Source organism: Streptomyces sp. CNH287 (assembly GCF_000424825.1).
Genome location: NZ_KE384251.1, coordinates 230045 through 285943, shown reverse-complemented (window position 1 = coordinate 285943; position 55899 = coordinate 230045). Strand labels below are relative to the sequence as shown.

Here is a 55899-nt window from a genome sequence, read left to right as displayed (position 1 = left end):
GCGAGCAGCTGCTCGAAGAGGGCCGTGCCCGGCACGGACAGCAGCGCGGCGACCAGCTGCCCGCGGGCGTACGCGCCGCGACCGCGGTGCGCCGTGCGGAGCGCGACCGGGGCGGCGGCAGGCAGGAACCGCAGGGGCTCCCGGTGCAGCAGGTCCGTCAGGGCTGCGCGGGCCCGTTCGCGCACCGGAGGCGCCCAGTCGGAGGTACGCAGCACCAGGAAGGGCAGCAGCGCCGCGCTCGGGCGCGCGGCGAGGCGGTCGACGGCGCGCTCGCGTATGCGGCCGTCGCTGTGCGAGCAGGCCAGGGCCAGGGCGACGGGCCCCGCGTCCGGGGGCAGGGCCGCCGCCGCCCGGGCCGCCCGCCCAGCGAGTGCGCCGGGTGCGCCGGGGCGGAACTCCTGCCGCTGGTCCCGGCGCAGCCGCTCGTCCAGCCGCAGGATGTGGCCGGGGTGCTCCGCGAGCGCGGCCAGCGCGGCGGCGCCCGCCACGTGGTCGCCCGCCGCGTCGACCTCCCGCAGCGTGGCCGTCAACTCGTCGTGCCCGGCGTCGCCGGTGGTCGTCCCGGCCCGGGCGAGGGCGGCCCGGAGCCGGTCCGGCCGCGGTGCGGAAGCGCTGTTCATCGGCCCATCCTTGCTCAGCAGCCGGCGGCCGCCACCACCGGCCCGCTCCGCGTGGCCGCGCGCGGACTCACCGCGGCCGGTAGGTGAGGACCGGGTCGGCCCACCCGCCGAGCCGACGGCTGATCCCGAAGCGCGCGGGAAGCCACCGGCGCCTGCGGACGTGCCGCTCGGTCACGGCCGACCACCGGGGTCCGGCCAGGTCCCCCACCCTCCACCAGGTCTTCACCGCCTTGCTGCCGTTCAGTTTCCACAGCGGCCGGCGCGGCAGGTGCAGGCCGACGAAGAAGATCGACACGTCGTCGCCGCACTTCGTCGTGCAGAAGTACCGCTCGGCGTCCGTGTAGCTGGCGCCCAGTTCTCCGCCCTGGGCCACCTGGCCCCGCGCCTCCCTCTCATCCTTGTCTGACCTGCCGACCGCTCAGCCGTCCCGCCTCGCAGGGGCAGCGTCGGGGAGGAAAGCGAATCCAGTCACGCAGGGTGGTGAATCAGCCGAAATGAATGCTTAAACAGACATTGATCGTTCCTGTCCATGACGATGCATCCAGACGTATCCACGCGGCGGGAGGGTCAATGGGCAAGCAGGTCAAGTGCGGATCGACGAAGACCAAGAGCGGCAGGCCATGTCAGAAGCCGGCGATGATCGGCTACTCCCGCTGCCAACTCCACCGAGGTGAGTGGACGCCACGACAGCAGAAGAGGACCAAGAAGCGCTGACCGTACGGGCCGAAGCCGCCGTCAAGCGCGCTGCCCCGACCCCGGAAGGGGCAGCCGCTCGTCCTGGGTCTGGGCGGGGCACCGCGCTCCGCCCCTCGGGGTGCTGCCTGGCCTGCCTTGTGTACGGCGGTGCTACTCGGCGCGGTAGGTGTCCTTCCCGCGCCTTCGGCGGGCGCGATCGCCTTGCCCGGTGCCGTTCAGCGGCAGCATGGCCGGCAGCGGGGTGCCCGTGTTCCACACGCCCAGCAGATCGCGGTGTACGGCGAGTACGCGGTGCTGGACCGCGAGCGCGAGCGCGGCCTTGCTGAAAGTACAGGTCGCCGCGAACACCGCCACGTCGGCCTTGTGGTGCAGCCAGGCGGTGCCGAGGAACTTCTGCATGTCGCCGCTGGGTACGGACCGGTGTGGGGCGTAGTGCTTGCACTGGATGACCAGTCTCCGGCCGTCGGGCAGAGTGGCGACGACATCGGCCCCCAGGTCGCCGGACCGGCCGCTCACCTCCACGTTCGTGCAGCCGTCGCGGCGGCACAACTCGGCCACGTACCGTTCGAACTCCTGCCAGCTCATCGCATCCACCTCGGCCATGGAACGGCGGCCGACGCGGATCGCGTCCTCGTTCCGCCACTGCTGGTCCCGGCCCCGGATGAGCCGGTCGGTGTGCCGGAGCCACCACAACGCCCCGCCAGCACCCATGAGCACCGCCATGCCTACGAGGTATGGCCAGACCTGGGACCATAACGCCGCCAGCAGGAACAGCCCCACCGCACCACTGCCCAAGGCCGCAGTCCGTCGATCCTTCTGTCTTCTCCGTACCGCCACCCGGCGCTTGCGCTTCCTCGCCATGCTTCCCCCCCCGCCCCTGTTTCAGACCAGTTGGGCGGCAGTCTGGGTGAGAACCGGGCCGAACGAAAAGACCGCACCTACGGCCAGAGGCTCGATTCCGCCGTTGGCGGGGGCGCGGCTCTGTGCGGTCACACTGCCGGGTATCTCCTGCGCAAGGCATCTTCCTTCTGGGCAGGCGCCCCACACTGATCCCCCGAAAGCGCGGACACGCCCTGGGAAGCGGCGCCTGAGTTGCGGTGTTCGGCAGATCAGACAGGTGCGACTCGTGCCTGACCAAGCGAGTGAGCGTCGTCACCCCCTCTGGAGGGGGTGACGACGCTCATCGAGAGATCTCACGAGTCACAGCATTTCCAGGCTTCCGCCCAGACCGTCCGAACCCGGTTTAGATGTCGAAGTACAGTTCGAACTCGTGCGGGTGGGGGCGGAGCTGCATGGGGGCGATCTCGTTGGTGCGCTTGTAGTCGATCCAGGTCTCGATCAGGTCCGAGGTGAAGACGCCGCCCGCCTGGAGGTACTCGTTGTCGGCCTCGAGGGCCTCCAGGACCGCCGGGAGGGAGGTGGGGACCTGGGGCACGCTCGCGTGCTCCTCGGGGGCCAGTTCGTAGAGGTCCTTGTCGATCGGCTCGGCCGGCTCGATCTTGTTCTTGACGCCGTCCAGGCCCGCCATCAGCAGCGCGGAGAAGGCGAGGTACGGGTTCGAGGACGGGTCCGGGGCGCGGAACTCGACGCGCTTGGCCTTCGGGTTGGCGCCCGTGATCGGGATACGCATCGCGGCGGAGCGGTTGCGCTGCGAGTAGACCATGTTGACCGGGGCCTCGAAGCCGGGGACCAGGCGGTGGTACGAGTTGACCGTCGGGTTGGTGAAGGCCAGCAGCGACGGGGCGTGCTTGAGGATGCCGCCGATGTAGTAGCGGGCCATGTCGGACAGCCCGGCGTAGCCCTGCTCGTCGTAGAAGAGCGGGTCGCCGCCGGACCACAGCGACTGGTGCACGTGCATGCCGGAGCCGTTGTCGCCGAAGATCGGCTTGGGCATGAAGGTCGCGGTCTTGCCGTTGCGCCAGGCGACATTCTTCACGATGTACTTGAAGAGCATGAGGTCGTCGGCGGCGGCGAGGAGCGTGTTGAACTTGTAGTTGATCTCGGCCTGGCCCGCGGTGCCGACCTCGTGGTGCTGGCGCTCGACCTGGAGGCCGTTGCGGCTCAGTTCCAGGGAGATCTCCGCGCGCAGGTCGGCGAAGTGGTCGACGGGCGGGGCCGGGAAGTAGCCGCCCTTGTAGCGGACCTTGTAGCCGCGGTTGCCGCCGTCCTCGATGGCGCCGGTGTTCCAGGCGCCGGCCTCGGAGTCGATGTGGTAGTAGCCCGCGTTGGCCTTGGTCTCGAAGCGGACGTCGTCGAACACGTAGAACTCGGCCTCGGGGCCGAAGTACGCGGTGTCGGCGATGCCGGATGCGGCGAGGTACGCCTCGGCCTTCTTCGCCACGTTGCGCGGGTCACGGCTGTACTGCTCGCCCGTGATCGGGTCGTGGATGAAGAAGTTGACGTTGAGCGTCTTGTCCTTGCGGAACGGGTCCATCCGCGCGGTGGACAGGTCCGCGGCGAGCGCCATGTCGGACTCGTGGATCGCCTGGAAGCCGCGGATCGACGAGCCGTCGAACATCAGGTCCTCGGCCGGGTCGAACGTTTCGGCGGGGACGGTGAAGTGCTGCATGATGCCCGGCAGGTCACAGAACCTGACATCGACGAACTTCACGTCGTTGTCCGTGATGTACGTCTTTACCTCGTCGGCGTTCTGGAACATCCCACTCCTCCTATGCCCCGCCGCGAGGGGACGGGATTTGCTGCCTTGGGGCGCCTACCCTTGCGGGGTCGCGCTGATGCTCGACCATAGGCAGAGGGCATTTCTCGGGCATGACCCGGTTGTTTCGCCGATGTTAACCAGCGCGAGGCCGGATTCAGCGGCGCGGGACGCGGCGTGGTGCGGCGCCGCCCCGGGGTGCGGGGAGCAAGGTCGTTTTTCCGCGCGATACCGTTGAGGTGTGGACAACAGGGATGCGATCGGATCGTGGCTCTCCGGCCCGCGCGCGGCGGCCGAACGGATGGGCGTGGACTTCGGTTACCGGGGTGAGCGGCTCGGCCTGCCGAAGGAGGGGCCCGGGTCGATCGCGCCGCTGGGGCGGCGCTTCGGTGCCATCTTCCTGGACTGGGGCCTCTCGGCCCTCATCGGCTACGGGCTGCTCTCCGGCCGTGACCTCGCCTCCACCGACACCTGGACGCTCGCGGTGTTCCTGGTGATGAGCCTGCTGACGGTGGGCACGGTGGGGTGTACGCCCGGCAAGCGCCTGTTCGGCCTGCGGGTGGTCGCGGTCGACGGCTTGCAGCGGCTGGCGGGCTGGCGGGTGCTCGCCCGTACCGTGCTGCTCGGGCTGGCCCTGCCCGCGCTGATCTGGGACCGGGACAACAGGGGCCTGCACGACCGCGTCGCGGGTGCGGTGCAGGTCCGGATCTGAAGCACGCCGCTCAGCTGAGGCAGGCGGCGCTGAGGCAGGCTGAGCAGGCGCCCGAGCGCCGCCGCACCGGGCGGGCTGCGAGAGCCCGCCCGTCCGGGCGGAGTCGCCTCAGCGGCCCCCCTGGCCCCTCGGCATCCGCATGCCCTTGGGCATCGGCCCCTTCGGGATCGGCATGTTCTTCATCAGGTCGCCCATCGCCCGCAGCCGGTCGTTGACCTGGGTGACCTGGGGGCCCGGCAGGACGCGCGGCAGCTTGAGCATCGTCGCGCGGAGCTTCTTCAGCGGCACCTGGCCCTCGTCGTTGCCCACGACGATGTCGTGCACCGGCACGTCCGCGACGACGCGGGCCATGCGCCTCTTCTCCGCGGCCAGCAAGGAGCGCACGCGGTTCGGATTGCCCTCGGCCACCAGCACGATGCCCGCCCGGCCCACGGCCCGGTGGATCACGTCCTGGCTGCGGTTGATCGCCACCGCCGGGGTGACGGTCCACTGCCTGCCGACCTTGTCGAGCACGGCCGCAGCCGCTCCCGGCTGCCCCTCCATCTGCCCGAACGCCGCCTTCTCGGCACGGCGCCCGAAGACGATCGCCGTCGTGAGGAAGGCCAGCAGGAACCCCAGGATGCCCAGGTAGACCGGGTGGTCGATCCAGAAGCCGAACGCGAGGAAGACACCGAAGGTGACCAGCCCCACGCCGGCCAGAATCCAGCCGATCCACCGGTCCGCACGCCGGGTCATCTTGTACGTCAGGGCGATCTGCTTGAGCCGCCCTGGATTCTCGGATGTTTCCTTCCTCGCCATGGGAGGAAGTTTACGTGCCCCGCCGACCGGTGGTGGTCCCGGCCGGGAGTACGTGCGGGGCGCACGGCCCGCCGCGGCGGGCACGGCACCGGCGGGGCACCGGTGCGTGGTGCTGCCGTCACGCACCGGTCACACCCCGGCGCCTCGCGCGGGGGAACCGCGCGGGGGCACCGGGCCGCCGTGCCGCTCAGGCCGCCTGTGCGGCACGTGCCTCCATCGCCTGCTTGTACAGCCGCCCGGCCCGGTAGGAGGACCGCACCAGCGGCCCGGACATGACGCCGGTGAAGCCGATCTCCTCGGCCTCCTGCTGGAGTTCCACGAACTCCTGCGGCTTGGCCCAGCGCTCCACCGGGTGGTGCCGGGGGGAGGGGCGCAGGTACTGGGTGATGGTGATCAGTTCGCAGCCCGCCGCGTGCAGGTCGCGCAGGGCCTGGCTGATCTCCTCGCGGGTCTCGCCCAGGCCGAGGATCAGGTTGGACTTGGTGACCAGCCCGTCGGCGCGCGCCTTGGTGATGACCTCGAGGGAGCGCTCGTAACGGAAGGCGGGACGGATGCGCTTGAAGATGCGCGGCACCGTCTCGACGTTGTGCGCCAGCACCTCGGGCCGGGACGAGAAGACCTCGGCGAGCTGCTCGGGCACCGCGTTGAAGTCGGGGATGAGCAGCTCGACGCCGGTACCCGGCATCCGGCCGTGGATCTGCCGGACCGTCTCGGCGTACAGCCAGGCGCCGCCGTCGTCGAGGTCGTCACGCGCCACGCCGGTGATCGTGGCGTACCGCAGCTCCATCTGCTGGACGGACTCCGCCACCCGGCGCGGCTCGTCCCGGTCCAGCTCGGCGGGCTTGCCGGTGTCGATCTGGCAGAAGTCGCAGCGCCGGGTGCACTGCTCACCGCCGATGAGGAAGGTGGCCTCGCGGTCCTCCCAGCACTCGAAGATGTTGGGACAGCCGGCCTCCTGGCAGACGGTGTGCAGCCCCTCGCGCTTGACCAGGCTCTGGAGCGCGTTGTACTCGGGGCCCATCTTCGCCCGCGTCTTGATCCACTCGGGCTTGCGCTCGATGGGGGTCTGGCTGTTCCGGACCTCAAGACGGAGCATTTTGCGACCGTCGGGTGCGACAGCGGACACGTCCGACTCCCTACGTACTTTCGATTCCTCGGTGCGTATCAGCGTACGCCTGTGCTTGTACGACTCAGACGGCGCGGGGCAGTGGGACTGCCGCCTCCAACACCGCGCGCAAGTGTTTCTCCACTACGGGAATCACCTCGCGCACCGATACATTCCGGCCCAGTTCGTTCGCCAGCGACGCGACGCCCGCATCCCGGATGCCGCACGGCACGATGCGGTCGAACCAGGTGTTGTCCGGGTTGCAGTTGAGCGCGAAGCCGTGCATGGTCACGCCCTTGGCGACGCGGATGCCGATGGCCGCGATCTTGCGGTCCTCGCCCCGCTGGCCCGCGTTGGAGGGCGCGTACTCGGGGCCGCTGAGCCGGGGGTCGAACTCGTCGTCGGCCGGCCGGGGGGCGAAGTCCAGGGAGAGGCCGCCGTGCGCCCGCTCCTCCCGTGCCACCGGGTCGCCCAGGACCCACACCCCGCTGCGGCCCTCCACCCGTGAGGTCGCCAGGCCGAAGTCCGCGCACACCGCGATGAGCGCGTCCTCCAGCCGCCGCACGTGGGCGACCACGTCGACGGGGCGCGGCAGCTTGAGGATCGGGTAGCCGACGAGCTGGCCCGGTCCGTGCCAGGTGATCTTTCCGCCGCGGTCGACGTCCACCACCGGGGTGCCGTCGAGCGGGCGCTCGCTCTCCTCCGTGCGCCGCCCCGCCGTGTACACCGGGGGGTGCTCCAGCAGCAGGCAGGTGTCCGGGATCTCGTCGGCGAAACGGGCCGCGTGCACCCGGCGCTGCTCCTGCCACGCCTCGCGGTACTCCACCGCCTCGTCGCCGAAGCCGAGCTGGACGAAGCGCAGCGCGCCCGCCCCGCCCTCCGGGGACTCACCCATGGCAGCTCCTCATGTCCTCTGCGTCCTGCGTCTTCGACGGCCGCGTGCCCGCACGTCGTGCGCCCGTGCCACTGTACGGCCGGTCCGCGGCGTCGCCCGAGCCGGCCGCCACTCACACGTATGGATGAATACGCGGCAGACAGGGCGAGTGGCGCGCCTGGGGCCGTTACATTCGCGCCGATCCATCTGGGCGCCCCGGCGTCTGCCGCAAGCCGTGAGGGCAGGAGACCGTAAAGCTGATGACGACGGAACGACCTGGGGGCACCTCCCCGCAGCGCACTCCAAACCGCCAGCTCGCAGCACTCATCGCCGAGGCCGGATTCTCCAACGCCGGGCTGGCCCGCCGGGTGGATCAGCTCGGCCTCGAACACGGCCTCGACCTCAGATACGACAAGACCTCCGTGACCCGCTGGCTGCGCGGGCAGCAGCCGCGCGGTACGACTCCGGCGCTGATCGCCGAGGTCTTCACCCGGCGGCTCGGGCGCCGCCTCTCCGCCCAGGACCTGGGGCTGGACGCGTGTGCCCCGGTATACGCCGGGCTGGAGTTCGCGGCCTCGCCCGCCGAGGCGGTGGACATCGTGAGCGGGCTGTGGCGGAAGGACTCGGGCAGCCACGCCGAGCTGCGCAAGATCGCGTTCACCCCGGCCGGGCTCGTGGTGCCCAGCCGCGACTGGCTCATCGGGCGCGCCGACGAGCGGGTCGCGCGCGGCCCCGACCCGGCCGCAGAGCAGGGCGTACGGGCGGAGGGCGCCCGGACCGAGGGCGTACGGCTGCCGCATGCGGTGCGCCCCGGCGGGCACCCCGGCGGCTCCGCCCGGGTCCCCGCGCAGGTCCGGGTGCCCGCGGGCGCCGGGGCGCCGGGGGTGCCCGCGCAGCAGGGTGCGCTGGGCGCCGGGCCCGGGGCCGTGCTCCGTCCGGCGGGGGCCGCGCCCGGGGCGGTCCGGCTGCCGCCGCTGCCCGCGCCGGTGCTGGAGCGCATCGAGCGCGGGCCGGGCCAGAAGGTCACCGGCGGCGACATCGCCGCGCTGCGCTCCGTCGGCGAGCTGTTCCGCGCGCTCGACCACGCCTACGGCGGCGGCCACGCCCGGCAGGCGCTCGTGCGGTACCTGGAGCACGAGGCCGAGCCGATGCTGCGCGGGGTCTACGGAGAGCAGGCCGGCCGCCGCCTTTTCTCGGCGGTGGCCGACCTGACCCGGCTCGCGGGCTGGACCTCGTACGACATCGCGGCGCACGGCCTCGCCCAGCGCTACTTCGTGCAGTCGCTGCGGCTGGCGCAGGCGGCGGGCGACCGGGCCTACGGCAGCTACGTACTGGTCACGATGAGCAGGCAGGCGGTCTACCTGGGCCACGGCAGGGAGGCGGTGCAGCTGGCCCGGGTGGCGCAGCAGGGCATCGGGGGCGTCGCCTCGTCCGCCGTGCAGTCGCTGCTGCACGCGGCGGAGGCGCGGGGGCACGGGGTGCTGGGGGAGGCGCGCGCCTGCACGACCTCACTGGCCCGGGCCGAACGGGCGCTGGAGGCCGCGCGGCCGGGCGAGGAGGTGCCGTCCTGGGCGCGCTTCTTCGACGAGGCGCAGTTGGCGGACGAGTTCGGGCACTGCCACCGGGACCTTCAGCAGTACCGGGTGTCCGCGCAGCACGCTGAGCGTTCGCTCCAGCTGCGCGGCGCCGGGTACGCGCGCAGCCGGCTCTTCTGCCGGGTCGTGCTGGCGACGGCGCGGCTGGGCCTGGGCGAGATCGAGCAGGCGTGCGCGCTCGGTGCGGAGGCGGCACAGCAGGCGTCGGAGATGCGTTCGGCACGGGCGCACGAGTACGTACGGGACTTCGAGCGCCGCCTCGAGCCCTACCGCGACGCGGCGCCCGTACGCGGCTACCGGGAGCGGGTGGCGGCCCTGGGGTGAGGGACGGCGGGTGCGGCGGCGGTGCGCCCGGTGGCGGCGCCTCCGCGCGCCGTCCGCGCCTCGCCGCCTCCCGGCGGTCAGCACCCGCGGCGGTCAGCACACGCAGAACTCGTTGCCCTCCGGGTCCCGCAGCTGCACCGCGTAATGGTCCTGGCCTGGCTCGGCCTGGACGCCGCCGCGCCGTGCCCCCGCCGCCTCCAGCCGGGCCGCCTCGGCGTCGACGCGGGCCCTGCGGGTCTCCAGCGGGACCTCGCGGCCACCGCTGACTTGCAGGTCGAGGTGGAGGCGGTTCTTGACCGCCTTGCCCTCCGGCACCTGCTGGAACCAGATGCGCGGGCCCCTGCCCTCCGGGTCGACCAGGGAGTCCGCGCAGTCGCCCGTACCCAGCTCCTCCTCGGGCACCCCGATGCTCAGCCAGTACGCGCGCCAGGTGGCGAAGCCGGAGGGCGGCGCCTCCGGCTCGTATCCCAGCGCCGCCGCCCAGAAGGCCACCAGCGGGGACGGGTCCGCGCAGTCGATCGTCAGCTGGAAGGTCACGGTCATGGGGCTCCTCCGTCGGCGCCGTCGGGCGCGATGCGGGCACGGCGGACGCCGCGCCCTCGTACCCGATCCTGCCCGGCGGCACTGACATCGCCGACGGTCCGGCGAGCGGCACCGCGAACTCGTGGCCGCGCTGCCCGCGGCGATGGGCATGGCCACCGGTCGCACGGCCGAACCCGACGAGGTCGCAGCGGTCGTCGCGTTCCTCGCCTCGGACCGCGCGGCAAGCGTGACCGGTGCCGACTACGTCATCGAGGGCGGCGGCATCAAGTCTCCCCACGGTGTCCGCACCAGCGGACACCGAGCGCCGGGTGGGGCACAGTTCGACCTTGTCCCGCACCTCCCGGCGGGACGCGGCGGTCGGACGGATGCCGACCGGACGTGTCGCCACATCCGGCCGGCACGACGACCGTCACCGCCACCCCGGTGACCGTCTCCGGAGAGCGACAGGCCCTTTAGCGCGAGGAGCCCTCGCCGGCGGCGGGGAGGAGGGAGCGCACCAGCCGGCAGGTGACGTGCGACGGGGGCCGGATGTCGATACGCGCCGCCGTCCCGCGTATCCGGCGGTTGGTGGCGCGCTCCGGGGTGTAGACGCCGGAGTCGAGCAGGGCGATGGCGAGGCGCATCGCCTTCAGCTGCCTGTTGTGGGTTTCATACCACTCGCGGGGCTGGCCGGCGGGCAGCTTCGCCTTGCGCAGGGGCTTCGTCACGGGGCGGACAGTGGCCATCAGCGACCTCCTGGGGCGTTGGTGAACCAGCTCTCGATTCTGCTTCCAGAATACCGCCCGGCACTGACAAAAGGGCCTGGTGGAAGGGGAATTCAGGGCTCCGACAACAGCTGCCGCAGGTGTGCGCAGGCCGCGCTCTCCGTGGTGTGCCGGGCGAGCGCCTCCCAGCGCCCCCGTTCGTGCAGGCCCGTCTCCCAGCCGCCCGCCGGGTGCCGTCGCAGGAAGAGGAACTCCACAGGTGTGGGAGCCGGTTCGTGGACGCCCTCGATCCAGTAGTGGACGTCGGCGAACCCCGCCGCGCGCAGTGCGAGGCGGAGCCCGGCGCGGTCCGTCACCTCAGCTCATCCGGAGGTGCGGACGCGGGTCAGATAGCCGTGCTCGATCAGCCACTTCACGTTCAGCGGCGCACCGGCGGCGGGGCGCTCGGACGGCGGCAGCAGCGCGGGGTCGAGCAGGATCTGCTGCCCGCCGCCCGCCTGCTCGAACCAGGGTGCGATGCTGCCCTGCCAGACGGTCAGCGGCCGGTTGACGCGGTAGACGTGGTAGTTGCAGGGGAACGCGGACTCGTAGGTGTTGAGGCTCTGCGGGGGCAGGGCACGCTCGCCGTACCCGGCTCCGGCCGGGGCCAGGAAGCGGCCGTACTCGGAGCCGAAGCGGTCCAGCTCCTCGCCCTTCGCCAGTTGCGCGGGCCACTTGTCCAGCGAGCCGTTGACCGTGCCGAAGCCGTCGTTGGGCGGGTACTTCCAGCCGCCCGAATCCGCCGGTCCCTCCCAGTACTTGCGCAGGAAGGCGTCGGGTGAGAGGGAACCGGTGCGCTCGTAACCCGCGAGCAGGGCGGCGAAGGGCCGCTGCGAGCGCGCGGCCAGGTGGTCGGGGCCGAGCCGCGCGTCCCCCGCGAACTCGCCCGTGCACGGGGCGGCCGGCCGCGCCCGGCTCTGACGGGTGTCGGTGCCGGGGCCCGGACCGGCGGCGGTGGCCTGGCCCGGCAGCCCGGAGAACAGCAGGACGACGGTGCCCATCGCGGCCAGGCTGACGCGGATGCGGTTCACGGACGACTCCTCACGCTTCGGATGGAGATTCGGCACGCGAACCGTATGACAGGAATGTGCAAGTCCGGCTTGTTTGCTGCCATTTGTCACCCGTACGAGGCAGCGCCGCTGCCCGGAGTCGGACGCGCCGTGCGCCCCCGCCTGCCCGCCGCCCCCGCCCCGTACGGGCGTCAGGCCGCCGCGCGGAGCGCCTCGCCGTCGGCGGGCAGGGGGCGCAGGCCGAAGTCGCGCAGCACCTCGGCCGCCGCCCGGCGGGCGGAGGCCAGCGCGCCGCCGGTGCTGGAGGTGTCCCGGTGGTCACCACACACGTACAGCCCGCACAGCACGCGCACCGGCCGCCGGCCGTCGTGCGGTGCGGGCATGGCGGGTACGGCCCATGCGTCGTGGTGCCGGCCGAGCAGCTGCCAGCGCTCGGCCGGTGCCTGGTAGAGGTGGGCGAGCTGGCCGCGGACCGCCTTGTCCAGCACGCCCACCGGATCGGCCGCGGCCGATCCGAGCACGACCGAGGTGACCAGCGTGCGGTCCGGCCGCGCGCGGGAGGGGTCCACGGCGGAGGTGACCCAGGTGTGCGAGACGGGCCCCTGGCGGTCGGCGCTCACCACCAGGGTGGGGGCGGTCATCGGCGGCTCGTCGGCCGCGTGGTGCAGCACCGTGACCGGATGGAAGGCGGGCACCCGCAGACCTGGGAGGAGGTGTGCGGCGTCCCGCGCCCCGGTGGCGATGAGCACGGCGCGGCAGCGCAGCGTGCCGTACCCGTCGGTGTCCACCGCGTTGGCCGCGACCGAGACCGCCCGTACGCCCGTACGCACCGTGCCCTCCGGCACCCCGGCGGCCAGCAGCTCCGGCAGGGTGGACGCGCCGCCCGCGGGCAGGCACAGGCCCGAGCGGACGAAGCGGCGCAGCGTCAGGTCGGCGACGCGGCTGGAGGTGGTCAGGTCCGGGTCCGACAGGAGCGCGGCCAGCAGCGGTCCGACCAGTGCGCCGGCGGTGCGCGCGGGGAAGCCGCGTACGGACAGCGCCTCCGCGGTGGGCAGTTCGGTTCGGGCGCGCAGCCGGTCGGTGGAGGTGTTGGCGAGGCGGGCCAGGCCCGCGCGCAGCCGGGCCAGCTCCAGCGCGTCCGTCACGGCCGCCCGCCCGCGCGCACCGGTGAGCGCGCGGGCCGCGCTGAAGGCGCCCCGCGGGCCCCGCACTCCAGGCCCGCTGACCCCTTGGCCGCCGGGGCGCCCGTGCCCGCCGGGGCGGTCGTGGCGCACGGGCCGCACCGCGTACCCGCGCCGCCCGGCGGCGGCCTGGCGCAGCTCGCCGACGCGCAGGCAGCGGTCGCCCAGGCGCAGCAGCGCGCCCGGCGTGAAGGGCCGCAGTACGAGCGCGGAGCCGAGACCCAGGCCCGGCAGCGCGGCCAGCTCCGGGCAGCCGGCGCACAGGAGGCCGCTGCCGTGGTCCAGCCGGTAGCCGTCGATCTGGTCGGTGACCAGTCTGCCGCCGACCCGCTGCGCGGCCTCCAGCACGATGACCCGAAGTCCCGCCGCGCGCAGGTGGTGAGCCGCGGCCAGGCCCGCCAGCCCGGCGCCGACGATGACGACGTCGGCGTCGTCCGCGTCGGTGCGGTGTGTGCGTGCGCTGCTGGTGAGCACGTGCCCTCCCCGTGGTCGGCGCGCGACAGTAGGGCTTCCTCAGCCGGGACTTGGGCGTCTGGCGACGCGACGTCCCGCTGACCTCATGCCCGGGTCGGCGCGAGAAATACCCGAGTTCGCGTCGACCCTATGCAGTCGGAGAGTCGCCGTCAGTAGCGCGCGAGTCAAGTGCGGTCGCACGGCAGCGCACAGGCGTGTGCGGCAGGGCGCACGAAAGGGCGTACGGCGGATGGCTGACCGCCCGAGCGCGAGGACCGTACGCGGTCTGCGCTCCCCACCGAGCCGCCTCGGCGGCGGACCGCGTACGGGCGGACCGCGTACGTGCGGGCCGCGTGCGGGGTGTTCAGTCCAGCGCTGCCCGGATCGCCTCGTCGATGCCGGGGAAGGCGAAGCGGAAGCCGGAGTCGAGCAGTTTGCGCGGCAGCACCCGCTGGCTTCCCAGCACGTCCCCGGCGAACTCGCCGAGCGCGGCGCGCAGCGCGAACGCCGGCACCGGGAACGGCGTCGGCCGGCGCAGCACCCGCCCCATGGCGGCGGTCACCTCCCGGTTGGTGACCGGTTCCGGGCCGGTGAGGTTGACCGGACCGCGCAGCTCCTCGGTGTCCAGGATGTGCCGCAGCGCCGCGATGTGGTCGTGCAGCGCGATGTGGCTCCAGTACTGCCGCCCGCTGCCCAGCCGTCCCCCCAGCCCGGCCCGGAAGATCGGGAAGAGCCTGCCCCAGGCGCCGCCCCGGCGCGCCACCACCAGCCCGGTGCGGGCGTACGCGGTACGTACGCCCGCCGCCTCGGCGGGCCGGGCGGCCGCCTCCCACTCCTGGCACAGGTCGGCCAGGAAGCCCCTGCCGGGGGGCGCGCTCTCGTCGACGGCGCGGTCGCCGGTGTCGCCGTAGTAGCCGACGGCGGTGCCGAGCAGCAGCGTGCGGGGCGGGGTGTCCAGGGAGGCCACAGCCTCGGCGAGGGTCGTGGTGCCCAGCACCCGGCTGTCGCGCAGCTCCCGCTTGTAGGCGGCCGTCCAGCGCCGGTCGCCGATGCCCGCCCCCGCCAGGTGGACGACGGCCTCGCAGCCGACGAGCCCCGCGGTGTCCACGTGACCGCCCTTGGGGTCCCACTCCACCTCGTCGCCCGCGCGCGCCGCGCGGCGTACGAGCTGGACGGTCTGGTGCCCGTCCGCGCGGAGCGAGGCGAGCAGGGCCGTGCCGATGAGTCCGGTGGAACCGGTGACTGCGATACGCATGCCGCCCATCCTGGTGGACGGGTGAGCGGGAGGCGAGGCAGAGTGGCCGGTATGGCTCCCGTGTTCACCGTTCGCGTCGCGGACCTCGCCGACGACACCGCGCTCGCCGAGCTGGACCGGCGCGCCTGGTCGCCGCTGCACGCCGTCCTGCCGCGGCCGCAGCCGCCGTACGCGCCGTTCTTCGACGCCGGGCACCGGCCCGCGCACCTCCTGGTCGCCGAGCTGACCGGTGCGGCGGCGGACGCGGGCGGCGCGGAGGAGGCGGGCGGCCCCCAGGGCGCCGCCGACGACAAGGGCATCGCGGGCTACATCCGCGTCGTGTGCCCCACCCCGCTGCCCAGCAACGCGCACGTCCGCCAGATACAGGGCCTGGTCGTGGACGCCGCCGCGCGCGGCCAGGGCATCGCCCGTGCGCTGCTGGAGGCGGCGTGCGCGCGGGCGGCGGAGCAGGGCGCGCTGCGTATGACGCTGCGGGTGCTCGGGCACAACGCCCCGGCGCGCAGGCTCTACGAGGCGGCGGGCTTCACGGTGGAGGGCGTGCTGCCGGGCGAGTTCCTGATCGAGGGGGAGTTCGTGGACGACGTCCTGATGGGGCGTCGACTGGTGCTGGGGCCGGGGAGGTCTGCGGGCCGGTGAACCCTCCCGGCCACAGCGCCAGCGGCCTGAGCGGGAGACGGGCCCCGGGCCTCCCCTCTGGCCGGGGCGTCCTGGCGGTTCTGCCCGCAGTGAACCCCGGCGCCTCGGCATCGCGCGGGGCTTCCGGGAACGGGGAAGGAGAAGCGGGCCGAAGGCGAGCGAGGCGAGCGCGTGCGTCCGACCGCGCCCGCGTGGCGGCTCACCGCTTGCCGAAGCGCTCCCACAGCCTCGGCAGCCGCTCCGCCAGCGCCTCGGCGTCTTCCAGCCCGAGGGGGGTGCCCACGGGCTCGGCGGGCGGGTCGGGCAGCCCGGAGTCGGGCAGCAGGGTGCCGGTGAGCTGCTCGTACGCCTCGTCGGCGACGAAGCCCAGGTCCTCGCCCTCGCCGTCGAGGTCCGCGTCGAAGTCCTCCAGCAGTTCTGCCAGCGCGTCGGCGTCGTGCGCCGCGCCCTCGAACACCTCCCGGCCCTGGCCGATCAGCCAGCAGCGGAACGAGTCGAAGGCGTCGTCGCTGGCGCCGTCCAGCAGAATCCACGCGGCTGCCCACAGGTCCCACTGGTAGGCACGCTGGTAGCGGGACTCGAAGTGCCGGGCGAACACGGCGACGGCCTCCGGGTCGAGCCGGGTCAGCCGCTCGACCAGCACGTCGGCCTGCTCCTCGGGGTCGCCGTCGGCGGCCTCGCGGGCACTGTCCACGTGCTCCCAGAACTCCGTCTCGTCCATCACGGCACCAGCATCGGCCCTCGGGTACCCCCGCGCACGCGGAGCGCGCCAGATGCGGCTGTGTCGTTATCCGAACGCGTCCGCGCGGTGCGCGAGGCTGCCTGGTGCGGCCTCGGGGAAACCGCCGCGGGAATCCGGACGCACCCTGTCGGGTATCGCTGGCACGGTCGGCGGACGGTGCGCGGCCACGGCCTGGCCGCGCACACGGACCGACAGGAAGAGGGCAGAACCGGTGGAGAAGACCGAAGGCGCACTGCACGGCAGGATCGCGCTGGTCGCCGGGGCGACCCGGGGTGCCGGCCGCGCGATGGCCGTCGAACTGGGCCGGGCCGGAGCGACGGTGTACGCGACCGGCCGCACCACCCGTACGCACACCAGCGAGGTGGGCCGCGCGAGGGAGACCATCGAGGAGACGGCGGAACTGGTCGACGCCGCGGGCGGCCACGGGATCGCCGTACCGACCGACCACCTGGAGCCGGAGCAGGTGCGGGCTCTGACCGAGCGGATCGACCGGGAGCAGGGACGGCTGGACATCCTGGTCAACGACCTCTGGGGCGGGGACGCGCTGGTCGGCTGGGGGCGGAAGATGTGGGACCACGACCTGGCCGAGGGGCTGCGCGTCCTGCGGCTGGGCGTCGAGTCGCACATCGTCACCAGCCACTTCGCCCTGCCGCTGCTGATCCGGCGGCCGGGCGGCCTGCTGGTGGAGGTGACCGACGGCACCGAGGAGTACAACCGGCGCTACCGCGAGCCCTTCTACTACGACCTGGCCAAGGCCGCGCCCCTGCGGATGGCGTACGGACTCTCCGGGGAGCTGGCGGAGTACGGTGCCACCGCCGTCTGCCTGACGCCCGGCTGGCTGCGCTCCGAGGCGATGCTCGACACCCACTTCAAGGTGACCGAGGAGGAGTGGCGCAAGGGCTGCGAGCAGAACCCGCACTTCGCGATCTCCGAGTCGCCCACGTACGTCGGCCGGGCGCTGGCCGCGCTGGCCGCCGATCCGGCACGGGACCGCTTCAACGGCCGTTCGCTCTCCAGCGGCGGGCTGGCCCGGGAGTACGGCTTCACGGACACCGACGGCTCGCAGCCGGACTGCTGGCGGTACATCACGGAGGTGGACCAGAGCAGCGGCACCGCCGACGTCACCGGCTACCGCTGACGGCCTCGCCCGCCGCTGCCCGCCCGCCGGCCTCGCCGCCCCCGTACAGCGCGGACATGCGCCGTGCCGCCTCGCGGAACCGCGCGCGCAACCCGGCGGGCTCCAGCACCTCGCACTCCGGGCCCAGCCCGGCCAGCTGGCTGAACGCGACGTCCAGGCTCTCCACGGGCAGGGTCACGGTGGTCCGCCCCAGCGGATCGCGCTCGCCCCGCTCCAGCGCCTCCCGCGCGGCCGTACGGTCGGTGACGTGGACCAGCTGCCGTGCCCCGGCCGCGGAGAGCCGCAGCGTCACCTCCTCGCGCAGGAGGGAGCGGGCGAAGTCGGCGGCCCGCTCGGCCCAGAAGCGCGGCAGGTCGAAGTCCTCGTCGCGGGCGAAGCGGTCCCCGGCTTCCGGGTCTACCGGGCGGACGGCGGTGACGCGCTCCACCCGGTAGACCCGGAAGCCGCCCGGCGCCCGCGCCACGAAGTACCAGACGCCCGCCTTCAGCACCAGCCCGTACGGCTCCAGCACGCGCTCCACCTCGCCGTCACGGCGCCGGTAGCGTACGGCGATCCGGCGGTCGCCCCAGACGGCCTCGGCGATCCCGGGCAGCAGCGGCGGCGTCCGCGGCTCGTGCCACCAGCCGGGCGCGTCCAGGTGGAAGCGCCGCGCGGCGGACTCCTCGGCGTCCGCCAGCTCCGGCAGCAGGGCCGCCGTCACCTTCAGCCGGGCGGCCGACCCGGCGTCGGCCAGCCCCATCCCGCGCAGCGCGGCGGGCACGCCGGACAGGAACAGCGCCTCCGCCTCCGTACGGGCCAGCCCCGTCAGCCGGGTACGGTATCCCCCGATCAGCCGGTAGCCGCCGGCGCGGCCCCGGTCGGCGTAGACGGGCACGCCCGCCTCGGAGAGGGCGAGCATGTCGCGGGCGACCGTACGCTCCGACACCTCCAGTTCCGCGGCCAGTTCGGCCGCCGTCATCGAACGGCGGATCTGGAGCAGGAGCACCATCCTGATCAGGCGTGCAGCGCGCATGGGTACAGTCTGCCGTGCATGCGGGCGTCGCCGCCCGCTCCTTTGGAGCGCGCGCGGGCCGCTCCACTGCTAGCGTTCGGAAAATTGTGGTGAATACCGACAAGGATGGGAAAATGCCTCAGCAGTCCCGCGAGCGGTGGGGGTCACGGACCGGCTTCCTGTTCGCCGCGATCGGATCAGCCATCGGCCTCGGCAACATCTGGCGCTTCCCGGCCGAGGCCTACCGCAACGGCGGCGGCGCCTTCCTTCTGCCCTACCTCATCGCCCTGCTGACCGCCGGCATCCCCCTGCTCATCCTCGAGTACACGGTGGGGCGCAAGTACCGCAAGTCGCCTCCCGCCGCGTACCGTCAACTGGCCAAGCCCGCCCAGTTCATCGGCTGGTGGCAGGTGGCGATCTGCTTCGTCATCGCCACCTACTACGCGGTGATCCTGGCCTGGGCGGTGCGCTACGTCGGCTTCTCCTTCGGGGAGCAGTGGGGCGACAAGCCCGAGGAGTTCCTCTTCGACGACTTCCTCCAGTCCTCCGAGACCCCGGGGGACATCGGCGGCTACGTCAGCGGGGTGTTCTGGCCGCTGCTGGCCGTCTGGGTCGTCGTGCTCCTCATCCTGGCGCTCGGCGTCCGGAAGGGCATCGAGCGGTCGAACACCATCTTCATCCCCGCCCTCGCCCTCTTCTTCACCGTCCTGGTCATCCGGGCACTCACCCTGGACGGCTCGTCCAAGGGCCTGGACGCGCTCTTCTCGCCGGACTGGTCGGCGCTGGGCGACGGCAGCGTCTGGGTCGCTGCGTACGGCCAGATCTTCTTCTCGCTCTCCATCGGCTTCGGCATCATGGTCACCTACGCCTCCTATCTGGGGCGCCGGTCCGACCTCAGCGGCTCCGCGCTGGTGGCGGGCTTCGCGAACAGCTCCTTCGAGATCCTCGCCGGGATCGGGGTCTTCGCCACGCTCGGCTTCATGGCGCAGGCCGAGGGCGTGGCCGTGGACGAGGTGGCGGCCGACGGGCTGGGGCTGGCGTTCGTCGCCTTCCCGACCGTCATCTCCAGCATGCCCGCGGGCTGGCTGATGGGGCTGCTCTTCTTCCTGTCGCTGGTGATCGCCGGTCTGACCTCGCTGGTGAGCATCGTGCAGGTCGTCGTCGCCTCCGTGCAGGACCGCACCGGGATGAACCGGGTGCCCGCCGTCCTCTCGGTCGGCGGCCTGATCGCCCTCGTGTCGATCCTGCTGTTCGCCTCCGACAACGGGGTGTGGTTCCTGGACGCCGCCGACCACTTCATCAACCAGTACGGCATCGTGCTGGCCGGACTGGTCCTGGTGGTCGTGGTCGCCTGGTGGCTGCGCAGCCTCCCGGAGCTGCGGGCCGACGCCGACGCCACCTCCGCGGTCAGGCTGGGCAGGTGGTGGCTGATCTGCCTGGGCGTCATCACCCCGCTGGTGCTGGGCTGGATGATGGTGGACAGCCTGCGCACGGAGTTCGACGAGAACTACGGCGGCTTCACCGACGACTTCCTGCTCAAGTACGGCTGGGGTGTGGCGATCGGCGCGCTGGTCGTCGGCATCCTGATCTCCCTCATCCCCTGGCGGCGCTCCGACGAGCTGCCGCTGACCGACTCCCTTGAGAAGAGGAACCGCTGATGTCCGCCAGCGCCGTCGTCATGATGGCCATCGCCATCCTTGTCGTATGGGGCGGCCTGATCGCCGCGATCATCCAGCTGCGCCGGCACCCGGACGCACCGGAGGACGGGGAGCCGGGTGCGTCCGACGCGCCCGCCGGCGGGGGGCCGGGGGAGCCGGTGCGGCCCGCCCGCGACTGACGCCCGCCCGCTCGCACGACGCCGCACGCACCGTGCCCCCGCCCGATCACCTCGGGCGGGGGCACGGTGCGTCGCGCGCGGGGGCGCGGGCGGTCAGTCCAGGCCGTAGCGCTTTGCGGCCTGCCGTACCGTCTCCTGCTTGACCTCACCGCGCCGGGCGAGCCGGGCGAGCGCGGCGACCACGACCGACTGCGCGTCGACCCCGAAGTGCCGCCGGGCCGCCTCGCGGGTGTCCGACAGCCCGAAGCCGTCGGTGCCCAGCGAGGACCAGTCCTGCTCGACCCACTGGCTGATCTGGTCCGGCACGGCCCGCATCCAGTCACTCACCGCGAGCACCGGACCGGGCGCGCCGGACAGCGCGCGGGTGACGTACGGGACGCGGTCCTCGCCCCGCAGCTGCGCCGCGTCGCACGCCAGCGCGTCGCGGCGCAGCTCGCTCCAGGACGGGGCCGACCACACGTCGGCGGTCACCCCCCACTCCTCGGCGAGCAGCTGCTGCGCCTCCAGAATCCAGTGCACCGCCGTACCCGAGGCCAGCAGTTGGATGCGCGGCGCGTCCTCGCCGGGGGGCGTCCCCTCGCGGAAGCGGTAGAGGCCGCGCAGGACGCCCTCCTCGACGCCCTCGGGCATCGGGGGCTGCACCTTGGTCTCGTTGTAGACCGTGAGGTAGTAGAAGACGTCCTCGTGCAGCGCCGGGTCGGGGCCGTACATCCGGCGCAGGCCCTCCCGGACGATCACCCCGACCTCGTAGGCGAACGCCGGGTCGTAGCTGAGCGCCGCCGGGTTCGTCGAGGCGATCAGCGGCGAGTGGCCGTCGGCGTGCTGGAGGCCCTCACCGGTCATCGTGGTGCGGCCCGCGGTGGCGCCGATCAGGAAGCCGCGGCCGAGCTGGTCGGCGAGCGCCCACATCTGGTCGGCGGTGCGCTGCCAGCCGAACATCGAGTAGAAGATGTAGAGCGGGATCATCGGCTCGCCGTGGGTGGCGTAGGCCGTCGCGGCGGCGGTGAAGTCCGCCATGGAACCGGCCTCGGTGATGCCCTCGTTGAGGATCTGCCCGTTCGCCGCCTCCTTGTAGTAGAGCAGCTGGTCGCGGTCGACCGGGTCGTAGGTCTGGCCCAGCGGCGAGTAGATGCCCGCGGTCGGGAAGAGCGACTCCATGCCGAACGTACGCGCCTCGTCCGGCACGATCGGCACCCAGCGCCTGCCCGACTCCTTCTCCCGCATCAGGTCCTTGACCAGGCGGACGAGGGCCATCGTGGTGGCGATCTCCTGCGAGCCGGAGCCCTTGGCCAGCGTCTCGAAGGGCTTGGCGGCGGGCTCGGGCAGCGCGACCGGGTGCACCCGGCGGGCCGGGGCGGGACCGCCCAGGGCGGCGCGCCGGTCCTGGAGGTAGCGCACCTCGGGGGAGTCGGCGCCGGGGTGCACGTAGGGCACCAGCTCGTCGTCGAGCCTGCTGTCCGGGATGGGCAGCTCCAGCAGGTCCCGCATGGCGCGGAACTGCTTGCCGTCCAGCTTCTTCATCTGGTGGTTGGCGTTGCGGGACTCGAAGCCGGGGCCCAGCGTCCAGCCCTTGACCGTCTGCGCCAGGATCACCGTCGGCGCGCCCCGGTGCGCGAGGGCGGCGCGGTAGGCGGCGTACACCTTGCGGGGCTCGTGCCCGCCGCGCGAGGTGTGGAAGCACTCGGTGATCTTGTCGTCGCTCAGCAGCCTGGCCAGTTCGGCCAGGGCGGGCTCGGCACCGAAGAAGTGCTCGCGGATGTAGGCCGCGTCGCGCGTCGCGTACGTCTGGAACTGCGCGTCCGGCACCTCGCGCAGGCGGCGCACCAGGGCGCCGGTGGCATCGAGCGCGAGCAGCTCGTCCCAGGCCGCGCCCCACAGCGACTTGACGACGTTCCAGCCGGCGGCGCGGAACTGCGCCTCCAGCTCCTGCACGATCTTGAAGTTCGCGCGGACCGGGCCGTCGAGGCGCTGCAGATTGCAGTTGATGACGAAGGTGAGGTTGTCGAGCCCCTCGCGGCCGGCGAGCGCGAGGGCGGCCGTCGACTCGGGCTCGTCCATCTCGCCGTCGCCCAGGAACGCCCAGACGTGCGAGGAGGAGGTGTCCTTGATGCCGCGGCCGGTCAGGTAGCGGTTGAAGCGGGCCTGGTAGATCGCGGAGATCGGGCCCAGCCCCATCGACACGGTGGGGAACTCCCACAGCCACGGCAGCCGCCGCGGGTGCGGATAGGAGGGCAGGCCCTTGCCGCCCGCCTCGCGGCGGAAGTGGTCGAGGTCGCCCTCGGTGAGGCGGCCGTCGAGGAAGGCGCGGGCGTAGATGCCGGGGGAGGCGTGGCCCTGGAGGAAGAGCTGGTCACCGGAGGCGTGCTCGCCGGCGGCCGGGCCCTCCTTGCCCCGGAAGAAGTGCTGGAAGCCCGTCTCGTAGAGCCAGGCGGCCGAGGCGAAGGTCGCTATGTGCCCGCCGAGGCCGAGGCGGCTGCCGCGGGTGACCATCGCGGCGGCGTTCCAGCGGTTCCAGGCGGTGATCCGGGCCTCCATCGCCGCGTCGCCGGGAACCTCCGGCTCGTCGGCGGTGGGGATGGAGTTGACGTAGTCCGTCTCCAGGAGCCGGGGTACGGAGAGCCCGCTGCGCTCGGCGTGCTCCACGGTGCGGCGCACCAGGTACTCGGCGCGGCGGGGGCCGGCATGCTCGGTGACGGCCTCCAGGGACTCGCGCCACTCGGCGGTCTCCTGCGGGTCGCGGTCCGGGAGCTGGTCCAGCTCGCTCGGGGGGGTACGTACGGTTTCGGGCATGGTGGCCACCTTCCGGACGGGCGGACAGATGAGCTGGGGGTGGGTAGGTGGTGGTACGGGTGGTCCCGATGGCAGGCAGGACAGGGAGACTCCCCAACGACAGGACTGTACGCCCGCGATCGATGATCGATCAAAGACTTGGCCGAAATTGGCATCCCGTGCCAGTTAAGTGGGCACGCGGTGCCGGTGGCCTGCGACGGAGTGCGACCGAGAGGCGACGGAGCGCCTACCGGCCACGGGTTCGGGGGGCCTAGGGGCGGGGCGCACAGCCCAGCACGTGGGACTTCACCAGCTCCCCGATGCGCGGATCGCGCCGCCGGAAGGCCTCGAGCACGGCCTCGTGCTCCTCGGCGTACGACTGCTGCACCGTGCCCAGCCAGCGGATGGACAGCGTCGTCCACACCTCGATGCCCAGCGACTCCCAGGTGTGCAGCAGCACGCTGTTCCCCGAGGCGCGCACCAGCTCCCGGTGGAAGGCGACGGTGTGCCGCACCTGCGCCTCGCCGTCCCCCTTGCGGTCGGCCCCGTACAGGGCCGTGACGTGCGGCGCCAGCCGGGAGGTGTCCTCCGCCAGGCGCGGGACAGCCAGCTCGGCGGCGATCTGCTCCAGCCCGGCGCGGACGGGGTAGATCTCCTCCAGGTCGGGGGCGGAGAGCTGCCGCACCCGTACGCCCTTGTTGGGCGCCGACTCGATCAGCCGCAGCGCCTCCAGCTCGCGCAGAGCCTCCCGTACGGGCGTCTGGCTGACGTTCAGCTCCACCGCGATCCGCCGCTCCACGATGCGTTCGCCCGGCTTCCAGCGTCCGCTGACGATCCCTTCGACGATGTGCTCGCGGATCTGTTCGCGCAACGAGTGGATGACGGGTGGGGTCATGCGCATTCTCCTTGGGGCGGTGGTCTCGACGATACGGCGACGGCCCCCGTCCGGAGAGATCCGAAGCGGGGGCCGCCGTACTGCCGGATGATCCTTACAGGCCCAGCTCGCCCTCGAACTCGCCTGCTTCCAGACGCGCCTTCACGTCGCCCAGGTAGCGGGCCGCGTCCGCGCCGTCGACCAGCTGGTGGTCGTAGGACAGGGTCAGATAGACCATGTCGCGCACGGCGATGGTCTCGCCCAGCTCCGGGTGGTCGATGACCACCGGACGGCGCACGGTGGCGCCGATGCCCAGCTCGGCGACCTGCGGGTAGTTCACGATGATCGTGTCGAACAGCGCACCGCGCGAGCCGGTGTTGCTGATCGTGAACGTGCCGCCGGACATGTCGTCCGGGCTCAGACCGCCCTTGCGGACCTTGTTCGCCAGGTCGGCGGTCCGGCGGGCGATGCCCGCGAGGTTGAGGTTCCCGGCCTCCTTGATGACCGGGACCATCAGCCCCTTCTCCGAGTCCACCGCGATGCCGACGTTCTCGACGTCGTGGTAGGTGATCGTGCCGTCGTCGTTGATCTTGGCGTTCACCGACGGGTTCGTCTTCAGCGCCTCGGCGGCGGCCTGGACGAAGAACGGCATCGGCGAGAGCTTGACGCCCTCACGCGCCAGGAAGGACTCCTTGGCCCGCGCGCGCAGCTTCATCACCCGCGTGACGTCCACCTCGATCACGGTGGACAGCTGCGCCTGGTTGTGCAGCGCCCGCATCATGTTCTCGCCGATGACCTTGCGGATGCGCGGCATCTTGACCGTCTGGCCGCGCAGCGGCGAGGGCGCCGCCTTGGCAGCCGGAGCCTGCGCCGGGGCGGCGGCCGCAGGTGCGGGCGCGGAGGCCGTCTGCCGGGCACGGGCCGCCTCCGCGGCCGTGACGACGTCCTGCTTGCGGATACGGCCGCCGACGCCGGTGCCCTTGACGTCCGCGAGCCGCACACCCTGCTCGGCCGCGAGCTTGCGGACCAGCGGGGTGACGTACGCGCCGTCGCCCGTACCCGGTGCGGCGGCGGGCGCCGGAGCCGGTGCGGGAGCCTGCGCCGGTGCGGGAGCCTGCGCCGCGGCCGGAGCCGGGGCGGCGGGCTGCGGTGCCGCGGCCGGTGCGGGCGCGGGTGCCGGGGCGGGCTCGGCCGGAGCGGCGGGCTCCGCCGGAGCCGGTGCCGGGGCGGCGGCCGGAGCGGCGTCGCCCGAGCCGATGACGGCCAGCTTGGCGCCGACCTCCGCCGTCTCGTCCTCGCCCACCACGATCTCGAGCAGCGTGCCCGAGGTCGGGGCGGGGATCTCGGTGTCCACCTTGTCCGTCGAGACCTCCAGCAGCGGCTCGTCGGCCTCGACCGACTCGCCGACCGCCTTGAGCCAGCGGGTGACGGTGCCCTCGGTCACCGACTCGCCCAGCGCGGGCAGCACGACGTCGGTGCCCGTCGCCCCGCCGCCGCCGCCACCGGCGGCGGGTGCGGGCGCGGCGGGCTGCTCGGGCGCCGGTGCGGGCGCCTCGGCGGCGGCCGGAGCAGGCTCCGGCTGGGCCGCCGGTGCCTGCTGCGGCGCGGCCTCGGGAGCCGGTGCCGCCTCCGGAGCCGGCGCGGCGGCGGGCTCCGGCTGGGCCGGTGCCTCGGCGGCCGGTGCCGCCGCCGGGGCGCCGCCGGTGCCGTCGTCGATGATGGCCAGCTCGGCGCCGACCTCGACCGTCTCGTCCTCGGCCACCTTGATGGAGGCCAGGGTGCCCGCGGCGGGCGCGGGGATCTCGGTGTCTACCTTGTCCGTCGAGACCTCGAGCAACGGCTCGTCGGCCTCGACGTGCTCACCCTCGGCCTTCAGCCAGCGGGTGACGGTGCCCTCGGTCACGCTCTCGCCGAGCGCCGGCAGGGTTACGGAAACCGCCATGGTTTCGGTTGCTCCTTACGAAAAGTGCGGATGGGTCGCGCCCGGAGATGATCAGTCGTGGGAGTGCAGCGGCTTGCCCGCGAGCGCCAGGTGCGCCTCGCCGAGAGCCTCGTTCTGCGTCGGGTGGGCGTGGATGAGCTGCGCGACCTCGGCCGGCAGCGCCTCCCAGTTGTAGATCAGCTGGGCCTCGCCCACCTGCTCGCCGATCCGGTCACCGACCATGTGGACGCCGACCACCGCACCGTCGCGGACCTGGACGAGCTTGATCTCGCCCGTGGTCTTGAGGATCTTGCTCTTGCCGTTCCCCGCCAGGTTGTACTTCAGGGTCACGACCTTGTCCGCGCCGTACAGCTCCTTGGCCCTGGCCTCGGAGACACCGACCGAGGCCACCTCGGGGTGGCAGTACGTCACACGCGGCACGCCGTCGTAGTCGACCGGCACCGGGCTGAGGCCCGCGAGGCGCTCGGCCACCAGGATGCCCTCGGCGAAGCCGACGTGCGCGAGCTGGAGGGTGGGGATGAGGTCGCCGACGGCGGAGATCGTCGGCACGTTGGTGCGGCAGTACTCGTCGGCCACGACGAAGCCGCGGTCCATGGCGACCCCCGCCTCCTCGTACCCGAGGCCCTGCGAGACGGGGCCGCGCCCGATGGCGACGAGCAGCACCTCGGCCTCGTAGGTCTTGCCGTTGGCCAGCGAGACCTTGACGCCGTTGTCGGTGTACTCGGCCTTCTCGAAGAAGGAGCCCAGGGAGAAGGCGATGCCGCGCTTGCGGAAGGCGCGCTCCAGGAGCTTGGAGCTGTTCTCGTCCTCGGCGGGCACCAGGTGGGGCAGGCCCTCCACGATGGTGACGTCCGTGCCGAAGGACTTCCAGGCGGAGGCGAACTCGACGCCGATGACGCCGCCGCCCAGGATGATCGCGGACTGGGGCACCCGGTCCAGGACCAGCGCGTGGTCCGAGGAGATGATGCGGTTGCCGTCGATCTCCAGACCCGGCAGCGACTTCGGCACGGAGCCGGTCGCCAGCAGGATGTGGCGGCCCTCGTAACGCTGGCCGTTCACGTCGACGGAGGTGGGGGAGGACAGCCGGCCCTCACCCTCCACGTAGGTGACCTTGCGGCTGGCCACCAGGCCCTGGAGCCCCTTGTACAGGCCGGCGACGACGCCGTCCTTGTACTTGTGGACCCCGGCGATGTCGATGCCCTCGAAGGTCGCCTTGACGCCGAACTCGGCGCTCTCACGGGCCTGGTCGGCGATCTCGCCCGCGTGCAGCAGGGCCTTGGTGGGGATGCAGCCGTTGTGCAGACAGGTGCCGCCGAGCTTGTTCTTCTCGATCAGGGCGACGTCCAGACCCAGCTGGGCGGCACGCAGGGCAGCCGCATAGCCGCCGCTCCCGCCTCCGAGGATCACTAGGTCGAAAACGGTGCTGGCGTCGTTCGCCACGTCACGTCCTCCATGCATGGGTGCGCCAAGACCGGTCTCGACCGGCCGGGGCGGCTGTACGTTCGGCCGCTTGTGTGTTTCGGCCCTGGACTCGACTTCGGGGTGGAAGTCGCGGGGGCCCTGTCCTGCCGAGAATCCATCTTGTCACTTGTTGGCCGAAGACGGGACTCCGGGCCGGGTCAAGCAGGCGTACGGCCCCGTTCGCCGAGAGCGATCGGGGCCGTACGGCAGGGTTCCCGGCGTCCTGGGGGCTCAGCCCAGGTCGCCCGAGGCGGTGCGCTCGGCCAGCCCCAGCAGGGTGCGTACGGCCGTGCCGGTGCCGCCCTTGGGGGTGTAGCCGAAGGGGCTGCCCTCGTTGAAGCTAGGACCGGCGATGTCCAGGTGGGCCCAGGTCGTGCCGTCCGTGACGAACTCCTCCAGGAAGAGGCCGGCGACCAGGCCGCCGCCCATCCGGTCGCCCATGTTCGCGATGTCGGCGATCGGCGACTCCATGCCCTTGCGCAGGTGCGGCGGGGCGGGCATCGGCCATGAGTCCTCGCCGGTCTCGCCCGCGATCTCGTGCACCGAGGCGCGGAAGGCGTCGTCGTTCGCCATGATGCCGAAGGTGCGGCTGCCGAGCGCCAGCATCATCGCGCCGGTGAGCGTGGCGACGTCCACCAGCGCGTCCGGCGACTCCTCGCAGGCGCGGGCGAGCGCGTCGGCCAGCACGAGGCGGCCCTCGGCGTCGGTGTTGAGCACCTCGACCGTCTTGCCGCTGTACATGGTCAGCACGTCGCCGGGGCGGGTGGCCGAACCGGAGGGCATGTTCTCGGCGAGCGCGAGCCAGCCGGTGACGTTGACCGGCAGGCCGAGCCGCGCGGCGGCGACGACCGCGCCGAAGACGGCGGCGGCGCCGGCCATGTCGCACTTCATCGTCTCGTTGTGCCCGGCGGGCTTGAGCGAGATGCCGCCCGAGTCGTAGGTGATGCCCTTGCCGACGAAGGCCAGCGACTTCTTCGCCTTGCTGTGCGTGTGCGTGAGCCGCACCAGACGGGGCGGGCTGTCCGAGCCCTGGCCGACGCCGAGGATGCCGCCGTAGCCGCCCTTGGCCAGCGCCTTCTCGTCCAGCACCTCGACCTTGAGGCCGTGCTCCTTGGCCGCCGCCTGGACGCGCGCGGCGAAGGTCTTGGGGTTGAGGTCGTTGGAGGGGATGTTCACCAGGTCGCGGGCGCGGTGCACCTCGGACGCCAGCACCTCGGCGCGGTCGATCGCGGCCTTGTGCGCCTTGTCCCGGGGCTTCGCGCCGAGCAGGGTGATCTCGGCGAGCGGGGCGCTGCCGTCCTTCTTGCCCTTCTTGTCCTTGCCGCCCGCGCCGCCGCTGCCGGCCTCGGCGGTGCCCCGGTACGCGGTGAAGGCGTAGGCGCCCAGCAGCGCGCCCTCCGCGACCGCGGCCACCGCCTCCACCTGGGCCGCCTCGGCGAGCGGCAGGGCGAACCCGGCCTTCTTGGTGCCGGTCAGGGCGCGGGAGGCCGCACCGGCGGCGCGGCGCAGCACCTCGGGCTCGTAGTCCGCGTTCTTGGCCGGGACGTCCCCCAGCCCGACCGCCAGCACGACCGGCGCCTTCAGGCCGGAGGAGGGCGCGGGCAGCTTGGTGGTCTCGCCCTCGCCGCCGCTCGCGTCGAGGGCCTCCAGGGTGGCGGCCAGCTTCCCGCCGAACGCCTTGTCCACGGATTCACCGCCGGGAGCGACGACGAGTCCCTTGGCGCCCTTGGCGACGCCGACGACGACGGCGTCCGCGCGCAGCGTCGCGGCGGACGAGGTGCTGAGAGTCAGAGCAGACACGGTGGAAGGGACCTGCTTTCGTTTGGGAACCGTCGGGGGTGTGCACGGCCTCGGGCCTGCCGGCGGGTCTTCCGCGGATCAGCCCGCGGCGCCCGGCACGCACACCTGCCGCGTGGTCGGAGGCGCCCGCGTCCACCCGGCACGAGGGCGGCCCTCCGTCCCGCGCACGCACACACCAGACGGCCGCGGGCCGATCCCGGAAGATCCGCCGGGCAGGCCCCAGGGCACTTCGGGCATCGTATGCCCGGTCGGGCCCGGCTTTTCGGCGAGCCTACGCCTCCACCGGCGCGGGGCGCGACGCCTGTGGACGGAGGCGGCCGGGGTCAGCCCAGCGCGAGCACGACCAGCGCGCCGGTGGTGGCCGTCTCGGCCAGCGCGCCGAACACGTCGCCGGTCACGCCGCCGAAGCGCCGGCGGCAGTGCCGCAGCAGCAACTCCCCGGCGCCGAGCGCCAGCACCGCCGCCGCGGCGGCCCGCACCGGCCCGTACGGCGCCATGGCCGCGCCCGCCCCGGCCGCCGCCAGCACGGCGACGGCCGCCACCGCCCCGGCCGCCCCCGTGCCCACCACCCCCGCGACCGCGGCGCCCAGCCCCTGCGGGCGGGCCGCCGGTACGCCCCTGCGGGCGGCCAGGGTGAGCGAGGCGCGGGAGACGAGCCCGGCGACGGCCGCCGCGAGCGCGCCCTCGGCCCAGCCGCGCGCGTACAGCTCGCTCAGTGCGGCGACCTGCGCCAGCAGTACGAGAACCAGGGTGAGCACCCCGAACGGGCCGATGTCCGACTGCTTCATGATCCGCAGCGCGTCCGCGGCGGGCTTGCCGCTGCCGAGCCCGTCGGCGACGTCGGCGAGCCCGTCCAGGTGCAGCCCGCGGGTGAGCGCGGCGGGCAGGGCGACCGCGGCGACGGCGGCCAGCGGCGGCCCCGCCCCCAGCAGCGTCAGCACTCCGCCGAGCGCGCCCGCCGCCAGGCCCAGGGCGGCTCCGGCGAGCGGCGCGCACACCATGCCGCGCCGCGCGGCGGGCCGGTCCCAGCGGGTGACCCGCACGGGCAGTGCGGTGAGCGTGCCGAACGCGAAGCGCAGCCCGTCACCGGGCGTCGCCGCCTCGGGGTCGCGGGCCTCGTCCATGGCGCTGGAGGCTATCCCAGCCCCGCGGCGCGGCGCGGCGTCGCGTCGGCCCGGCCGGTCAGGTCGCGTCGAGCGCGCCAGGGTCCTGCGGCGCGTCCGGTGCCCCATCCTCCGCCGGTTGCGGTCCGGCCGTCTCCGGCAGCTCCGCCGCGAGTGCCGCCGCCGCCCGTACCAGCGGGTAGGCCAGCAGCGCGCCCAGGCCCTCGCCCGCGGTGACACCGTGGTTGCCCAGCGGTTCCAGCGCCATCCGGTCCAGCGCCTTGGCCTGCGCGGGTTCGCCGTTCGCCTGCCCGGCCAGCCACCAGTCGGGGGCGCGGAACGCGACGCGCTGCGCGACGAGCGCGCAGGCGGCCGAGACGACGCCGTCCAGGATCACCGGTGTACGGCGCACCGCGCACTGGAGCAGGAAGCCGGTGAGCGCGGTGAGGTCGGCGCCGGCGAGGGTGGCGAGGAGTTGGAGCTGGTCCCCCTGGGTGGGGCGGGCGCGGCGCAGGCCGTCCCGGATGGCGGCGCACTTGCGCATCCACGTCAGGTCGTCGATGCCGCCGCCGCCCCTGCCGGTCACCACCGAGGCGTCGGTGCCGCACAGCGCGGCGACCAGGGCACCCGCGGCCGTCGTGCCGCCGACGGACAGGTCACCCAGCACGATCAGGTCCGTGCCGCCGTCGGCCTCCTCGTCGGCCAGCGCCATGCCCGTACGGAACGCCTGCTCCGCCTCCTCGGCGGTGAGGCTGTCCTCCCGGTCGAGGAGCCCCGAGGAACGGCGCACCCGGTGGCGGGTGACCTCCTCGGGCAGCGTCTCGGGCGCGCAGTCGAGCGACATGTCGATCACCCGCAGCGGCACCCCCAGTTGCCGGGCCAGGATCGCGGTGGGGCTGCGGCCCTCGAGCGTGGCCTGTACGAGGGTGTGCGCGGTGCCCGCCCGGCGGGTCGAGACGTCGAGCGAGGCGATCCCGTGATCACCCGCGAAGAGGATCATGCGGGGGCTGCGCACCGGGGTCACCGGCACCCGGGCCTGTGCCGCGGCCAGCCAGCCGCCGAGTTCGTCCAGCCGGCCGAGCGCGCCGCGCGGCAGGCCGGCCCGCTCGCGGCGGTCCTCGGCGTCCCGGCGGACGCCGACGTCCGGGCGCTCGATGAGGTCGTCGAAATCGTCCAGGTTCAGGCTGCCCTCACGCATGCGGCGAAGATTACGTCACCCCGTGGCCGAGAGACGGCCCTGGGGCCGCCGGCCCCCGCTCGTACCGGGAGGCGGGAAGCGGGAATTGACGTGAATGCGCGCGCTCGTCGTCAGCTGCTTCTCGAATTCACCCCCGGCAAGGGCTCACGCAAGGCTACGTGTGCGGGATCAGCCCCGTATATCCGTGACGGTGCCGTGCCGCAGCCTCCCCGCGAAGCCGCGCCCCGCCGTACGCACGCACGGGTGCGGTGTACGGCGGGGCGCACCGGCGGCTGCTCAGCCCTGCTCGGCGTGCAGGCTCATCGGCCCGTACACCTTGGTGCCGTCCTCGAACAGGGACACCTGGTCGGCGCCGCCGTCCAGCAGTTCCTTCCAGACCTCCCCGATCCACGACTCCGCGTCCCCCTGGGTGGGGAACTCCTCCGGCTCGACGGCGGGCGCCGTCTCACTGCCGTCGGACTTCTCGAACCGCCACGTCCACGCCATGTCGTCTCCCGGATCAGCTCGCGTCTCTAGGCCCTGTTGTCAAAATGTCGCCTGCTGTGCGGCCTCCGGCCGGACGCCGCCATTTCGACGACAGAGGCTAGCCCGCAGAGTAGTGCCCGGTGCGCGCCCGGCGGGGGGTCGCGAGACGATCGACGGGTGGAACTGACCCTGCTCGGCACCGGCGCGCCCGCCGGGCTGCCCCGCCCGCACTGCCCCTGCGCGGCCTGCGCGACCGCCGCCGGCCCCGAGGCGCGCGCCGCCACCGCCGTCCTGGTGGACGGCACCGTGCTGCTCGACCTCACCCCGGGCCCCGCCCTCGCCGCTGCCCGCGCGGGCCGGTCGCTGCACGGCGTACGGCACGTACTGCTCTCCCATCCGCACGACGGCCCGGCACTGGAGATCCCGGCCGGGCTGCCCGCCCCCGTACGCGTACCGGACGGCCAGGAGCTGACGCTGATCAGCGGCCACCGGCTGCGCGCCGTGCCGCTGGACGCCCCCGGCACCGGCTACCAGGTCACCGGGCCGGACGGCGAACGGCTGCTCTACCTCCCGCCGCGTGCCGCGCCCGCCGGGCTGGAGGACGTCCCGCAGCCGTACGGCACGGTGCTGCTCGACGTGCTCGGCCGTCCCGACGCGCTGGCCCGGCTGCGCGCCGGCGGGGCCGTCGGACCGGACACGGACGCGGTGGCCGTGCACCTCGACCACGACGTGCCGCCCGGCGCCGAGCTGCGCCGCCGGGCCGCCGCGGCGGGCGCCCGTACCGAGCCGGACGGCACGACGCTGACCGTCGGCGCCTACCGGGAGAGCGCCGCCCGGCCCCGCCGCACCCTGGTCCTGGGCGGCGCCCGCTCCGGCAAGTCGCTGGAGGCCGAACGGCGGCTGGCCGCCTTCCCGGACGTCGAGTACGCCGCCACCGGCGGCACCCGCGCGGGCGACACCGAGTGGGCCGCCCGGATCGCCCTCCACCGGGAGCGCCGCCCGGCGTCCTGGCGCACGTCGGAGACCTGTGAGCTGGTGCCGCTGCTCGCCGAGCGGGACGCGGGGCCGCTGCTGATCGACTGCCTCGCGCTCTGGCTCACCCACGCGATGGACGAGGTGGACGCCTGGGACGACGACCTGTGGGCGGGCGGCGGCGCGCGGGAGCTGGCGGGGCGGGTCACCGAGCTGGTCGGGGCGCTGCGGGCGACCGGGCGCACCGTCGTCGCCGTCAGCAACGAGGTCGGCTCGGGCATCGTGCCCGCCACCCCGGGGGGCCGCCGCTTCCGGGACGAGCTGGGCCGGCTGAACGCGGCGGTGGCGGGGGAGTGCGAACACGTCCTGCTGGTCGTCGCCGGTACGGTGCTGCCGCTGCGCGGCTGAGGCGGGCGGGCGCCGGCGCCGCTCGGGACCGTGCGCCGCTCAGCCCCGTACGCCGCACAGGTGCAGCAGCGCGGCCACCGCGCGGTACGGGTCGGTGCGGCCCGCCCGCTCCTCGGCGGCCACCAGCCGCGCGTCGTCGGCGGGCGTGGCGCTGCCGGTGGTGAAGACCTGCACGCCGTACCACTCGGTCAGCGGGGTGCCGATGCCCGCCAGCACCGTGGTCAGGCTGTCCAGCCGGAAGGCGCGCTCGGGGAAGTCGAATGCGGACAGCGCCGCCTCCCAGTCGCCCTCGCGGCCGGGCTGCATGGCCAGCGCGGCGTCGTTGCGGATGAGCAGGGACAGCAGGCCGCCCGGCGCCAGCACCCGGGCCAGCCCGGCCAGCACGCTGGCCGGGTCACGGGCGCCCATCAGCACGCCGTGGCACAGCACGAGGTCGAAGGAGCCGGGCAGGAAGTGCGCGCCGGTGTCCTCGCCGCCGCCCGCCACCAGGCGCACCCGGGAGCGTACCGCCGCCTCCTCGCCCGCCAGCGACTCCGCCGCCAGCGCGCGCAGCGCCGGGTCCGCCTCCAGCCCGGTCACCTGGTGGCCCGCACGGGCCAGCCGGACCGCCTGGGCTCCCTGGCCGTAACCCGCGTCCAGCACCCGCAGGGTGTGCTCCGGGCCGAAGTGCGCCGCGAGGCGCTCGTCGAGCTGCCGGGCGACCAGCTCCTGCCGGATCAGGGCCGTTCGCCGCGGGCGACCTGCGGCTTCGGCAGCCGCATCCGGCGCATCTGGAGGGTGCGCATCAGCGCGTAGCCGACGGCGCCCTTGCGGCTCTCGTCCGGGAAGCGCGTGCGCAGGGCCTTCTTCAGCCGGAACGCGGTGCTGAAGGAGTCCAGCACGATCATCACGATCACGCCGAGCCACAGCAGCAGCGAGATGTTCTTGACCTGGAGCGAGGGGAGCAGGCTCAGGATGAGGATCGTGATCGCGATGGGCAGGAAGAACTCGGCCACGCACCACTTGGAGTCCACGAAGTCACGCGTGAAGCGCCGCACCGGCCCCTGGTCGCGGGCCGGGAGGTAGCGCTCGTCGCCGCTGGCCAGCGCCTCGCGCTGTTTGGCCAGAGCGGCGCGCCGCGTCTCGCGGGCGCGCTTGGCGGCCTCCTTGCGGCCTGCCGGAGGAGCCGCGAGGGTGCGTCGCTGGGACTGCGCCTCGCTGCGCTTCGGCGTCGGGCGGCCCTTGGGGGCCTGCGGGTCACGGACCTGGGGCTCGGCGTCTGCCACCTGAGTGGCGGCGGCCTGCTCATCCTTCGAACGGCTTCGGAACACACCTCAAGAATACGGTGCTCCCCGGTGTGAGCCCCACCCCCGGGGGGAACGATCCCGCAACGCCTTGGGGCCTGCGTCCGGATCTCGCCGGTCGCTCCCCCAGCCCCGCCTACTCCCTGCGCTGGAGGCTTTCCGGCCGCGATCGTCCTCCAGGATGAGCAGATCGGCACCCGAACAGTGCGGTAATGGAACCAGGCCCCGTACCCTGGGGTCTCAAGGTGTGCCGAGGTTCGAGTCCGTTACGAAGGGGGCGCGCGAGGCCCATGAGCGGTGTCATGAAGCGTATGGGAATGATTTTCCGCGCGAAGGCCAACAAGGCCCTGGACCGGGCCGAGGACCCGCGCGAGACGCTGGACTACTCGTACCAGAAGCAGCTGGAGCTGCTCCAGAAGGTGCGACGGGGTGTCGCCGACGTGGCGACGTCCCGCAAGAGGCTGGAGCTCCAGCTCAACCAGCTGCAAGGCCAGTCCTCCAAGCTCGAGGACCAGGGCAAGAAGGCCCTGGCGCTGGGCCGCGAGGACCTGGCGCGTGAGGCGCTCACCCGCCGCGCCGCCCTCCAGCAGCAGGTCACCGATCTGGAGACGCAGCACCAGACGCTCCAGGGCGAGGAGGAGAAGCTCACTCTGGCGGCCCAGCGGCTCCAGGCCAAGGTGGATGCCTTCCGGACGAAGAAGGAGACCATCAAGGCCACCTACACCGCCGCCCAGGCGCAGACCCGGATCGGTGAGGCGTTCACCGGCATCTCCGAGGAGATGGGCGACGTGGGCATGGCCATCCAGCGTGCCGAGGACAAGACGCAGCAGCTCCAGGCCCGCTCCGGTGCCATCGACGAGCTGCTCGCCTCCGGTGCGCTGGAGGACCCGACCGGCACCGCCAGGGACGACATCTCGGCCGAGCTGGACCGCCTCTCCGGCGGCACCGACGTCGAGCTGGAGCTGGCCCGGATGAAGGCCGAGCTGGCCGGCGGTCCGGGTGCGGACGGCAAGCAGGCCATCGAGGGTGGCAGTAGCGGCAAGGAGGTCAGCCCGCACCAGCCGCAGGACACACCCAGGTTCGACAAGCAGTGACCTGCCGCCGGTCCGCCGGCGGCCGGGCGGCCCGCGCGAGAAGGAGAGCGTCGTGATCGTACGGATCATGGGGGAAGGGCAGGTCCAGCTGGACGACAGCCACTTCGCCGAGTTGAACGCCCTCGACGACGAACTGCTGGCGGAGATGGAGTCCGGTGACCAGGCGGGTTTCCGCCGGACCTTGGGCGCGCTGCTCAGCGCCGTCCGTACGATGGGCACCGTGCTGCCGGACGACTCCCTGGAGCCGTCCGAGCTGATCCTCCCCGCGCCGGACGCGACGCTGGACGAGGTGCGCGGCATGCTCAGTGCGGACGGGCTCATCCCGGGCTCGCCGGGCTGAGAGGCTGCCGGAGACCGTGAACCCGTAAGCCGTAGCAGCGGACAAGCCGCAGCAGCAGAAGAATGAGGCCTCGTGGGCGCAGGCGTCCGAGCCCGGCAGACCGGAGACCCCCTCTCCGGTGCGTGCCGCACCCAGTCCGGCGGGAGCCGCACCGCGCCTCCTGCGACCGCCGGTGCGGGGAACGAGCGCCTCTCCGAGCTGCGCTGCTGGCAGAGCTGCCACCCGCGAGTGGTGGACACGCTCATCGCGACGGCCGCCTTCGTGATGGTCGTCATCGGCGCCGCGACCCAGCCCAACAGCGTGGACGGGCGTCCGCACATAGGTGAGCGCGAGCTCAACCTCCAGACCGTGATCCTCGCGGTGATCGCCTGCGGCGCGCTGGTGCTGCGCAGACGGCAGCCGCTTCCGGTGCTGTGCCTGACCACGACCGTCACCGTCGTCGGCCTCGTACTGGCCCCGAACACCGGCGCGCCCTCCGACAGCAGGGCGCCCCTGGCGGTGGCCTCGGTCATCGCCCTGTACACCGTCTGCGCCTACACCGACCGCGCCACCTCGTGGCGGGCGGGCGCGGCCACCGTCGCCGCCGTGACCACGGCCGGGATGCTCTTCGGCGCCCGGCCCTGGTTCGCGCAGGAGAACCTGGGCATCTTCGCCTGGACGGGACTGGCCGCCGCCGTGGGTGAGGCGGTACGCAGCCGCCGCGCGTTCGTCGACGCCATCCGGGAGCGCGCCGAGCGGGCCGAGCGCACCCGGGACGAGGAGGCGCGCCGCCGGGTCGCGGAGGAGCGCATGCGCATCGCGCGCGAACTGCACGACGTGGTGGCGCACCACATCGCGCTGGTCAACGTCCAGGCCGGGGTTGCCTCGCATGTCATGGACAAGCGCCCCGACCAGGCGAAACAGGCACTGGCGCACGTCCGGGAGGCCAGTCGGCACGCTCTGGACGAGTTGCAGTCCACCGTCGGGCTGCTGCGCCAGTCCGGGGACCCGGCCGCGCCCACCGAGCCCGCGCCCGGCCTCGGAGTGCTGGACGACCTCGTCGAGGGCTTCCGGCGGGCCGGCCTGCAGGTGGCGGTGGAGCTGCCGCCACCGGGCACCGCGCTGCCGTCCGCGGTGGACCTGACCGCGTACCGCGTGGTGCAGGAGGCGCTGACCAACGTGCAGAAGCACGTGGGCACCGGCGCCCGGGTGCGCGTCCGCATCGAGCGCGGCAGGCACACGCTGGAGATCACCGTCTGCGACGACGGCGCGGGCGAGGCCTCCCCGGCCGGGGAGGGCGGCGGGCACGGCCTCATCGGGATGCGGGAGCGCGCCGCCGCGCTGCACGGCCAGTGCGAGGCGGGGCCGCTGGAGGACGGCGGCTTCCAGGTGCGGGTGCTGCTGCCGCTCCAGACGGGCGCGGCGAAGAGGCCCGGCGAGGCCGGGGACGACACCGAGGGAGACAGGCCCGTATGACGATCCGCGTGGTGCTCGCCGACGACCAGGCGCTGCTGCGCAGCGCCTTCAAGGTGCTGGTCGACTCGGAGACCGACATGAAGGTCGTCGGAGAGGCGTCCGACGGCGCCCAGGCGGTCGCGGTCACCCGTGCGCAGGACGCGGACGTGGTGCTGATGGACATCCGGATGCCCGGCACCGACGGCATCGCCGCGACCCGCGAGATCGGCGCGGACCCCTCCCTCGCCGACGTCAAGGTCGTCATCCTGACCACCTTCGAGCAGGACGAGTACGTGCTCCAGTCGCTGCGCGCGGGCGCCTCCGGCTTCCTCGGCAAGGGTGCGGAGCCGGGCGAACTACTGGCCGCGATCCGCATCGCGGCGCAGGGCGACGCGCTGCTCTCCCCGGCGGCGACCAAGGGGCTGATCGCGAAGTTCCTCGCTCAGGGCGGCAGTTCGGCGCCGGGGGAGGGGCCGGGAATCGACGGCATGGACGCGCTCACCGTCCGCGAGCGGGAGGTGCTCGTCCTCGTCGCGGCCGGGCTCTCCAACGACGAGATCGCCAAGCGGCTGGCCGTCAGCCCGCTCACCGTCAAGACGCATGTGAACCGCACCATGTCCAAGCTGCACGCCCGCGACCGCGCCCAGCTGGTGGTCGCCGCGTACGAGAGCGGGCTGGTCCGGCCGGGAGTGTAGGGCCTCTCGTCGGGATCATGCTGGGGCTCGCGGGGTCCGGCGGCGCGCACACCCAAGGGCCAGGTTTCGCCGCTGCCAGGACTTCGGCCCGGTACGGGGACCTGGTCTCCTGGCAGAAGACAGCGTGATCACCTGTCCACGATGCTGACCGCGGTGCGAGTGCGACTTCCTCGCACCAGGTGGTGACGATCGCGGCAGGAGACAGGTACCAGGCATGTCTACACAGCCCCCGGCGCCCTCGGGCACCGACCACGCAGCACCCCTCGACCCGCAGTCCGAGAGCTTCCGCACCTGCCCGTACGCCGCGTACGCCGAGGTCCGGAAGACCTCGCCCGTCGTGCACCAGGCCGCCCTCGACGAGTGGATAGTCGTCGGGCGGGACGAGATCGAGAGCGTCCAGCGCGACCACGCCCACTTCACCAGCCGCTACAACCTCGACGGGGCCTACCCCTTCAGCCCCGAGGCCCGTGCGGTCCTGGAGGACTCGCTGTTCTTCCGCGTCGCGCTCTACAACGTGGAACCGCCCGCCCACACCCGCTTCCGCACACTCATCAGCGAGTACTTCTCGCCCCGCAATCTCCGCGCGCTCGAACCGGCCGTCCGCCGCACGGCGGACCGGCTGGCCCAGGGCATCTCCGGTGCCGGAGAGGCGGACCTGCTCCAGGAGTTCGCGTACCCGCTGCCCATGACCGTCATCTGCGACCTCATCGGCATCCCCGAGCAGGACCGCGCCCAGGTCAAGGAGTGGAACAACCAGTGGCTGGCGCTCCAGGTGGTGCCGCTTCCCGGCGAGCAGCAGGTGCACTGCGCGCGGAACGTCGTCGAGTACGAGAGGTACGTCCTGCGGCTGCTGCGGGAGCGCCGTGACCATCCGGCGGACGACCTGCTGACCGTGCTGGCGAACGCCGCGGCCGAGGAGGACCCGGTCTGCGCGGTCGAGGACGCGGTCGTCGCCCTTCGCGTGATGATCGCCGCCGGGCACGAGACGACGACCAACCTGATCGGCAACACGGTGTGGCACCTCCTCGAGGACCGCGCGCTGTGGGAGGCGCTGGTGGCGGATTCCGCGCTGATTCCCGCCGCGGTGGAGGAGGGCCTCCGCTTCGACTCCTCCGTGCAGGGCGCCCCGCGCGTGGCGACGGAGGCGGTCAAGGTCGGCGGGACGGAGATCCCCGCCGGCGGGCAGGTCCGCGTGATGTTCGCCGCCGCCGGGCGGGACCCGGAGTGGGTACAGGACCCGGCATCCTTCCGCCTCGACCGCCAGGGGCCGCCCCGCCACCTGGGGTTCGGGCACGGCATCCACTTCTGCGTCGGGGCCGGACTGGCCCGGCTGGAGACCCGTATCGCACTGGAGACGCTCACCGGCCGGTTCCCGTCACTGCGGCTGGCGGAGGGCTTCACGCCCGAGCACCTGCCGGGCGGCTTCGTCTTCCGCGGTCTGGGCGCGCTTCCCGTCGCCTGGTCCTGACACCTGGCCCGCTCCGGCCGGCCGAACGCCCCGCGAGTACTCGATGGAGATCACCATGGCACTTGCCACCGCCGCTCCGCCCGTCCCGCCCATGCCCGGGCGGCTGCCGCTCGCCGGGCACGCGGTCCAGATGTTCCGCGACCCGCTCAAGTTCTTCCAGTCCGTCAGTGCGCGCGGCGGTCTCGTGCGGATCTGGCTCGGCACGAAGCAGGCGTACGTCGTCAGCGACCACGACATGCTCTACGACATCCTCGTCCGCAAGGCGAAGTCCTTCGAGAAGGGGATGCAGTTCGACCAGGCGCGGCCCCTGCTGGGCAACGGCATCCTGTTGTCCGAGGGCGACTTCCACCGCAGGCAGCGGCTGCTGATGCAGCCGGCCTTCCACCACACCCGCGTCGCCGCCTACGTCGAGGTCATGCGGGAATCCGCCTCGGAGGTCTTCGACGGCTGGCGTGACGGCCAGGAAGTCACGATGTACGACATGTTCTACGAGCTGGCGGTGCGCATCGTCATCAAGGCGCTGTTCTCCACCGACATGGTCGAGCAGGACGTCGCGCAGGTCTACAAGTCCATGCCGATCGTGATCTCCGGGGTCGAGAAGCGGGCGGCGATCCCCCCGGCCCTGCTCGACCGGCTCCCGACCAGGTCGAGCCGCGAGTTCCACGGCTCCGTCGCCCGCCTGTACGCGATGGGCCGGCGCATCATCGCGGACTACCGGGCCCAGGGCCGCAAGGCGGACCAGGACGACCTGATGACCCTCCTGTTCGCCGCGCAGGACAGCGGCAACAAGGAGATGACGGACAAGCAGATCCAGGACGAGTTCATGACGCTGCTGACCGCGGGGTCCGAGACCACGCCCAGCGCGATGAGCTGGAGCGCGATGCTGCTGGGACGGCACCCCGAGGTGCAGCGCAGGCTTCAGGAGGAGGTCGACACCGTGGTCGGGGAGCGTCCCGTGACCGCGGAGGACCTGCGCGCGCTCGACTACACGCGGCGGGTGATCCAGGAGGCGCTGCGGCTCTATCCGCCGGTGTGGGCGCTGGGCCGCAAGTGTGTGCGGGACGTCGAGCTGGGCGGGCACCGCATCGCCGCCGGCACCGAGGTGCTGTACTCGATCTACGCGGTGCACCATGACCCCGAACTGTACGAGAACCCGGAGGCGTTCGACCCGGACCGCTGGCTGCCGGAACGCGCCAAGGGCGTGCCGCGGAGCGCCTTCATGCCCTTCGGGGCGGGGGTGCGCAACTGCATCGGCGAGTCGTTCTCCTGGTTCGAGACGCAGACCGTGCTCGCCACGATGGCGCAGCAGTGGACCGTCCAGCCCGTCACCGCCGAACCGGTCAAGCCGGTCGCGATGGGCGCACTGGTCCCCGGGCCACTTCCCATGAAGGTCGTGAGGCGCGCGAAATGAGCGTGCTGGAGGAAGAGCTGGCCGAGGGGCGCGTCGCACTCAGGGCCCAGATCGACGGCCGGCTCGACTCCTACCTGCGCGGGCGGCTGGACGCCGAGCCGAACCCCGAAGCCCGGCAGGCGCTGCGGCTTCTCCACACGTTCGCGCTTCGCGGGGGCAAGCGGGTCCGGCCGCTGTTCTGCTACTGGGGCTGGCGCGGTGCGGGCGGGGAGGCGGGCGACCCGGAGGTGCTGGGTGCCGCCACCGCCCTGGAACTGTTCCACACGGCGGCCCTGATCCATGACGACATCATCGACGAGAGCGATCTGCGCCGCGGCCGGCCCACGATGCACATGTCGATGGCGGAGTTGCACGGCGCTTCCGCGCTGCGGGGCGAAGGGGACAGGTTCGGGCTCTGCGGCGCCCTGCTCGCCGGGAACGCGTGCCTGGTGTGGTCGGAGGAGCTGTTCCACCAGAGCCCGCTGGTCACCCGGAGCGCGCGGGCGCGCGCGCTCTTCGGGCGGCTGCGGAGTTCGGCCGTGTACGGCGAGTTCCTCGACCTCGTCGGTGAGGCCCGCGACAGCACGACGGACGAGGCGCTGAAGATCGTCCGGCACAAGACGGCGAGCTACACCGTCCGCTATCCGCTCCAGATCGGCGGTGCCCTGGCCGGGGCCGACGAGGAGCTGCTGGCCGCGTACGACAGCTTCGGGCTGCTCATCGGCGAGGCGTTCCAGCTGCGCGACGACCTCGTCGGCTTCCTGGGCACCTCATGTGTCTCCGGCAAGTCGGCCGCTGACGACGCCCGCAGCGGGAAGCCGACGGCGCTGATCGCCGTCGCCCGTGAGCTGGCCGACGCCCGGCAGCGCGCCTGCCTCGACCGCCTCTACGGGGCTCGGTGGATCGGCGACGCCGAGGTCGCCCGCCTGCGGGAGACCGTCGAGAGGACAGGCGCGCCCGCCGTCATCGAGCGGATGATCCACGAGCGCCATGCCGAAGCCCTCCGGCAGCTGCGCGGAGCGTCGCTGCACCCCACCGCACGGGCCGAGCTGGAGCTGCTGGCGACGGCCTCGTTGAACCGCGAAAGTTGAAGGAGTCCTATGCCGAAGCCTCGGGCGCCCTACGCACCCGGTAGCGAGATCTACCTGCCGGAATTCCCGTACCTGCTCCCCGCCCGCTGCCACCCGCAGACCGCGTCCATCCGCGCGGAGTCCGACGCCTGGACACGCGAGAGCATGGGCTTCGCGCTGGAGGGCGAACGGGAGATGGAACTCCTCATGGAGGAGACAGCCTCCCTGTGGACCTGCTACGTCCTGCCGACGGCGCGGCAGGAGCGGCTGCGGCTGCTGTGCAAGTACACCGAGTACCTCTCCGTCTTCGACAACGCGATGGTGGACCGCCGCCGTATCGGCAAGGACCCCCAGGCGGCGAAGGTGCTCTTCGGCCGGGTGGTGAACATCCTGAACGACCAGGCCGACGCCGCCGACTTCGCGTGGGGCCGGGTGCTCCAGGGGCTGTGGAAGGAGATGCGGGCGGACGCCTCGGACCCCCTGTGGAGCCGCTTCATGACGGAGGTGCAGCGCTTCCTGTCCGGCTGCGTCTCCGAGATCGACTCCCGGGCCGAGAAAATGGTCTTCGACTACGACACCTACATCGGCGTGCGCCGGGACAGCGTCGGCATGGGCATGTACTTCGTGCTCGGCGAGTACGGCCTGGGCATCGATCTGAGCGAGGACCTGGAGCTCCACCCGGAGCTGCGCGGCATCATCGACACGGCGCTGGTCCACATCATGCTCACCAACGACCTGTTCTCCTTCCGCGCCGAGGCCGAGATGGACGACTACGTCAACGCCCTCTCGGTGCTGCGGCTGAGCGAGGGCCTCGCCCTCCAGGCCGCCGTGGACCGGCTGTTCGCACTGATCGACGGCCTGCGGGCCGAGTTCATGGCGGCACGTTCCGCCATCGAGGCGGGTCCGCTCGGCTCCCGGGCCGACATCAGGGCCTACCTGGACGCGCTGTGGCACATGATGGCGGGCAACCTCCAGTGGTCCTACCTCACCTCCCGCTACAACGGTCCCGGGCACGTCTGGAACGGCGCGCGCTCCGGGGTGCTCCGGCTGCATCCGGACCGGACCGAGTTCACCGGAGGGGCCTACTGGACGCTGGGCGCCGACGCGGTTGCCGGGGCCGGCACGGCTGAGGGCACCGGCCGCAGCGGCCGGGCCGCCGCCACCGCGCCCGCGGCGGAACTGCCGGTGCGGGCATGAGCACCACCTACGCCACCGCGCCCGGACGGGCCCCGGGGGTGGGGCACGCGCTGGCGCTGATGCGCTCCCCGCTGGGGTTCATCCAGTCGCTGCGCGGCCACGGCGATCTGGTGCGCGTGGACCTGGGCCCCATGCCCGCGCTGTTCGTCACCGAGCCGGAGCTGATCCACACTCTTCTGACGGACCGCAGGGACCTCCTCGACAAGGGAAGGTTCTACGACAAGGTGCGCCCGCTCACCGGGGACGGCGTGATCCACGCCTACGGCGCCGAGCACCGCCGCCAGCGGGCCATGATCAAACCCTCCTTCCACCGGGAGCAGATCGCCCGCTACGCGGAGGTCATGCACGAGGTCACCACCCGGAAGACCGCCTCCTGGCAGGCTGGTGAGCAGATCCCGCTCGACAAGGCGATGCGCGACATCACCTTCAACATCCTGGCCTCGACGATGTTCGGGTCGGCGGTGGGCAAGGAGGCGCATCAGGAACTGGCCGACCTGCTGCCCGTCGTCCTGGAGGCGATCATGTGGCGCACCGTGTCCCCGGGCGATCTGCTGGAGAAGCTGCCGCTGCCCATGAACCGCCGCTTCGACCGGGCGTTCGCCGAACTGCGCGCGGCGATCAGCCGGGTCATGCTGGAGTACCGCAGGAGCGAGGACGGGGAGCGGCGCGCGGACATGCTCTCCATGCTGCTCGGCGCCCGGGACGAGGACACGGGCGAGCCCATGAGCGACGAGGAGATCTGCAACCAGATCGTCTCGATCACCATGGCCGGGTCGGAGACCGCGGCGACTGCGATGGCCTGGATGTTCTACGAACTCGACCGGCACCCGGAGGTCGAGCGGCGCGTCCGCGCGGAGGTGGGGGAGGTCCTGGGGCAGCGGGACTTCGAGCTGGCGGACGCGGGGCGGCTGCCGTACTGCCGGACCGTACTGCAGGAGGTCCTGCGGGTGCGCCAGCCGATCCTGGTCATCTCGCGCCGGGCCGTGTACGACTTCCCCCTGGGCTCGGGCACGGTACGGGCCGGCACCGAGCTGTTCTACAGCCCCTACGCGGTGCACCGGGACCCGGAACTCTTCCCCGACCCGCTGCGCTTCGATCCCGACCGCTGGGTCGCCCGCCCGGCCGCGTCCCTGCCGAAGGGGGCGTACACGCCCTTCGGCGCCGGTCCGCGGCACTGCATCGGGGAGCAGTTCGCCTGGGCCATGATGCACGCGGTGCTGGCCATCGTCGTGCGGCGCTGGCGCCTGGTCCTGCCGCGCGGGGTGCAGGTGCGGGAGATGCCCTGGGCCACGGTCAATCCCCAGCACATGCCCATGGTGCCCGTCCCGGTCGGGCGCGAGGAGAGCGTGCACGGTGAAGATCAGCGTCGATGAGGAGAAGTGCTGCGGTTCCGGGATGTGCGCGCTGTCGGCCCCCGGTCTCTTCGACCAGGGGCCGGACGGCCGGGTGGTCGTGCTGGAGCCGTTCCCGTCCCCGGCGGCGGAAGACCTGATTCAGGTTGCGGTCTGCAACTGCCCGTGCGAGGCCATACGGCTTGAAGACGATTTGTGACCACCTGTACCGACCGGGCCGTGGTGCGGCAATCGGCGTGCGGGTAATGGACGAGTTATGAAGTGCAAACATATCGCGCGTCTCTTGTGCAGCCTAGCACCGATGGATAGCCTCTCCGTATTCGGTGGGCATCAGGGAGCGCGGATGCTTTTCGGCAAAGCCGGGCCGCGAGGCCGGGCCGCACCGCATTCTGCCGGCCGTCGGACGGGCAGCGCGAAGGGGCAGTCATGGCTTTAATTTCGGATGCGATGCCGGTCAGCGTCATCGTCTGTGACGGAAACCCGCATGCCAGGCTCGGACTACAGGTAATTCTCGGCCGCGATCCCCGTATAGCGGTCATAGCTGACGTCTCGGATGAGGCCGGTGTGCTGTGCCGGATGTCCGAGTTCCCGGTCGATGTCGTGCTGCTGGACGTCGCGTTCGCCCACCTGCTCGGCGGGATCGCCCGGTTCCGCCGCGGCCGGCTGCCCGCCACCGTCGTCTACGGCGTGGCGGAGGCCACGCCCGAGGCGCTCTCGGCGCTCGTCCGGGCCAACGTGACGTGCCTCGTCCACCGCGACGCGCCCCAGGCCGACCTGCCGTCCGCGGTGCACGCCGCGGCCACCGGCGAGGGGTTCGCCTCGCACGCACTGACGGGGGCCCTGCTGGAGGCCGTCCGCCGGCGCGGGCATCGGGAGCGGTTCGACCTGCCCCTGTCCGCGCAGCTCACCGAGCGGGAGCGGGAGGTCGTCCAGGTGCTCTGCCAGGGGCTCTCGAACAAGGCCATCGCGGACGCGCTGTCACTCAGCGAGAAGACCGTCAAGTTCCACGTGTCCAACGTGCTGGCCAAGGCCGGCCTGCGCAGCCGGGCGCAGCTGATCGCCTCGTCCGGGACGCTCTCGGTCTCCTGAGCCGTGCGCCGGCCGCCGGCCGCCGGCCGGTGGCCGGTGCGAGACCGCACCGCTCCCGCCTGGTCTTTCGTCCAGGTGTGCCTCAACTTCGGGCGGAAGACAGCCCGGCGCCCCGGGGATAATCTCCCCGGACTCGCAGTTCTCCTCGGTCGAAAGAGTGCACATGCCGCGACAGCGTTATCTGGAGCCGAGCGAGGCGTACCACGCATTTGTCAACTGGTCGGGCTCGTACTCCGTCGCCTATGAGGGGTACATCGATACGGACATTCTGGCCGAATCGTTTAATTTGCTTTGCGTGAGTAACCCACTATTGCGGGGTCGGCTCCACCGTGAAAGGGAAGGCTTCGTTTTCTTTGTCCCGGCCGGGCCGTACGCGGAGGTGACGGTCCGCGAGGGCGGCGAACAGGTCTACCTGGAGGAGATGGGCCGTCCGCTGGACTCCAGCCGCGAGCTGTGCCGCCTGGTGCTCGTCCGCGCAGCGGAGCGCGGCGGACACCTCATCCTGGTGCTGCACCACAGCATGATCGACGGCCGTGGCGGCATCACGCTGCTCGAACAGCTGCTCCGCTACCACACGGCCCTCACCAGGGGAGAGGCGCCGCACGTGCCCGCCGACCCGCCGCTCCCCGCGCCCGCGGAGGAGCTGCTGCGCACCCGGCGCGGCCCCGGCACCCCGGGCGCCTCCGCCCCGGGCGAGCAGGTGGACCGGGCCGCTCTGCGGGCCGCGCTGGCCGCAGCCCCATCGCCCGGCCAGCTGGAAGTGGCGGCGGACCGCGTCCGGCTCGACGAACGGAGCACGGCGGAGCTGATCGGCCGGCTGCGAGGCGAGCGGCTCTCGGTACACGCCTACCTCTGCGGTGCGGCCACCGTCGCCCTGCGCGACGTACGCGACGCCGGCGACGAGCCCCGGGAGATGGTGTGCGGCTGTCCGGTCGACCTCCGGGACCGCGTCCGGCCACCGGTGACGGTGGCGGAGTCGACCAACTTCGTGAGCGGGGTCGAGGCCACCGTCCAGGTCCCCGGCGGCGGGGACCCGCGGGCCGTCGGACGCCGGATCAAGGCCCGGCTGGACTCCGCGGTCTCGGACGGCGAGGCGGAGCGCGCCATCCTCGAAGCACAGCAGTTCACCGCGGCCGAACCCACCGCGGTCGACCTGGTGGTCACCAACCTGGGACCCGTACCCGCGTTCACCGCGCCGGACGGGGTCCGCGTCACGGACTTCCGCGGATTCACCACGACGACCATGACGGGCCTGCTGCTCTTCGTCGTCACCAGCTACGGCGGCAGGCTGAGCGTCGAGATCACCTCGCCGGCCGGCCACCTCGGCGGGGAGGCGCGCGCCGCGCTCACCGAGCGCATGCGCCACCTGCTGGGCGCCCCGGCCACCGCGCCCGCCGGTAGCTGAGCCCTCTCTTCCACCACCCCCGCGCGCCCGGTGCCGCACCCCGCCCGCTCCCAGGACGTCTCAGGAGGACCTATGCCCGATCCCGATTCCCGGCCGCCCAGGATTCCGACCGAGCGGCAGAACGTACTGGACCCGCCCACCCCCCTCGCCGAGCTGCGCAAGCGCTGCCCCGTGTCACCGCTGAGCTACGCCGACGGCCACCTGGGCTGGCTCGTGACGAGCCACGAGCTGGCCCGGAAGGTGCTGTCCGACTCCCGGTTCAGCTCCCGGCCGGAGCTGCGGCACTCCGCCGTGCACGAGGTGCTGGGCGACGGCCAGCCGCCGGAGGAGGACGTGCCCGGGATGTTCGTCGGCATGGACCCGCCCGACCACACCAAGTACCGGCGGCTGCTGACCGGCGAGTTGAGCGTACGCAGAATGCGGCAGCTCGAACCGAAGATCGCCGGGACGGCCCACGAGCTGATCGACCGGATGCTGGCGGAGCACCCCTCCGGCTCCGCGGACCTGGTCACCTCCTTCGCCCTCGCCCTGCCGTCCCGGGTGATCTGCGAACTGCTGGGCATCCCGTACGACCGGTGGGAGCACATCCAGCCGGTGTCCGAGAAGATGCTGCGCATCGACTCCACGGCTGACGAGGTCAAGGAGTGCTACCGGATCATCTTCGAGTTCCTCGCGGACGTGGTCGCCCGCAAGCAGCGCGAGCCCGCCGACGATCTGCTGGGCGGACTCGTCGAGAGCGCCGAGCTGAGCGCGGAGGAACTCACCAGCGTCGCGTTCCAGCTCTTCACCGCCGGGCACGAGACCACGGCCAACATGCTCTCGCTGGGCGTCTACACCCTGCTGACGCACCCGGCGCAGCTGGCCGCCCTGCGGGCGGACCCCGCACTGCTGGACGGCGCCGTGGAGGAACTGCTGCGCTACCTCACCGTCATCCAGTTCGGCATCTCCCGGGGTGCGCTGGAGGACGTGGAGATGGGCGGCGAGGTCGTGCGCAAGGGCCAGACGGTGACCGTGTCGCTGCCCGCGGCCAACCGCGACCCCGCCCGCTTCACCGACCCCGACACCTTCGACATCACCCGCCCGCCCAGCGGCGGCCTGGCCTTCGGGTTCGGCGTCCACCAGTGCGTGGCGCAGCAGCTCGCCCGCAGCGAGATGCGCACCGGGTACGGCACGCTGCTGGAGCGGCTGCCCGGCCTGCGGCTCGCCGTGCCCGCGGCGCAGGTGCCGATGCGCGACGGGGCCATCGTGTACGGCGTCGAGTCGCTGCCGGTCGCGTGGTGAGGTGCGGCCGTCCGGCGACCGCTTCAGCGGGCCGGGACGTACGCGCCTCAGCGGGCCGGCATGCGCAGGGCGCCGTCCAGCCGGATGGTCTCGCCGTTGAGCATCCGGTTGCTGATGATCTGGCCGACCAGCTCGGCGAACTCCTCCGGGCGGCCCCACCGGCGCGGATGCGGGATCTGGGCGGCCAGCGCCGCGCGGGTGCCGGCGGGGAGCCCTTCGGCGGCCGGGGTGTCGAACAGCCCCGGTGCCACAGTCACCACGCGTATCCGCAGCCCCGCCAGGTCGCGGGCCAAGGGCAGCGTCATGCCGGCCACGCCCGCCTTGGCGGCGGCGTAGGCGGCCTGGCCCACCTGGCCGTCGAAGGCGGCGATGGACGCGGTGTTGACGATGACCCCGCGCTCCTCCGCGACCGGTTCGAGGGCGGACATGCGCTCCGCCGCGAGGCGTACGACGTTGAACGTGCCGACGAGGTGGGAGGTGACGACCGCCACGAAGTCCTCCAGCGCGTGCGGTCCGCCGCGGCCCACCACCCGGGCCGCGTGCGCCGTCCCCGCGCAGTTGACGACCACACGCAGCTCGCCGTGCCGCGCCGCGGCGTCCAGGGCGCGGGTGACGTCGAGTGCGTCGGCGACATCGCCCCGGACGAAGACGGCGTCACCTCCCAGGTGCTCCACCGCGGCCAGCCCGCGCTCCTTCGAACGCCCCAGCAGGATCGGCACGGTGCCCGCGGAGAGCAGCATGCCGGCTGTCGCGAGCCCGAGCCCGGACGTGCCTCCGGTCACCAGGGCGACGGGCGGGGAGTGGGGCATGAGGGCCTTCCGGGAGCAGCGGGAGACGGGGGAGCAAGGGGCGGAGGGGGAACGCGGCCGGGGAACGGGCCGCGCAGCGCTGCTGATTCTGCCTTTTATCCCACTCCGTGGCAATTGTTTGGGTTTTCCAGATGGGAGGGAAGCAGTGCGTGACCGCGCCAACTCGCCAGGGCCGACTGCCGGTATACGTGCGGTGGGGCGCTTCGTACCCCCCACCGAGATATCCAACGCGGACCTCGAGGCCCGGTTCGACACCAGCGAAGCGTGGATTCGCGAGAAGCTGGGCATGCGGACCCGCCGGGTGGCCGCGGCGGACCAGTGGACGTCGGACCTGGCGGTGCTCGCCCTGCGCGACGCCTGTACGCGCGCGGGCGTGCACCCCGAGAGCATCGACCTGCTGATCTGCTGCACCGGCACCCCTGACCACATGCTGCCGGCCACGGCCGCCGCGATCCTCCGCAAGGCCGAACTGCACGGCATCCCGGGCTTCGACGTCAACGCGGGCGGCTGCGCGGGCGGGGTCTTCGCGCTGGACGTCGGCGCCAAGTACATCGCCTCCGGCGAGTACCGGCGGGTCGCCGTCGTCATCGCCGACACCGTGGCCCAGGCCCTGGACCCCGGCGACCGTACGGCGCACGCCCTCTTCGGCGACGGCGCGGGCTGCTACCTGCTGGAGGCGTGCGCGACCGGACCCGCGCTGAGCCCCACGCTGCTGCGCACCCGCCCCGACCTCTACTACACGGCCCACACCGAGCGCCTCCCGCCCGACGGCGGCGCGCCGAACCGCTTCAGCGGCGCCAACTACATGCGCATGGAGGGCAGGGGGGTACGGGACTTCGCGCTGGAGGTGATCCCCGAGTTCGTCCGGCAGGTGGCCAAGGCGGCGGACACCACCCTGGAGGACGTCGACCTGATCATCTCCCACCAGGCCAACCCGGCGCTGCTGCTGCGGCTGATGGACGTGCTCGGCCAGCCGCGGGACAAGACGGTCGTGGTGGCGGACCGCCTGGGCAACACCAGCGGGTCGAGCGTGATCCTGGCGCTGGTCGAGGCCGTGGACACCGGGCGGCTGCGGCCCGGCGACCAGGTGCTGCTGCTGGCCTTCGGCTCCGGGATGAGCTACGGGGGGACCGTCGTCCGCTGGTGCGGCCCCCGCGACTTCGGACCGGTGGTGCCCGTACGGGCCGCGACGGCGTACGGGGAGCAGGCGCCGTGACCGCGCCCATGCCGCAGACGCCGCCGCAGCGGACGCCGCCGCCCGCGGCCGTGGCGGTCGTCACCGGTTCGTCGCGCGGCATCGGACGGGCAGTGGCCCGCACCCTGGCCGCGCGGGGTACCCACGTGGTGGTCAACTACAAGCGCGACGCCGACGCGGCGGCGCGCACGCTGGCCGAGATCGAGCAGGCCGGGGGGCACGGTCTCGTATGCCGGGCCGATGTGGAGGACCCGGGGCAGATGCGCGTGCTCTTCGACACCGTGCGGCAGGTCTACGGGCGCCTGGACTTCTTCGTGGCCAACGCCGCGGCGGGCCCCGCCAAGACGGTCGGCGAACTGGAGCAGCGCCATCTCCAGCGGTCCCACGCGATGAACTCGCAGTCCTTCGTCCTGGCGGCTCAGCATGCCGCCGGGCTGATGGACGGCGGCGGCCGGATCGTCGCGCTGTCCTCGCTCGCCGCCGTCCGCGCATTCCCGGGCTACGCCGCCATCGGCGCGGAGAAGGCCGCCCTGGAGGCGTGGGTCCGGTACTTCGCCTGTGAGCTGGCCCCCGCCGGGATCAACGTCAACGCCGTGACCGGCGGGATGATCGAGACCGCCTCGCTCGCCCACTACCTGCGCGCCCTGGGCGCGGAGCCGGAGGCCGTGGTCGCGCACATCCCCAAGCGCCGCCCGGGAACACCGGAGGAGGTCGCGGACGCGGTGGCCTTCCTGCTCTCTCCGGCCGCCGAGTACATCACCGGCCAGAACCTCGTCGTCGACGGCGGGCTCAGCGTCACACCGCCCCTGTCCGGCGGCCCCTACTGAGCTACCGAAGGGGGCGGCTGTCCCGGGCACGGCTCTGCGGCCCGGGACAGCCGTGCCGGAGAGCCGTGCCGAGAGCCGCGGCCGGATCAGGGCAGGGCGAGCATCTGCTCCAGGGCGACCTTCGCGTACTTCTCGGTGTCGGCGTCGACCTCGATCCGGTTGACCACCCGACCCTCGGCCAGCGACTCCAGCGCCCAGACGAGGTGGGGGAGGTCGATCCGGTTCATCGTCGAGCAGAAGCAGACCGTCCGGTCCAGGAAGACGACCTCCTTGTCCTGCGCGGCGTAGCGCTCGGCGAGCCGCCGTACGAGGTTCAACTCCGTGCCGATCGCCCACTTCGACCCGGCGGGCGCGGCCTCCAGTGTGTCGATGATGTACTCGGTCGACCCGACGTAGTCGGCGGCCTCCACGACCTCCTGCTTGCACTCGGGGTGGACCAGCACGTTGACCCCGGGCACCCGCTCGCGCACCTCGGCGACCGAGTCGAGCGAGAAGCGGCCGTGCACCGAGCAGTGGCCGCGCCACAGGATCATCCGGGCGTCGCGCAGTTGCGCGGGGGTGAGCCCGCCGCCCGGCTTGTGCGGGTTGTAGACGACGCAGTCCTCGGGCGACAGGCCCAGGTCGCGTACGGCCGTGTTGCGTCCGAGGTGCTGGTCGGGGAGGAAGAGCACCTTCTGCGCGGCGCCCTCGCCCTGGGCGAAGGCCCACCGCAGGGCCCGCTCGGCGTTGGAGGAGGTGCAGATCGTGCCGCCGTGGCGGCCGGTGAACGCCTTGATGTCGGCGGAGGAGTTCATGTACGAGACGGGGACGGTGACGTTGGCTATCCCGGCCTCGGTGAGCACGTCCCAGCACTCGGCGACCTGCTCCGCGCTGGCCATGTCCGCCATCGAGCAGCCCGCGGCGAGGTCGGGCAGGACCACCTGCTGCCTGCCCGAGGTGAGGATGTCGGCCGACTCGGCCATGAAGTGCACGCCGCAGAAGACGATGTACTCCGCCTCCGGGCGGGCCGCGGCGTCCCGGGCCAGCTTGAAGGAGTCGCCCGTGACGTCCGCGAACTCGATGACCTCGTCGCGCTGGTAGTGGTGGCCGAGGACGAAGACCTTGTCCCCGAGCTTCGCCTTGGCCGCGCGGGCGCGCGCCACCAGATCCGGATCGGAGGGTGCGGGCAGGTCGCCGGGGCACTCCACGCCGCGCTCGCTCTTCGGGTCCGCCGCACGGCCCAGCAGCAGCAGGGCGAGCGGAGTCGGGGTGACGTCCAGGGGTTGGGCGGTGGTCACGTCACGCACCCTTTCTGTTCCAGAACACGAGAGTTATCGTCTCTTTGACGTTATCTATGATAGCTCCTTTGCGTCACGTTGACGATGGCCATCGCGTCGATGTGACGCATTCCCCGGGCGAGGGCGGGAGTGCCGGGCGAGTGACCGATCATCGCCGGGTGTGCGAGCATGAGAAGCACGAGAAATGACCTGTCAGACCTGGAATGAATCCGGGCTGCCGCTGGTTGCAGCCGGTGGCAGAGCAGTCCGTACAACCCGGGAGAGAAGCAGATGTCCGTTTCGGACGAGACCGCTGTGAGCGAGGGCATCATCCTGTCCGACACCGCTGCGGGAAAGGTCAAGAGCCTGCTCGAGCAGGAGGGTCGTGACGATCTGGCGCTCCGCGTGGCCGTCCAGCCCGGTGGCTGTTCCGGGCTGCGCTACCAGCTCTTCTTCGACGAGCGTTCCCTCGACGGCGATGTCGTGAAGGACTTCGACGGCGTCAAGGTCGTCACCGACCGGATGAGCGCCCCGTACCTGGGCGGCGCCTCCATCGACTTCGTCGACACCATCGAGAAGCAGGGCTTCACCATCGACAATCCGAACGCCACGGGCTCCTGCGCCTGCGGCGACTCCTTCAGCTGAGCGCCACGGGCTGTACGGCAGCCTGAGCACGCCAGGGGCGGCGGACCGGTTCCGGTCCGCCGCCCCTGGCGCCGTCTTGGCCCTGGAGACCGGGGGAGACCCCGCCCCGCGGGCGGACGGCGGCAGGTGTCCGACGCGGTCTAGCGGCGCGGCAGCTGCTCGCCGTTGCGGGCGTCCACCACCTCGCGGTCGCCGAGCGCCTCGTCCAGCCGCACCTTGACGCTCTGCTTCTTCGCGATGGCGATGCAGGGTTCGTCCTTGCGCGGCTCACGCGGCTCGACGGACACCGTCACCTTCTCCTTCGTCGCCTTCGCCGTGCCCCGGTAGTCGTCGCAGACCCCGCCCCAGAAGGTCACGGTCAGCGTGCGGCCCTCGGCGCGGTACGAGCTGACCGCCTGACGCCCGTCGTCCGGGTCCGGCGGCGTGCCGGGGGAGTCCTCGTCCCGGCCGCCGCCCGCGGCCACCAGGTACGCGGGATCGACCGCCGGGTGCGCCACCTCGTAACTGCCGCCGCCCGGCTGCTCCACCGAGAAGATCCAGGAGGGTACGAGGACGGGCCTGCCCTTGGAGAACTCGGTGGCCAGCCCGAACTCCGCGTCCTGCACCGCGGCCGTGCGCGCCGGTCCGGCCGGTCCCGGACCGCAGGGCGCCGTGTCCCGCTCCGCGGGCTCCGGCGTGGCGCAGCGCGCGCTCACCGAGGCGCCGCCGCGGTGCTTGTTCAGCTCCTTGAGCGTCTTCGCGGCCGTCAGCACCGGATACTCGGCGCCCTCGGTCAGCTTGCCCAGGCGACCCTGGCCGCGTACCAGCTGTCCGTCGGAACCCACCGTGAAATTGACGGCCCAGTCGTGCACGGGACGCCCGTCCAGCCGGGGTTCGACGCTGACCACGCGCAGCGCGCCGTTCACCGAGGAGGCGTCCAGACGCGCGCCCTGGAGCTTCATCGCCTTCAGCACCGGACGGACCGCCGCCTCGGCCCGCGCCGCCGAGACGGGGCCGGCGGCGCCGTCCTCGCCCGGCGCCGCGCCCGGCGGCTTGCCCGGGGTCCCGCCCGGCGCGTACCGCGAGAAGTTCCAGCTGCCCGCCTGCTGGGCGTCCCCGACGCTCAGCGACGGGCCGGAGCCGTCCTTGCCGTCCGCCACCGTCCACCGGCCGCCCTTGCGCTCGGGGCGCCCGTCCATGCCCAGCGCCTCGGCGACGGCCGCCACCTCCGCCTTCGTCACCCCGTCCCCCGGACGGTAGACGGACGCGGCCTCGGGGCCCTTGGGCAGCGGTCCCTCGGCGCGGTACGCCCCGCCCCTCGGGTCGGGCTCGCCCGGCGCGATGTCCGAGCGGCTGCCCGTGCCGACGTCGGCGCCGTCGCCGGACTCCTGCGCCCCGACGCCGTCCAGGGCCAGCGGCGGGGGCTCGGCGGCGGTGCCGTCGGCCGCGGGCGCACCGTCGTCGGCGGTGCCTGACGCCCAGTAGGCGGCACCGCCGCCGGCCACCAGCACGGCCGCCGCCACCGAGATGACGGTCAGCCGGCGCCGCGGGGGTCGCTCGGGGGTCTCTTCGGTGCTCACGGCATCGCTCCTTCGGCTCCGCTCGTCGCTCGGATCATGACCCTGGCGGGGTCGTCCGTGGGACGGGGCCGAGGCGCGGGCGGTTCCCTCCGCGCCGGACCGGGACGAGGGCGTGTGACCTGACGCGCCGCGCCGGCACCGCCGGGGCCCTCAGTCGCCGTACTCCGACATGCCGTCCAGCAGGCGGGCGGAGCGCGGCGGGACCCGCACGCCGTGCGGACCGGACCCGGCGGGAGCCCCGGCGGGGGCGGGGGAGGGGGCGGACGTCCAGCGCGGGGCCATCCGCGCGCAGTCGCCGCGCAGCTGGGCCAGGGACTCGGGCTCGGACAGCGGGAGCCCGGGGGTGCGGGCACGATTCTTCATGCACCTGACGCTACGCAGGTCACGCTGTGCCGGGAAGGCCCTACTATCTGGTAGTTATGCCGTGTTCGGTTGGCGCCCGGGACCGGGTAGCTTGGTCGGGCCCGCCTTCCTTCTTCTCCACCAGGAGTAGATCTCGTCGTGCGTATCGCAGTCACCGGCTCCATCGCCACCGACCATCTGATGACGTTTCCCGGCCGCTTCGCCGACATGCTGGTCGCCGAGCAGCTGCACACCGTCTCCCTCTCCTTCCTCGTCGACCAGCTCGACGTCCGCCGCGGCGGCGTCGGCGCCAACATCTGTTTCGGGATGGGCCAGCTCGGCGCGCGGCCGATCCTGGTCGGCGCGGCCGGTGAGGACTTCGACGACTACCGCGCCTGGCTGGACCGCCACGGGGTGGACACCGAGTCGGTCCGGATCTCCGAGACCGCCCACACCGCCCGCTTCGTCTGCACCACCGACGCCGACCACAACCAGATCGGCTCGTTCTACACCGGCGCGATGAGCGAGGCCCGGCTGATCGAGCTGCACGCGGTCGCCGAACGGGTCGGCGCGCTCGACCTGGTCAGCATCGGGGCGGACGACCCCGAGGCGATGACCCGCCACACCGAGGAGTGCCGTGCGCGCGGCATCCCCTTCGCGGCGGACTTCTCCCAGCAGATCGCCCGGATGGACGGCGACGACATCCGCGGGCTGCTGGACGGCGCGACCTACCTCTTCTCGAACGAGTACGAGAAGGGGCTCATCGAGTCCAAGACCGGCTGGTCCGACGACGAGATCCTCGGCCGGGTCGGCACCCGCGTCACGACACTCGGCGCCGACGGCGTGCGCATCGACCGCAAGGGCGAGGAGCCCATCCTGGTCGGCTGTGCGGAGGAGCGGACCAAGGCCGACCCCACGGGCGTCGGCGACGCCTTCCGTGCGGGCTTCCTCACCGGCCTGGCCTGGGGCGTGGGCCTGGAGCGGGCGGCGCAGGTCGGCTGCATGCTGGCCACGCTGGTGATCGAGACCGTGGGCACGCAGGAGTACGAGCTGGGCCGCGAGAGCTTCATGGAGCGCTTCACCAAGGCGTACGGCGAGGCCGCGGCCACCGAGGTGCGCGGCTACCTGGCCTGACCTGCCGGCTCCGGGCCCGTGTGCTCCGGCACACGCGGCCCGGCCGCCCGCGCCCCGGCAGCCCGGCTCAGTGGCGGCGGCGCACCCGGTAGGCGGTCCCGGTCACGCCCAGATACGCGTGGTCCCGCATCCC

General features: G+C 72.9%; 55 protein-coding genes (2 of these 55 only partly in view). 25 read left to right on the top strand and 30 right to left on the bottom strand.

The features are described from left to right. From H299_RS40645 to glnA, 4 genes are all read right to left on the bottom strand, one after another. On the bottom strand, nucleotides 1-620 hold the 5' portion of the coding sequence (locus tag H299_RS40645) for a hypothetical protein (protein ID WP_051262815.1). 1477 nt of this gene lie to the left of the window's left edge; the window shows 620 of its 2097 coding nt (coding positions 1-620); it begins with the start codon at nucleotides 618-620; the stop codon falls past the left edge of the window. Nucleotides 621-687: 67 nt separating this feature from the next. Then, nucleotides 688-993: a hypothetical protein gene (locus H299_RS36110; protein ID WP_486587411.1), complete on the bottom strand. Its 306-nt coding sequence runs from the start codon at nucleotides 991-993 to the stop codon at nucleotides 688-690. A gap of 473 nt (nucleotides 994-1466) precedes the next feature. Continuing rightward, entirely contained in the window at nucleotides 1467-2039 is a 573-nt protein-coding gene (locus H299_RS0124950; RefSeq protein ID WP_027750640.1) for a restriction endonuclease, read from the bottom strand. A 520-nt stretch (nucleotides 2040-2559) separates the two neighbouring features. Beyond that, on the bottom strand, nucleotides 2560-3975 hold the full coding sequence (gene glnA, locus H299_RS0124945; protein WP_027750639.1) for a type I glutamate--ammonia ligase: 1416 nt from the start codon (nucleotides 3973-3975) through the stop codon (nucleotides 2560-2562). A gap of 238 nt (nucleotides 3976-4213) precedes the next feature. Between glnA and H299_RS0124940 the strand changes: the two genes are divergently transcribed. Then, nucleotides 4214-4684: an RDD family protein gene (locus tag H299_RS0124940; protein WP_027750638.1), complete on the top strand. Its 471-nt coding sequence runs from the start codon at nucleotides 4214-4216 to the stop codon at nucleotides 4682-4684. A 108-nt stretch (nucleotides 4685-4792) separates the two neighbouring features. On the opposite strand, the gene H299_RS0124935 is transcribed toward H299_RS0124940, so the two are convergent. The 3 genes from H299_RS0124935 to lipB all read right to left on the bottom strand — a co-directional run bounded on the left by H299_RS0124935 (nucleotide 4793) and on the right by lipB (nucleotide 7482). After that, nucleotides 4793-5482, bottom strand: coding sequence for a DUF4191 domain-containing protein (locus H299_RS0124935; protein WP_027750637.1), 690 nt, complete (start codon nucleotides 5480-5482; stop codon nucleotides 4793-4795). Between the two features lie 187 nt (nucleotides 5483-5669). Continuing rightward, entirely contained in the window at nucleotides 5670-6608 is a 939-nt protein-coding gene (gene lipA / locus H299_RS0124930; protein ID WP_027750636.1) for a lipoyl synthase, read from the bottom strand. A 64-nt stretch (nucleotides 6609-6672) separates the two neighbouring features. After that, a complete protein-coding gene (gene lipB, locus H299_RS0124925) occupies nucleotides 6673-7482 on the bottom strand; it encodes a lipoyl(octanoyl) transferase LipB (protein ID WP_027750635.1) in 810 nt (269 codons plus the stop codon). Between the two features lie 239 nt (nucleotides 7483-7721). Here lipB and H299_RS0124920 point away from each other — a divergent pair, with 239 nt between their 5' ends. Beyond that, nucleotides 7722-9380: an NsdA family TPR-like regulatory protein gene (locus tag H299_RS0124920; RefSeq protein WP_027750634.1), complete on the top strand. Its 1659-nt coding sequence runs from the start codon at nucleotides 7722-7724 to the stop codon at nucleotides 9378-9380. A gap of 93 nt (nucleotides 9381-9473) precedes the next feature. On the opposite strand, the gene H299_RS0124915 is transcribed toward H299_RS0124920, so the two are convergent. Continuing rightward, nucleotides 9474-9923 (bottom strand): VOC family protein, encoded by a 450-nt coding sequence (locus H299_RS0124915; protein ID WP_027750633.1) that lies wholly within the window; start codon nucleotides 9921-9923, stop codon nucleotides 9474-9476. A 142-nt stretch (nucleotides 9924-10065) separates the two neighbouring features. Between H299_RS0124915 and H299_RS38640 the strand changes: the two genes are divergently transcribed. After that, nucleotides 10066-10350: an SDR family oxidoreductase gene (locus tag H299_RS38640; protein WP_078513082.1), complete on the top strand. Its 285-nt coding sequence runs from the start codon at nucleotides 10066-10068 to the stop codon at nucleotides 10348-10350. Between the two features lie 25 nt (nucleotides 10351-10375). Here H299_RS38640 and H299_RS0124910 read toward each other — a convergent pair whose 3' ends face one another. The 5 genes from H299_RS0124910 to H299_RS0124890 form a co-directional block, all read right to left on the bottom strand. Continuing rightward, nucleotides 10376-10648, bottom strand: coding sequence for a hypothetical protein (locus H299_RS0124910; RefSeq protein ID WP_027750632.1), 273 nt, complete (start codon nucleotides 10646-10648; stop codon nucleotides 10376-10378). 92 nt (nucleotides 10649-10740) lie between these two features. Then, nucleotides 10741-10983: a hypothetical protein gene (locus H299_RS0124905; protein WP_037760517.1), complete on the bottom strand. Its 243-nt coding sequence runs from the start codon at nucleotides 10981-10983 to the stop codon at nucleotides 10741-10743. Nucleotides 10984-10989: 6 nt separating this feature from the next. Next, nucleotides 10990-11697 carry a TNT domain-containing protein gene (locus H299_RS0124900; protein ID WP_027750630.1) on the bottom strand — a complete coding sequence of 236 codons (708 nt, stop codon included), beginning with the start codon at nucleotides 11695-11697 and terminating at the stop codon, nucleotides 10990-10992. A 170-nt stretch (nucleotides 11698-11867) separates the two neighbouring features. Next, nucleotides 11868-13331, bottom strand: a complete 1464-nt coding sequence (locus H299_RS0124895; RefSeq protein ID WP_027750629.1) for an FAD-dependent oxidoreductase — start codon at nucleotides 13329-13331, stop codon at nucleotides 11868-11870. A 343-nt stretch (nucleotides 13332-13674) separates the two neighbouring features. Next, nucleotides 13675-14574, bottom strand: a complete 900-nt coding sequence (locus H299_RS0124890; RefSeq protein ID WP_027750628.1) for a TIGR01777 family oxidoreductase — start codon at nucleotides 14572-14574, stop codon at nucleotides 13675-13677. 42 nt (nucleotides 14575-14616) lie between these two features. Between H299_RS0124890 and H299_RS0124885 the strand changes: the two genes are divergently transcribed. Then, a complete protein-coding gene (locus H299_RS0124885; RefSeq protein ID WP_027750627.1) occupies nucleotides 14617-15201 on the top strand; it encodes a GNAT family N-acetyltransferase in 585 nt (194 codons plus the stop codon). Nucleotides 15202-15400: 199 nt separating this feature from the next. Here the strand turns inward: H299_RS0124885 and H299_RS0124880 are convergent, their stop codons facing one another. Continuing rightward, nucleotides 15401-15922 (bottom strand): DUF4240 domain-containing protein, encoded by a 522-nt coding sequence (locus H299_RS0124880; RefSeq protein WP_199782507.1) that lies wholly within the window; start codon nucleotides 15920-15922, stop codon nucleotides 15401-15403. A gap of 232 nt (nucleotides 15923-16154) precedes the next feature. Here H299_RS0124880 and H299_RS0124875 point away from each other — a divergent pair, with 232 nt between their 5' ends. Then, nucleotides 16155-17081 (top strand): SDR family oxidoreductase, encoded by a 927-nt coding sequence (locus H299_RS0124875; RefSeq protein WP_027750625.1) that lies wholly within the window; start codon nucleotides 16155-16157, stop codon nucleotides 17079-17081. Here H299_RS0124875 and H299_RS36105 read toward each other — a convergent pair. After that, on the bottom strand, nucleotides 17065-18093 hold the full coding sequence (locus H299_RS36105; protein WP_051262814.1) for a WYL domain-containing protein: 1029 nt from the start codon (nucleotides 18091-18093) through the stop codon (nucleotides 17065-17067). The genes H299_RS0124875 and H299_RS36105 overlap by 17 nt on opposite strands. Nucleotides 18094-18206: 113 nt before the next feature. Here H299_RS36105 and H299_RS0124865 point away from each other — a divergent pair, with 113 nt between their 5' ends. Then, nucleotides 18207-19730, top strand: coding sequence for a sodium-dependent transporter (locus H299_RS0124865; protein WP_027750624.1), 1524 nt, complete (start codon nucleotides 18207-18209; stop codon nucleotides 19728-19730). After that, nucleotides 19730-19909 (top strand): methionine/alanine import family NSS transporter small subunit, encoded by a 180-nt coding sequence (locus tag H299_RS36100; protein ID WP_037760512.1) that lies wholly within the window; start codon nucleotides 19730-19732, stop codon nucleotides 19907-19909. The genes H299_RS0124865 and H299_RS36100 overlap by 1 nt, the downstream gene beginning before the upstream one ends. 93 nt (nucleotides 19910-20002) lie before the next feature. Here the strand turns inward: H299_RS36100 and aceE are convergent, their stop codons facing one another. From aceE to H299_RS0124820, 8 genes are all read right to left on the bottom strand, one after another. Continuing rightward, the gene (aceE, locus tag H299_RS0124855; protein ID WP_027750623.1) at nucleotides 20003-22699 is read right to left on the bottom strand and encodes a pyruvate dehydrogenase (acetyl-transferring), homodimeric type; all 2697 of its coding nucleotides are present in this window, start codon (nucleotides 22697-22699) and stop codon (nucleotides 20003-20005) included. A gap of 250 nt (nucleotides 22700-22949) precedes the next feature. Continuing rightward, complete coding sequence (locus H299_RS0124850; RefSeq protein WP_027750622.1) at nucleotides 22950-23573, bottom strand: GntR family transcriptional regulator; 624 nt, start codon at nucleotides 23571-23573, stop codon at nucleotides 22950-22952. Between the two features lie 94 nt (nucleotides 23574-23667). Then, nucleotides 23668-25494: a 2-oxoglutarate dehydrogenase, E2 component, dihydrolipoamide succinyltransferase gene (sucB, locus tag H299_RS0124845; RefSeq protein ID WP_027750621.1), complete on the bottom strand. Its 1827-nt coding sequence runs from the start codon at nucleotides 25492-25494 to the stop codon at nucleotides 23668-23670. A gap of 51 nt (nucleotides 25495-25545) precedes the next feature. Continuing rightward, nucleotides 25546-26934, bottom strand: coding sequence for a dihydrolipoyl dehydrogenase (gene lpdA / locus H299_RS0124840; protein ID WP_027750620.1), 1389 nt, complete (start codon nucleotides 26932-26934; stop codon nucleotides 25546-25548). 252 nt (nucleotides 26935-27186) lie between these two features. Further along, nucleotides 27187-28755: a leucyl aminopeptidase gene (locus tag H299_RS0124835; RefSeq protein WP_027750619.1), complete on the bottom strand. Its 1569-nt coding sequence runs from the start codon at nucleotides 28753-28755 to the stop codon at nucleotides 27187-27189. A gap of 323 nt (nucleotides 28756-29078) precedes the next feature. Next, entirely contained in the window at nucleotides 29079-29879 is an 801-nt protein-coding gene (locus H299_RS0124830) for an adenosylcobinamide-GDP ribazoletransferase (protein ID WP_027750618.1), read from the bottom strand. Nucleotides 29880-29937: 58 nt separating this feature from the next. Next, on the bottom strand, nucleotides 29938-31056 hold the full coding sequence (locus tag H299_RS0124825; protein WP_027750617.1) for a nicotinate-nucleotide--dimethylbenzimidazole phosphoribosyltransferase: 1119 nt from the start codon (nucleotides 31054-31056) through the stop codon (nucleotides 29938-29940). A gap of 276 nt (nucleotides 31057-31332) precedes the next feature. Further along, nucleotides 31333-31542, bottom strand: coding sequence for a hypothetical protein (locus tag H299_RS0124820; RefSeq protein WP_027750616.1), 210 nt, complete (start codon nucleotides 31540-31542; stop codon nucleotides 31333-31335). Between the two features lie 156 nt (nucleotides 31543-31698). Here H299_RS0124820 and H299_RS0124815 point away from each other — a divergent pair, with 156 nt between their 5' ends. Further along, complete coding sequence (locus tag H299_RS0124815; protein WP_027750615.1) at nucleotides 31699-32901, top strand: bifunctional adenosylcobinamide kinase/adenosylcobinamide-phosphate guanylyltransferase; 1203 nt, start codon at nucleotides 31699-31701, stop codon at nucleotides 32899-32901. Nucleotides 32902-32940: 39 nt separating this feature from the next. Here the strand turns inward: H299_RS0124815 and H299_RS0124810 are convergent, their stop codons facing one another. Continuing rightward, nucleotides 32941-33621 (bottom strand): methyltransferase domain-containing protein, encoded by a 681-nt coding sequence (locus tag H299_RS0124810; protein WP_078513080.1) that lies wholly within the window; start codon nucleotides 33619-33621, stop codon nucleotides 32941-32943. Continuing rightward, complete coding sequence (locus H299_RS0124805) at nucleotides 33618-34211, bottom strand: DUF3043 domain-containing protein (RefSeq protein WP_027750613.1); 594 nt, start codon at nucleotides 34209-34211, stop codon at nucleotides 33618-33620. Before H299_RS0124805 ends, H299_RS0124810 begins: the two co-directional genes overlap by 4 nt. A gap of 263 nt (nucleotides 34212-34474) precedes the next feature. Between H299_RS0124805 and H299_RS0124800 the strand changes: the two genes are divergently transcribed. From H299_RS0124800 to H299_RS0124740, 13 genes are all read left to right on the top strand, one after another. Further along, a complete protein-coding gene (locus tag H299_RS0124800) occupies nucleotides 34475-35278 on the top strand; it encodes a PspA/IM30 family protein (protein WP_078513020.1) in 804 nt (267 codons plus the stop codon). A gap of 52 nt (nucleotides 35279-35330) precedes the next feature. Continuing rightward, on the top strand, nucleotides 35331-35618 hold the full coding sequence (gene pspAA, locus H299_RS0124795; RefSeq protein WP_027750611.1) for a PspA-associated protein PspAA: 288 nt from the start codon (nucleotides 35331-35333) through the stop codon (nucleotides 35616-35618). A gap of 198 nt (nucleotides 35619-35816) precedes the next feature. Beyond that, nucleotides 35817-37073 (top strand): histidine kinase, encoded by a 1257-nt coding sequence (locus tag H299_RS36095; protein WP_051262897.1) that lies wholly within the window; start codon nucleotides 35817-35819, stop codon nucleotides 37071-37073. Then, the gene (locus H299_RS0124785) at nucleotides 37070-37747 is read left to right on the top strand and encodes a response regulator transcription factor (RefSeq protein WP_027750610.1); all 678 of its coding nucleotides are present in this window, start codon (nucleotides 37070-37072) and stop codon (nucleotides 37745-37747) included. Before H299_RS36095 ends, H299_RS0124785 begins: the two co-directional genes overlap by 4 nt. A gap of 214 nt (nucleotides 37748-37961) precedes the next feature. Continuing rightward, complete coding sequence (locus tag H299_RS0124780; RefSeq protein ID WP_027750609.1) at nucleotides 37962-39215, top strand: cytochrome P450; 1254 nt, start codon at nucleotides 37962-37964, stop codon at nucleotides 39213-39215. A 55-nt stretch (nucleotides 39216-39270) separates the two neighbouring features. After that, nucleotides 39271-40626, top strand: a complete 1356-nt coding sequence (locus H299_RS0124775; protein WP_037760745.1) for a cytochrome P450 — start codon at nucleotides 39271-39273, stop codon at nucleotides 40624-40626. Next, nucleotides 40623-41696: a polyprenyl synthetase family protein gene (locus H299_RS0124770; RefSeq protein ID WP_051262812.1), complete on the top strand. Its 1074-nt coding sequence runs from the start codon at nucleotides 40623-40625 to the stop codon at nucleotides 41694-41696. The genes H299_RS0124775 and H299_RS0124770 overlap by 4 nt, the downstream gene beginning before the upstream one ends. Nucleotides 41697-41705: 9 nt before the next feature. Further along, nucleotides 41706-42872, top strand: a complete 1167-nt coding sequence (locus H299_RS0124765) for a terpene synthase family protein (RefSeq protein ID WP_027750606.1) — start codon at nucleotides 41706-41708, stop codon at nucleotides 42870-42872. Then, entirely contained in the window at nucleotides 42869-44245 is a 1377-nt protein-coding gene (locus H299_RS36090) for a cytochrome P450 (protein WP_051262811.1), read from the top strand. The genes H299_RS0124765 and H299_RS36090 overlap by 4 nt, the downstream gene beginning before the upstream one ends. Then, a complete protein-coding gene (locus H299_RS0124755) occupies nucleotides 44226-44423 on the top strand; it encodes a ferredoxin (RefSeq protein WP_027750605.1) in 198 nt (65 codons plus the stop codon). Before H299_RS36090 ends, H299_RS0124755 begins: the two co-directional genes overlap by 20 nt. Nucleotides 44424-44800: 377 nt before the next feature. Next, nucleotides 44801-45313, top strand: a complete 513-nt coding sequence (locus H299_RS36085) for a response regulator transcription factor (RefSeq protein WP_158692383.1) — start codon at nucleotides 44801-44803, stop codon at nucleotides 45311-45313. A gap of 379 nt (nucleotides 45314-45692) precedes the next feature. Beyond that, entirely contained in the window at nucleotides 45693-46718 is a 1026-nt protein-coding gene (locus tag H299_RS0124745; RefSeq protein WP_027750604.1) for a phthiocerol/phthiodiolone dimycocerosyl transferase family protein, read from the top strand. Nucleotides 46719-46790: 72 nt separating this feature from the next. Continuing rightward, nucleotides 46791-47999, top strand: coding sequence for a cytochrome P450 (locus H299_RS0124740; RefSeq protein WP_027750603.1), 1209 nt, complete (start codon nucleotides 46791-46793; stop codon nucleotides 47997-47999). Nucleotides 48000-48046: 47 nt separating this feature from the next. Here the strand turns inward: H299_RS0124740 and H299_RS0124735 are convergent, their stop codons facing one another. Further along, nucleotides 48047-48808 carry an SDR family NAD(P)-dependent oxidoreductase gene (locus H299_RS0124735; RefSeq protein WP_027750602.1) on the bottom strand — a complete coding sequence of 254 codons (762 nt, stop codon included), beginning with the start codon at nucleotides 48806-48808 and terminating at the stop codon, nucleotides 48047-48049. 145 nt (nucleotides 48809-48953) lie between these two features. Here H299_RS0124735 and H299_RS36080 point away from each other — a divergent pair, with 145 nt between their 5' ends. Then, nucleotides 48954-50024 carry a ketoacyl-ACP synthase III gene (locus H299_RS36080; RefSeq protein WP_051262809.1) on the top strand — a complete coding sequence of 357 codons (1071 nt, stop codon included), beginning with the start codon at nucleotides 48954-48956 and terminating at the stop codon, nucleotides 50022-50024. After that, the gene (locus tag H299_RS0124725; RefSeq protein ID WP_199782500.1) at nucleotides 50021-50830 is read left to right on the top strand and encodes an SDR family oxidoreductase; all 810 of its coding nucleotides are present in this window, start codon (nucleotides 50021-50023) and stop codon (nucleotides 50828-50830) included. The genes H299_RS36080 and H299_RS0124725 overlap by 4 nt, the downstream gene beginning before the upstream one ends. A gap of 86 nt (nucleotides 50831-50916) precedes the next feature. Here the strand turns inward: H299_RS0124725 and nadA are convergent, their stop codons facing one another. Then, nucleotides 50917-52107: a quinolinate synthase NadA gene (nadA, locus tag H299_RS0124720; protein ID WP_078513079.1), complete on the bottom strand. Its 1191-nt coding sequence runs from the start codon at nucleotides 52105-52107 to the stop codon at nucleotides 50917-50919. A 270-nt stretch (nucleotides 52108-52377) separates the two neighbouring features. Here nadA and H299_RS0124715 point away from each other — a divergent pair, with 270 nt between their 5' ends. After that, nucleotides 52378-52731, top strand: a complete 354-nt coding sequence (locus H299_RS0124715; protein WP_027750599.1) for an iron-sulfur cluster assembly accessory protein — start codon at nucleotides 52378-52380, stop codon at nucleotides 52729-52731. Between the two features lie 140 nt (nucleotides 52732-52871). Here H299_RS0124715 and H299_RS0124710 read toward each other — a convergent pair whose 3' ends face one another. Both H299_RS0124710 and H299_RS0124705 read right to left on the bottom strand, forming a co-directional pair. Continuing rightward, nucleotides 52872-54290, bottom strand: coding sequence for a hypothetical protein (locus H299_RS0124710; protein WP_027750598.1), 1419 nt, complete (start codon nucleotides 54288-54290; stop codon nucleotides 52872-52874). A gap of 150 nt (nucleotides 54291-54440) precedes the next feature. Continuing rightward, the gene (locus tag H299_RS0124705) at nucleotides 54441-54653 is read right to left on the bottom strand and encodes a hypothetical protein (protein WP_051262808.1); all 213 of its coding nucleotides are present in this window, start codon (nucleotides 54651-54653) and stop codon (nucleotides 54441-54443) included. Nucleotides 54654-54791: 138 nt separating this feature from the next. On the opposite strand from H299_RS0124705, the gene H299_RS0124700 reads away from it, so the two are divergent. After that, the gene (locus tag H299_RS0124700) at nucleotides 54792-55766 is read left to right on the top strand and encodes a carbohydrate kinase family protein (RefSeq protein ID WP_027750596.1); all 975 of its coding nucleotides are present in this window, start codon (nucleotides 54792-54794) and stop codon (nucleotides 55764-55766) included. 67 nt (nucleotides 55767-55833) lie between these two features. Here H299_RS0124700 and H299_RS0124695 read toward each other — a convergent pair whose 3' ends face one another. Beyond that, nucleotides 55834-55899, bottom strand: the end of a protein-coding gene (locus H299_RS0124695; RefSeq protein WP_027750595.1) for a cysteine desulfurase/sulfurtransferase TusA family protein. Its footprint extends 1365 nt past the window's final position; 66 of the gene's 1431 nt are visible here — the last part of the coding sequence; its start codon lies beyond the right edge, outside the window; it ends in the stop codon at nucleotides 55834-55836.

Excerpts from the sequence above, each read along its gene's own strand:
- H299_RS0124885 (WP_027750627.1), top strand. The coding sequence starts at position 14,617 with ATGGCTCCCGTGTTCACCGTTCGCGTCGCGGACCTCGCCGACGACACC.
- H299_RS0124765 (WP_027750606.1), top strand. The coding sequence starts at position 41,706 with ATGCCGAAGCCTCGGGCGCCCTACGCACCCGGTAGCGAGATCTACCTG.
- H299_RS0124785 (WP_027750610.1), top strand. The coding sequence starts at position 37,070 with ATGACGATCCGCGTGGTGCTCGCCGACGACCAGGCGCTGCTGCGCAGC.
- H299_RS0124910 (WP_027750632.1), bottom strand. The coding sequence starts at position 10,648 with ATGGCCACTGTCCGCCCCGTGACGAAGCCCCTGCGCAAGGCGAAGCTG.
- H299_RS0124770 (WP_051262812.1), top strand. The coding sequence starts at position 40,623 with ATGAGCGTGCTGGAGGAAGAGCTGGCCGAGGGGCGCGTCGCACTCAGG.
- H299_RS0124950 (WP_027750640.1), bottom strand. The coding sequence starts at position 2,039 with ATGGCGGTGCTCATGGGTGCTGGCGGGGCGTTGTGGTGGCTCCGGCAC.
- H299_RS36105 (WP_051262814.1), bottom strand. The coding sequence starts at position 18,093 with ATGCGCGCTGCACGCCTGATCAGGATGGTGCTCCTGCTCCAGATCCGC.
- H299_RS0124780 (WP_027750609.1), top strand. The coding sequence starts at position 37,962 with ATGTCTACACAGCCCCCGGCGCCCTCGGGCACCGACCACGCAGCACCC.
- H299_RS0124800 (WP_078513020.1), top strand. The coding sequence starts at position 34,475 with ATGAGCGGTGTCATGAAGCGTATGGGAATGATTTTCCGCGCGAAGGCC.
- H299_RS0124935 (WP_027750637.1), bottom strand. The coding sequence starts at position 5,482 with ATGGCGAGGAAGGAAACATCCGAGAATCCAGGGCGGCTCAAGCAGATC.
- H299_RS0124890 (WP_027750628.1), bottom strand. The coding sequence starts at position 14,574 with ATGGGCGGCATGCGTATCGCAGTCACCGGTTCCACCGGACTCATCGGC.
- glnA (WP_027750639.1), bottom strand. The coding sequence starts at position 3,975 with ATGTTCCAGAACGCCGACGAGGTAAAGACGTACATCACGGACAACGAC.
- H299_RS36100 (WP_037760512.1), top strand. The coding sequence starts at position 19,730 with ATGTCCGCCAGCGCCGTCGTCATGATGGCCATCGCCATCCTTGTCGTA.
- H299_RS0124820 (WP_027750616.1), bottom strand. The coding sequence starts at position 31,542 with ATGGCGTGGACGTGGCGGTTCGAGAAGTCCGACGGCAGTGAGACGGCG.
- H299_RS0124825 (WP_027750617.1), bottom strand. The coding sequence starts at position 31,056 with ATGCGTGAGGGCAGCCTGAACCTGGACGATTTCGACGACCTCATCGAG.
- H299_RS0124865 (WP_027750624.1), top strand. The coding sequence starts at position 18,207 with ATGCCTCAGCAGTCCCGCGAGCGGTGGGGGTCACGGACCGGCTTCCTG.
- H299_RS0124915 (WP_027750633.1), bottom strand. The coding sequence starts at position 9,923 with ATGACCGTGACCTTCCAGCTGACGATCGACTGCGCGGACCCGTCCCCG.
- H299_RS36085 (WP_158692383.1), top strand. The coding sequence starts at position 44,801 with ATGTCCGAGTTCCCGGTCGATGTCGTGCTGCTGGACGTCGCGTTCGCC.
- sucB (WP_027750621.1), bottom strand. The coding sequence starts at position 25,494 with ATGGCGGTTTCCGTAACCCTGCCGGCGCTCGGCGAGAGCGTGACCGAG.
- H299_RS0124830 (WP_027750618.1), bottom strand. The coding sequence starts at position 29,879 with ATGGACGAGGCCCGCGACCCCGAGGCGGCGACGCCCGGTGACGGGCTG.
- H299_RS0124735 (WP_027750602.1), bottom strand. The coding sequence starts at position 48,808 with ATGCCCCACTCCCCGCCCGTCGCCCTGGTGACCGGAGGCACGTCCGGG.
- H299_RS0124920 (WP_027750634.1), top strand. The coding sequence starts at position 7,722 with ATGACGACGGAACGACCTGGGGGCACCTCCCCGCAGCGCACTCCAAAC.
- H299_RS0124715 (WP_027750599.1), top strand. The coding sequence starts at position 52,378 with ATGTCCGTTTCGGACGAGACCGCTGTGAGCGAGGGCATCATCCTGTCC.
- lipB (WP_027750635.1), bottom strand. The coding sequence starts at position 7,482 with ATGGGTGAGTCCCCGGAGGGCGGGGCGGGCGCGCTGCGCTTCGTCCAG.
- H299_RS36090 (WP_051262811.1), top strand. The coding sequence starts at position 42,869 with ATGAGCACCACCTACGCCACCGCGCCCGGACGGGCCCCGGGGGTGGGG.
- H299_RS0124705 (WP_051262808.1), bottom strand. The coding sequence starts at position 54,653 with ATGAAGAATCGTGCCCGCACCCCCGGGCTCCCGCTGTCCGAGCCCGAG.
- aceE (WP_027750623.1), bottom strand. The coding sequence starts at position 22,699 with ATGCCCGAAACCGTACGTACCCCCCCGAGCGAGCTGGACCAGCTCCCG.
- H299_RS38640 (WP_078513082.1), top strand. The coding sequence starts at position 10,066 with ATGGGCATGGCCACCGGTCGCACGGCCGAACCCGACGAGGTCGCAGCG.
- H299_RS0124850 (WP_027750622.1), bottom strand. The coding sequence starts at position 23,573 with ATGACCCCACCCGTCATCCACTCGTTGCGCGAACAGATCCGCGAGCAC.
- H299_RS0124880 (WP_199782507.1), bottom strand. The coding sequence starts at position 15,922 with ATGGACGAGACGGAGTTCTGGGAGCACGTGGACAGTGCCCGCGAGGCC.
- H299_RS0124740 (WP_027750603.1), top strand. The coding sequence starts at position 46,791 with ATGCCCGATCCCGATTCCCGGCCGCCCAGGATTCCGACCGAGCGGCAG.
- H299_RS0124775 (WP_037760745.1), top strand. The coding sequence starts at position 39,271 with ATGGCACTTGCCACCGCCGCTCCGCCCGTCCCGCCCATGCCCGGGCGG.